Annotated in this window: 57 protein-coding genes and 1 pseudogene (1 of these 58 only partly in view); 39 read left to right on the top strand and 19 right to left on the bottom strand. The window is 56.8% G+C overall.

The features are described from left to right. Together hslR and EGK14_RS14880 are read right to left on the bottom strand one after the other, a co-directional pair. Positions 1–349, bottom strand: partial view of a ribosome-associated heat shock protein Hsp15 gene (hslR, locus tag EGK14_RS14885; RefSeq protein ID WP_125289880.1) — the 5' portion only. The gene continues 53 nt to the left of window position 1, outside the view; only the first 349 of its 402 coding nucleotides appear in the window; it begins with the start codon at positions 347–349; its stop codon lies beyond the left edge, outside the window. A gap of 140 nt (positions 350–489) precedes the next feature. Next, a complete protein-coding gene (locus EGK14_RS14880; RefSeq protein ID WP_125289879.1) occupies positions 490–2,628 on the bottom strand; it encodes an intracellular growth attenuator family protein in 2,139 nt (712 codons plus the stop codon). A gap of 406 nt (positions 2,629–3,034) precedes the next feature. Here EGK14_RS14880 and nudE point away from each other — a divergent pair, with 406 nt between their 5' ends. Then, positions 3,035–3,601, top strand: coding sequence for an ADP compounds hydrolase NudE (nudE, locus tag EGK14_RS14875; protein ID WP_125289878.1), 567 nt, complete (start codon positions 3,035–3,037; stop codon positions 3,599–3,601). 83 nt (positions 3,602–3,684) lie between these two features. On the opposite strand, the gene mrcA is transcribed toward nudE, so the two are convergent. Then, complete coding sequence (gene mrcA, locus EGK14_RS14870) at positions 3,685–6,231, bottom strand: peptidoglycan glycosyltransferase/peptidoglycan DD-transpeptidase MrcA (RefSeq protein WP_125289877.1); 2,547 nt, start codon at positions 6,229–6,231, stop codon at positions 3,685–3,687. Positions 6,232–6,347: 116 nt separating this feature from the next. Here mrcA and pilM point away from each other — a divergent pair, with 116 nt between their 5' ends. From pilM to trpS, 12 genes are all read left to right on the top strand, one after another. Beyond that, complete coding sequence (pilM, locus tag EGK14_RS14865; protein ID WP_125289876.1) at positions 6,348–7,172, top strand: pilus assembly protein PilM; 825 nt, start codon at positions 6,348–6,350, stop codon at positions 7,170–7,172. Beyond that, positions 7,172–7,711: a PilN domain-containing protein gene (locus tag EGK14_RS14860; RefSeq protein WP_125289875.1), complete on the top strand. Its 540-nt coding sequence runs from the start codon at positions 7,172–7,174 to the stop codon at positions 7,709–7,711. The genes pilM and EGK14_RS14860 overlap by 1 nt, the downstream gene beginning before the upstream one ends. Continuing rightward, on the top strand, positions 7,704–8,201 hold the full coding sequence (locus EGK14_RS14855) for a hypothetical protein (RefSeq protein ID WP_125289874.1): 498 nt from the start codon (positions 7,704–7,706) through the stop codon (positions 8,199–8,201). The genes EGK14_RS14860 and EGK14_RS14855 overlap by 8 nt, the downstream gene beginning before the upstream one ends. Next, complete coding sequence (locus EGK14_RS14850) at positions 8,191–8,643, top strand: hypothetical protein (RefSeq protein WP_125289873.1); 453 nt, start codon at positions 8,191–8,193, stop codon at positions 8,641–8,643. Before EGK14_RS14855 ends, EGK14_RS14850 begins: the two co-directional genes overlap by 11 nt. Beyond that, positions 8,543–9,805: a DNA uptake porin HofQ gene (gene hofQ, locus EGK14_RS14845; RefSeq protein WP_125289872.1), complete on the top strand. Its 1,263-nt coding sequence runs from the start codon at positions 8,543–8,545 to the stop codon at positions 9,803–9,805. Before EGK14_RS14850 ends, hofQ begins: the two co-directional genes overlap by 101 nt. Positions 9,806–10,190: 385 nt before the next feature. Beyond that, positions 10,191–10,712 (top strand): shikimate kinase AroK, encoded by a 522-nt coding sequence (gene aroK / locus EGK14_RS14840; RefSeq protein WP_034934892.1) that lies wholly within the window; start codon positions 10,191–10,193, stop codon positions 10,710–10,712. A gap of 38 nt (positions 10,713–10,750) precedes the next feature. Beyond that, the gene (aroB, locus tag EGK14_RS14835) at positions 10,751–11,842 is read left to right on the top strand and encodes a 3-dehydroquinate synthase (RefSeq protein ID WP_125289871.1); all 1,092 of its coding nucleotides are present in this window, start codon (positions 10,751–10,753) and stop codon (positions 11,840–11,842) included. A gap of 62 nt (positions 11,843–11,904) precedes the next feature. Next, positions 11,905–12,912, top strand: a complete 1,008-nt coding sequence (locus EGK14_RS14830) for an SPOR domain-containing protein (RefSeq protein WP_125289870.1) — start codon at positions 11,905–11,907, stop codon at positions 12,910–12,912. Between the two features lie 119 nt (positions 12,913–13,031). Further along, positions 13,032–13,850, top strand: coding sequence for an adenine-specific DNA-methyltransferase (dam, locus tag EGK14_RS14825; protein ID WP_125289869.1), 819 nt, complete (start codon positions 13,032–13,034; stop codon positions 13,848–13,850). A 53-nt stretch (positions 13,851–13,903) separates the two neighbouring features. Then, positions 13,904–14,590, top strand: a complete 687-nt coding sequence (rpe, locus tag EGK14_RS14820) for a ribulose-phosphate 3-epimerase (RefSeq protein ID WP_125289868.1) — start codon at positions 13,904–13,906, stop codon at positions 14,588–14,590. After that, positions 14,574–15,251 carry a phosphoglycolate phosphatase gene (locus EGK14_RS14815; protein ID WP_125289867.1) on the top strand — a complete coding sequence of 226 codons (678 nt, stop codon included), beginning with the start codon at positions 14,574–14,576 and terminating at the stop codon, positions 15,249–15,251. The genes rpe and EGK14_RS14815 overlap by 17 nt, the downstream gene beginning before the upstream one ends. A 17-nt stretch (positions 15,252–15,268) precedes the next feature. Next, positions 15,269–16,270 carry a tryptophan--tRNA ligase gene (trpS, locus tag EGK14_RS14810; protein ID WP_125289866.1) on the top strand — a complete coding sequence of 334 codons (1,002 nt, stop codon included), beginning with the start codon at positions 15,269–15,271 and terminating at the stop codon, positions 16,268–16,270. A 60-nt stretch (positions 16,271–16,330) separates the two neighbouring features. Here the strand turns inward: trpS and cysG are convergent, their stop codons facing one another. Genes cysG through nirB form a run of 3 tightly spaced genes read right to left on the bottom strand, consistent with a single transcriptional unit; the run spans position 16,331 to position 20,606 of the window. Continuing rightward, positions 16,331–17,695, bottom strand: coding sequence for a siroheme synthase CysG (cysG, locus tag EGK14_RS14805; protein ID WP_125289865.1), 1,365 nt, complete (start codon positions 17,693–17,695; stop codon positions 16,331–16,333). 56 nt (positions 17,696–17,751) lie between these two features. After that, positions 17,752–18,078, bottom strand: a complete 327-nt coding sequence (gene nirD / locus EGK14_RS14800; RefSeq protein WP_125289864.1) for a nitrite reductase small subunit NirD — start codon at positions 18,076–18,078, stop codon at positions 17,752–17,754. Beyond that, positions 18,075–20,606: a nitrite reductase large subunit NirB gene (gene nirB / locus EGK14_RS14795; protein ID WP_125289863.1), complete on the bottom strand. Its 2,532-nt coding sequence runs from the start codon at positions 20,604–20,606 to the stop codon at positions 18,075–18,077. Before nirB ends, nirD begins: the two co-directional genes overlap by 4 nt. Before the next feature lie 219 nt (positions 20,607–20,825). Between nirB and EGK14_RS14790 the strand changes: the two genes are divergently transcribed. Then, on the top strand, positions 20,826–22,106 hold the full coding sequence (locus EGK14_RS14790) for a cytosine deaminase (protein WP_125289862.1): 1,281 nt from the start codon (positions 20,826–20,828) through the stop codon (positions 22,104–22,106). Positions 22,107–22,136: 30 nt separating this feature from the next. Here EGK14_RS14790 and tsgA read toward each other — a convergent pair whose 3' ends face one another. Next, entirely contained in the window at positions 22,137–23,318 is a 1,182-nt protein-coding gene (gene tsgA / locus EGK14_RS14785; RefSeq protein ID WP_125289861.1) for an MFS transporter TsgA, read from the bottom strand. Positions 23,319–23,584: 266 nt separating this feature from the next. On the opposite strand from tsgA, the gene ppiA reads away from it, so the two are divergent. From ppiA to EGK14_RS14765, 4 genes are all read left to right on the top strand, one after another. Next, the gene (ppiA, locus tag EGK14_RS14780) at positions 23,585–24,157 is read left to right on the top strand and encodes a peptidylprolyl isomerase A (protein ID WP_125289860.1); all 573 of its coding nucleotides are present in this window, start codon (positions 23,585–23,587) and stop codon (positions 24,155–24,157) included. A gap of 72 nt (positions 24,158–24,229) precedes the next feature. Further along, positions 24,230–24,790, top strand: coding sequence for a putative adenosine monophosphate-protein transferase Fic (locus tag EGK14_RS14775; protein ID WP_125289859.1), 561 nt, complete (start codon positions 24,230–24,232; stop codon positions 24,788–24,790). Positions 24,791–24,822: 32 nt separating this feature from the next. Then, positions 24,823–25,398, top strand: coding sequence for an aminodeoxychorismate synthase component II (locus EGK14_RS14770; protein ID WP_125289858.1), 576 nt, complete (start codon positions 24,823–24,825; stop codon positions 25,396–25,398). A gap of 85 nt (positions 25,399–25,483) precedes the next feature. Continuing rightward, positions 25,484–26,701, top strand: a complete 1,218-nt coding sequence (locus EGK14_RS14765) for an aspartate aminotransferase family protein (protein WP_125289857.1) — start codon at positions 25,484–25,486, stop codon at positions 26,699–26,701. Between the two features lie 270 nt (positions 26,702–26,971). Here EGK14_RS14765 and EGK14_RS14755 read toward each other — a convergent pair whose 3' ends face one another. From EGK14_RS14755 to crp, 4 genes are all read right to left on the bottom strand, one after another. Then, positions 26,972–27,268 carry a type II toxin-antitoxin system YafO family toxin gene (locus tag EGK14_RS14755; protein WP_125289856.1) on the bottom strand — a complete coding sequence of 99 codons (297 nt, stop codon included), beginning with the start codon at positions 27,266–27,268 and terminating at the stop codon, positions 26,972–26,974. Next, positions 27,265–27,468: a hypothetical protein gene (locus EGK14_RS14750; protein WP_125289855.1), complete on the bottom strand. Its 204-nt coding sequence runs from the start codon at positions 27,466–27,468 to the stop codon at positions 27,265–27,267. The genes EGK14_RS14755 and EGK14_RS14750 overlap by 4 nt, the downstream gene beginning before the upstream one ends. A gap of 143 nt (positions 27,469–27,611) precedes the next feature. Further along, complete coding sequence (locus tag EGK14_RS14745; protein ID WP_125289854.1) at positions 27,612–29,690, bottom strand: YccS/YhfK family putative transporter; 2,079 nt, start codon at positions 29,688–29,690, stop codon at positions 27,612–27,614. 58 nt (positions 29,691–29,748) lie between these two features. Next, positions 29,749–30,381 carry a cAMP-activated global transcriptional regulator CRP gene (crp, locus tag EGK14_RS14740; RefSeq protein WP_017803012.1) on the bottom strand — a complete coding sequence of 211 codons (633 nt, stop codon included), beginning with the start codon at positions 30,379–30,381 and terminating at the stop codon, positions 29,749–29,751. A gap of 305 nt (positions 30,382–30,686) precedes the next feature. On the opposite strand from crp, the gene EGK14_RS14735 reads away from it, so the two are divergent. After that, positions 30,687–31,091 (top strand): OsmC family protein, encoded by a 405-nt coding sequence (locus EGK14_RS14735; protein ID WP_125289853.1) that lies wholly within the window; start codon positions 30,687–30,689, stop codon positions 31,089–31,091. Here EGK14_RS14735 and EGK14_RS14730 read toward each other — a convergent pair. The 5 genes from EGK14_RS14730 to EGK14_RS14710 form a co-directional block, all read right to left on the bottom strand. Beyond that, positions 31,084–31,953: a phosphoribulokinase gene (locus EGK14_RS14730; RefSeq protein ID WP_125289852.1), complete on the bottom strand. Its 870-nt coding sequence runs from the start codon at positions 31,951–31,953 to the stop codon at positions 31,084–31,086. The genes EGK14_RS14735 and EGK14_RS14730 overlap by 8 nt on opposite strands. A 90-nt stretch (positions 31,954–32,043) precedes the next feature. Then, positions 32,044–33,483: an SH3 domain-containing C40 family peptidase gene (locus tag EGK14_RS14725; protein ID WP_125289851.1), complete on the bottom strand. Its 1,440-nt coding sequence runs from the start codon at positions 33,481–33,483 to the stop codon at positions 32,044–32,046. A 2-nt stretch (positions 33,484–33,485) separates the two neighbouring features. Beyond that, a complete protein-coding gene (locus EGK14_RS14720) occupies positions 33,486–34,292 on the bottom strand; it encodes a DUF1460 domain-containing protein (RefSeq protein ID WP_125289850.1) in 807 nt (268 codons plus the stop codon). A gap of 197 nt (positions 34,293–34,489) precedes the next feature. Beyond that, positions 34,490–34,705, bottom strand: a complete 216-nt coding sequence (locus tag EGK14_RS14715) for a YheU family protein (RefSeq protein ID WP_125289849.1) — start codon at positions 34,703–34,705, stop codon at positions 34,490–34,492. Next, positions 34,662–35,696 (bottom strand): hydrolase, encoded by a 1,035-nt coding sequence (locus tag EGK14_RS14710; protein ID WP_125289848.1) that lies wholly within the window; start codon positions 35,694–35,696, stop codon positions 34,662–34,664. Before EGK14_RS14710 ends, EGK14_RS14715 begins: the two co-directional genes overlap by 44 nt. Before the next feature lie 84 nt (positions 35,697–35,780). Between EGK14_RS14710 and EGK14_RS14705 the strand changes: the two genes are divergently transcribed. From EGK14_RS14705 to tauD, 5 genes are all read left to right on the top strand, one after another. Continuing rightward, complete coding sequence (locus EGK14_RS14705) at positions 35,781–36,383, top strand: LysE family translocator (protein WP_125289847.1); 603 nt, start codon at positions 35,781–35,783, stop codon at positions 36,381–36,383. A gap of 296 nt (positions 36,384–36,679) precedes the next feature. After that, on the top strand, positions 36,680–37,657 hold the full coding sequence (gene tauA / locus EGK14_RS14700) for a taurine ABC transporter substrate-binding protein (RefSeq protein ID WP_125289846.1): 978 nt from the start codon (positions 36,680–36,682) through the stop codon (positions 37,655–37,657). A gap of 9 nt (positions 37,658–37,666) precedes the next feature. Continuing rightward, positions 37,667–38,434 (top strand): taurine ABC transporter ATP-binding subunit, encoded by a 768-nt coding sequence (tauB, locus tag EGK14_RS14695; RefSeq protein ID WP_125289845.1) that lies wholly within the window; start codon positions 37,667–37,669, stop codon positions 38,432–38,434. Further along, a complete protein-coding gene (tauC, locus tag EGK14_RS14690) occupies positions 38,431–39,258 on the top strand; it encodes a taurine ABC transporter permease TauC (protein WP_125289844.1) in 828 nt (275 codons plus the stop codon). The genes tauB and tauC overlap by 4 nt, the downstream gene beginning before the upstream one ends. After that, positions 39,255–40,112, top strand: coding sequence for a taurine dioxygenase (gene tauD / locus EGK14_RS14685; protein WP_125289843.1), 858 nt, complete (start codon positions 39,255–39,257; stop codon positions 40,110–40,112). Before tauC ends, tauD begins: the two co-directional genes overlap by 4 nt. Before the next feature lie 10 nt (positions 40,113–40,122). On the opposite strand, the gene EGK14_RS14680 is transcribed toward tauD, so the two are convergent. Continuing rightward, positions 40,123–40,848 carry an NUDIX domain-containing protein gene (locus EGK14_RS14680; RefSeq protein ID WP_125289842.1) on the bottom strand — a complete coding sequence of 242 codons (726 nt, stop codon included), beginning with the start codon at positions 40,846–40,848 and terminating at the stop codon, positions 40,123–40,125. Positions 40,849–41,056: 208 nt separating this feature from the next. Between EGK14_RS14680 and prs the strand changes: the two genes are divergently transcribed. Together prs and EGK14_RS14670 are read left to right on the top strand one after the other, a co-directional pair. Next, positions 41,057–41,929, top strand: a complete 873-nt coding sequence (prs, locus tag EGK14_RS14675) for a ribose-phosphate diphosphokinase (RefSeq protein WP_125289841.1) — start codon at positions 41,057–41,059, stop codon at positions 41,927–41,929. Then, a complete protein-coding gene (locus tag EGK14_RS14670) occupies positions 41,919–43,406 on the top strand; it encodes a nicotinate phosphoribosyltransferase (protein WP_125289840.1) in 1,488 nt (495 codons plus the stop codon). The genes prs and EGK14_RS14670 overlap by 11 nt, the downstream gene beginning before the upstream one ends. A gap of 37 nt (positions 43,407–43,443) precedes the next feature. Here the strand turns inward: EGK14_RS14670 and EGK14_RS14665 are convergent, their stop codons facing one another. Then, positions 43,444–45,345, bottom strand: coding sequence for an ABC transporter ATP-binding protein (locus EGK14_RS14665; RefSeq protein WP_125289839.1), 1,902 nt, complete (start codon positions 45,343–45,345; stop codon positions 43,444–43,446). A gap of 125 nt (positions 45,346–45,470) precedes the next feature. On the opposite strand from EGK14_RS14665, the gene kefG reads away from it, so the two are divergent. The 4 genes from kefG (at position 45,471) to slyD (ending at position 48,765) form a co-directional block, all read left to right on the top strand. Then, complete coding sequence (gene kefG / locus EGK14_RS14660) at positions 45,471–46,022, top strand: glutathione-regulated potassium-efflux system ancillary protein KefG (RefSeq protein ID WP_125289994.1); 552 nt, start codon at positions 45,471–45,473, stop codon at positions 46,020–46,022. Beyond that, positions 46,023–47,828: a glutathione-regulated potassium-efflux system protein KefB gene (gene kefB, locus EGK14_RS14655; protein WP_125289838.1), complete on the top strand. Its 1,806-nt coding sequence runs from the start codon at positions 46,023–46,025 to the stop codon at positions 47,826–47,828. A gap of 67 nt (positions 47,829–47,895) precedes the next feature. Further along, positions 47,896–48,090, top strand: a complete 195-nt coding sequence (locus tag EGK14_RS14650) for a YheV family putative zinc ribbon protein (protein ID WP_125289837.1) — start codon at positions 47,896–47,898, stop codon at positions 48,088–48,090. Between the two features lie 126 nt (positions 48,091–48,216). Next, positions 48,217–48,765, top strand: coding sequence for a peptidylprolyl isomerase (gene slyD / locus EGK14_RS14645; RefSeq protein ID WP_125289836.1), 549 nt, complete (start codon positions 48,217–48,219; stop codon positions 48,763–48,765). Between the two features lie 51 nt (positions 48,766–48,816). Here slyD and EGK14_RS14640 read toward each other — a convergent pair whose 3' ends face one another. Next, positions 48,817–49,035 carry a protein SlyX gene (locus EGK14_RS14640; protein ID WP_125289835.1) on the bottom strand — a complete coding sequence of 73 codons (219 nt, stop codon included), beginning with the start codon at positions 49,033–49,035 and terminating at the stop codon, positions 48,817–48,819. Positions 49,036–49,310: 275 nt separating this feature from the next. Between EGK14_RS14640 and fkpA the strand changes: the two genes are divergently transcribed. The 9 genes and pseudogenes from fkpA to EGK14_RS14595 form a co-directional block, all read left to right on the top strand. Continuing rightward, entirely contained in the window at positions 49,311–50,150 is an 840-nt protein-coding gene (fkpA, locus tag EGK14_RS14635; protein ID WP_125289834.1) for an FKBP-type peptidyl-prolyl cis-trans isomerase, read from the top strand. Positions 50,151–50,329: 179 nt separating this feature from the next. Further along, the gene (locus EGK14_RS14630) at positions 50,330–51,052 is read left to right on the top strand and encodes a transcriptional regulator (protein ID WP_125289833.1); all 723 of its coding nucleotides are present in this window, start codon (positions 50,330–50,332) and stop codon (positions 51,050–51,052) included. Further along, positions 51,052–51,438 carry a sulfurtransferase complex subunit TusD gene (gene tusD / locus EGK14_RS14625; protein ID WP_125289832.1) on the top strand — a complete coding sequence of 129 codons (387 nt, stop codon included), beginning with the start codon at positions 51,052–51,054 and terminating at the stop codon, positions 51,436–51,438. The genes EGK14_RS14630 and tusD overlap by 1 nt, the downstream gene beginning before the upstream one ends. Beyond that, positions 51,438–51,797 (top strand): sulfurtransferase complex subunit TusC, encoded by a 360-nt coding sequence (gene tusC / locus EGK14_RS14620; protein WP_125289831.1) that lies wholly within the window; start codon positions 51,438–51,440, stop codon positions 51,795–51,797. The genes tusD and tusC overlap by 1 nt, the downstream gene beginning before the upstream one ends. Positions 51,798–51,805: 8 nt before the next feature. Continuing rightward, positions 51,806–52,093, top strand: a complete 288-nt coding sequence (tusB, locus tag EGK14_RS14615) for a sulfurtransferase complex subunit TusB (protein ID WP_125289830.1) — start codon at positions 51,806–51,808, stop codon at positions 52,091–52,093. A gap of 124 nt (positions 52,094–52,217) precedes the next feature. After that, positions 52,218–52,592 (top strand): 30S ribosomal protein S12, encoded by a 375-nt coding sequence (gene rpsL, locus EGK14_RS14610; protein ID WP_075182598.1) that lies wholly within the window; start codon positions 52,218–52,220, stop codon positions 52,590–52,592. Between the two features lie 96 nt (positions 52,593–52,688). Beyond that, entirely contained in the window at positions 52,689–53,159 is a 471-nt protein-coding gene (gene rpsG, locus EGK14_RS14605) for a 30S ribosomal protein S7 (protein WP_125289829.1), read from the top strand. An 87-nt stretch (positions 53,160–53,246) separates the two neighbouring features. Next, positions 53,247–55,361, top strand: coding sequence for an elongation factor G (gene fusA, locus EGK14_RS14600; protein ID WP_125289828.1), 2,115 nt, complete (start codon positions 53,247–53,249; stop codon positions 55,359–55,361). 70 nt (positions 55,362–55,431) lie between these two features. Next, positions 55,432–55,512 (top strand): annotated as a pseudogene (locus EGK14_RS14595) (elongation factor Tu); the annotation flags it as partial.

The following is a 55,512-nucleotide window of genomic DNA, read 5'->3' as shown; positions in this document are numbered from 1 at the left end:
CAGGGCGACGGTCAGGATGCGGCATGGTCAACGCGTTCATTTTCCGCGCCAGCGCTATCTTTTCCCGCTTCTCGATACTTTCAGCCGTTTCGGCATACATCTGCTGGGCTTCCGCGGCCGGACGACGCTGGTCGCCCGTTGCCAGAACAATGACCGTACGTTCATCATTGCCCTGGCGTAAGGTTAGTTGGGCGTTCAGCTCCACCAGCTTGCTTGGTTTGCTGCGCTGGCCGTTGTAGTGCACTTTGCCGCCTTCGATCATTTCACGTGCGACCGCGCGGGTTTTATAGAAGCGAGCGGCCCACAGCCATTTATCGAGCCGAACCGCTTCTGCGGATTTCTCTTTCATCGCTGCTCCTGTTTGGGAATATCCCTATGTATGGGTTGCCTGTCGGAAATCAAGGTGCCTCTCCGGCCTAAGCCGGAGAGCGTCATGCGGGATGGCGCAGAGAGGACGATAACCTTAAAAATAGCATAAAACCGACGGGCTCAGAACAGCGGTCGGATAGTCTGCGGCGTGCTTAGCGCGGGGTTAAAACACTTATCGTAATAGTCCTGAATCGCCGTGGTGCGCACGCGATTAAGGTGAATGCGTCTGAGGGCCAGCAGACCGTTAAAGATAAAGCTTAAGGTAACGGTAAGCAGCAGCAGGCTGGTGCCGAGATAGTGGCCCAGTCGGGTGGCGTCCGGCTCGCTGTGCAGCGCGATATGCCGCGTGCCGTTGGCGTCGGTGGTAATGCTGGTCACGATGCCGCTGGCGGAAAACGGCGTGTGCAGCAGCATACCCGCCAGGCGCTGCAGTTCCGGCCACTGGTCAGGCGCGTTAAAGTCAAACAGCGAGACGCCGGGCGCCTGCTGATTGACCAGCTGGCGGCCTTCATCGCTAAGGATCAGAAACCCGCCGGGCGGCGGGCTGTTAAGCGCTTCCGCCGCGCGTCTTGTTTCCCGATAGAAAAACGAAGAGGTGGCGGTGTTAACCAGGTTTTCCAGCGCTTCGGCGCTGACCGGTCGCAGCAGCACGTTGGTGCCGGCCAGCGCGCCAGAGTCCGCCCGACGCACCAGCGTTTCCCAGTCTTTAGCGTTGCCAAGATTGACCAGCGCGTTTTTCAGCCTGACGCAGTCCTGCTCCTGGCTGCACAGATCCTGCGTTTTCAGCACAATATCGGAAAAGTCATCCAGCAGGATCATGCCTGATTTTTGGATAGCCGTGGCGAGCTGCGGATTAAGCTTGGGATCGGTGCTGTTCTGCGGATGCAGCTGCAGGCTGGTGGTGTTCAGCAGGGCGGTAGCCTTATCGATAATATCCGACTGCGGCTGGGGCAGGGGAGCGGCGTTATTCCAGTAGACGGCCGAACAGTCGAAAGGCATAAACGCGTAGCTACGGTTGCCCTGATAGGTCGCCGGGACTGAACACATGCCTTCACCGCTGACTTTAAGGGAGTCGCCGATGCGCAAGGCAACGTTTTCCAGATCGCTCACGCTGTGCACCTGGACGCTTTCGGTTCCTTTCAGCCAGGCAATGCTTAGCTTGAGCGGCATACTTAGCGGTACCAGAAAGACCAGCAGCACCAGCACCAGCAGCGAACCGGTAGCGAGCACCAGATTTTTGCGCCAGCGATGTATAGGAAAGTTACGTACCTCATCCTGCAACGACAGAAAACGACCCTGTCGCACTACCTGACGGTTAAGATAGATATCCACTTCGGTAGGCTGGCCTAAATCGTGCGCCACGTAAGGCTGCCAGTGGGGAGGATAGATCAGATCGATAATGCCGAGTGAAATATTGCTGACCTGACCCTGGTTGGATTCGCCGAACAGACCCCAGCGTTTGGGCGCGCCGCGCAGGCAGTGAATTTCCCGCAGGTCTTTCTCGCCCGGCCGCCGCCAGAGCGACCAGCCGCTGATAAGGATAATGACCAGCGCGGTGACCACCAGCCACGGCATCATTACCGCCGGGCTAATCAGGCTAAAAAAGAGCAGCAGCAGCCCCAGGCTGATAGCTACCGCCTCGCGCGTGCCGTCGGGGCGGCTGAGCATATACTCTTCAGGCGTCTCTTTACGTACGCTAAGCAGCTCAATGTTTTCGCTTTCTTCTTTTCTGATCGAGGCATTTTGCGCCGCAGGCCGCGTTACCGACCCCAGCGTAGGCGGCTCGTAAACGTAGTTGACCAGCGAATGCCCGTTGAGCGAAACCACCAGTGGGATAGTTTGCGTTTTGATCAGCTCGACGTAATTTTCTTCGGCGATGTACTGTTCCCACAGCGGCGGCAGATGTACTTCAACCGCATCCAGGTAGTAACGCCACTTGTGCGGATCGTCGGTGGAAAGGCCGTAGCGGGTAATAGAACGGGTAACCGGATAGACGTTGCTGCTTTGCGAGGTTAGCGCCAGATTATCGTTTGCGTGTGTATTGCCGCCGGGAAGCGGAATGCTGCGGTGCTTCGCTAAAGAGCCAATGTAGCGCTCAACGGCTTTACGCTCGTCGTCGCTCAGCTTGCGAAAAGGCGGACTAATGAATGGCAGCGGTTTCGCCAACGGCGGGCGATGCCGCATAGCGTACCAGAAAAAACAACCCGCTCCGAGTGAACAGGCCAGCATTACAGCCAATATAATGACTATTGTGCTCATGCTTTTCTCCCTGCCATCCTGCTCCTGCCATTGTGCTGGAAATTACCGGCCTGAATCATAGTTATATCGACATTGTGACGGCTTCAGGCAGCGCTGGCAATCCGCGAAGTTTAATAAAATAACGCGCAAAATCATAAAATTATAATAATAGTAGATTAGCCCCGACCGAGATGGTAACAAGTCGCCGGCCGCAGCAATATCGGTATATTCTTATTTTGTAAAACACGCATTGACTTTTTTAAAACTTTTTAATTACTTACGGGTTGATTTGTTATAACGGTGTAAAATAATTCATGCGATGATTGGCAACCTTGTTTTGCTGCCGCACAATAGCGTAACTGACGGTAAATTTACCGCGGCTGGCGAGCTATTACGCTCATTTTTTTGGCTTTTCCCTGGGGCCACTATGACCGGACAACTGCAAAAACCTAAGATCCTGAATGTTGAAACCGTCGCGCGGTCGCGTCTGTTTACCGTGGAGGCCGTGGATTTAGTGTTCAGCAACGGTGCTGAGCGCGTTTACGAGCGCATGAAACCTACTGAACGTGAAGCCGTGATGATCGTACCTATTGTGGACAATCATCTCATTCTTATCCGGGAATATGCCGTCGGCCTGGAAAATTATGAGCTGGGGTTTCCTAAAGGCCTGATCGACCCGGGCGAAACGTCTGCGGAAGCCGCCAACCGTGAGCTGAAGGAAGAGGTAGGTTTTGGCGCGCGTCAGCAGGAATGGCTGGGCAAGCTCACCATGGCGCCGTCCTATTTTTCCAGCAAGATGAATATCATCGTGGCGGAAGATCTTTACGAAGAGCGGCTGGAAGGCGACGAGCCGGAGCCGCTGCCGCAGGTTCGCTGGCCGTTGGATAACCTGATGGCACTGCTGCAGGAGCCTGATTTTTGCGAGGCGCGCAACGTCAGCGCGCTGTTTATGGTGCGCGAGTGGTTGATTCGCCAGGGGCGGCTGAGCTACTAAAAACACGACGGCATACCAAAGAAAAGCCCGGTAAAAACCGGGCTTTTTTTATGGGCGTCAGGCACGGACGGCAGAGCCCGGCATCAGAACAGCTCGTGGCTTTCGCCGTTGTCCATCAGCGTGGTGCCGACATCATGGACGGAATACTCGGTCGGCTGCGTACCGTTAATAAAGTACTCCTGACGGGTATTGCCGCCGCCGTTGGCCAGCTTGCCGGTACGGCGATCGATGGTGACGGTGACCACGCCTTCAGGCGGCGTCAGCGGCTGCACCGGTACGCCATCCAGCGCGACCTTCATGTAGTCGTCCCACGCTGGCTGAGCGCTCTTCGCGCCGCCTTCATAGCCTGAAATCTGATCTTTAATCGCGCCGGAAGCGGTCGTTCGGCCTAAATCGCGACGGTGATCGTCAAAACCGATCCACACAGAGGTCACCACGCCCGGACCATAGCCTGAGAACCAGGCGTCTTTCGAGCTGTTGGTGGTGCCCGTTTTACCGCCGATATCGTTGCGCTTCAGATCGCGTCCCGCGCGCCAGCCGGTGCCCATCCAGCCCGGTTCGCCAAAGATATTGGAGTTCATCGCGCTTTTGATCAGGAATGAGAGCGGCGTGTTAATCACGTGTGGCGCGTACTGTTCATCCTGCTGTGGCGGCTGGGAAACCTGCTCCAGCTGCGGCTGCGGAACGACTGCGTTGGCGCCCTGCTGCGATACCGTCGGATTTTCCACGCTGTCTTCATTCAGCGCTACCGCTTTCTGCGTCTCGCCGTAAATTACCGGCAGATTGCATTCCGGGCAGGCTACTTTCGGCGTGGCTTCAAACAGCGTATTGCCCTGTTCATCCTCAATCTTGCTGATAAAGAAAGGATCGACGAGGAAACCCCCATTGGCCATCACCGAATAGCCGCGCACCATCTGCAATGGCGTAAACGAAGCGGAGCCAAGCGCCAGCGATTCGGTGTGCACGATATTCTGCGCCGGGAAGCCAAAGCGTTGCAGATACTGCGCGGCGTAATCAACGCCCATCGCACGCATGGCGCGCACCATGACCACGTTCTTTGACTGACCCAGCCCCTGACGCAGGCGGATCGGGCCGTCGTAGGTCGCCGGTGAGTTTTTTGGCCGCCAGTCAGCGCCCGAACCGGCATCCCAGCGGGAGATCGGCACGTCGTTCAGAATAGAGGCCAGCGTCAGCCCGCGATCCATCGCTGCGGTATACAGGAACGGCTTGATGTTCGAGCCTACCTGACGCAGCGCCTGAGTCGCGCGGTTAAATTTGCTCAGATTAAAGTCGAAACCGCCTACCAGTGCGCGAACGGCGCCGTTGTGCGGATCCAGCGAAACCAGCGACGAGTTAACGTCCGGCACCTGCGCCAGCCACCAGCCGGTATCCATCTGGCGTACCCAAATCTGCTGGCCGGGCTGCACCACTTCGGTCACGGAAGTCGGCGTGCGGCCCTGGACGGTGTCGGATTTATAAGGCCGCGCCCAGCGTACGCCAGCCAGGTTCAGCGTCACGCTGGTGCCGTCGCGCATCAGTACCGTGGCTTCTTCACGGTTGGCTTCGGTTACCACTGCCGGGAAGAGCGGGCCGTAAACCGGCAGCGCCTTCAGCGTTTTCAGGATCTCCGTACGGCCCCAGGCAGTCTGGCCGACTTTCCACAGCACGCTGGCCGGGCCGCGGTAGCCATGACGCATATCGTAATTCAGCACGTTGTCCTGCAACGCTTTCTGCGCGCCCAGCTGTAATTTACGGGTAATGGTCGTGGTGACTTTAAAGCCGTCGTTATACGCGTTGTCGCCGTAGCGTTTCACCATCTCCTGACGCACCATCTCGGTCAGATAGGGCGCGGAGAAGGCGATTTCCGGCGCGTGATAGTGCGCTTCCAGCGGCGAAAGGCGCGCTTCGTCATACTGCGCCTGCGTAATGTAATTCTGATCCAGCATGCGGCTAAGCACGACGTTGCGACGAGACAGCGCGCGCGTAGGGGAATAGAGCGGGTTAAAGGTCGACGGCGCTTTAGGCAGACCGGCGATCATCGCCATCTCGCCCAGCGATAACCGATCGACATTTTTGCCGAAATAGACCTGTGCGGCCGCGCCCACGCCATAGGCGCGGTAGCCCAGATAGATTTTGTTCAGGTAAAGCTCAAGGATTTCGTCTTTGCTCATCATCTGCTCAATGCGAATGGCGAGGAAAGCCTCCTTGATTTTACGCATCAGCGTACGCTCGGGGCTGAGGAAAAAGTTACGGGCCAGCTGCTGCGTGATGGTACTGGCACCCTGGGAAGCGTGGCCGGAAACCAGCGCAATGCTGGCCGCGCGGAAAATGCCGATAGGATCGATACCGTGATGCTCATAAAAGCGGCTGTCTTCGGTAGCGATAAAGGCCTTGACCATTTCGGGCGGGATCTGCCCAAGCTTTAACGGGATGCGGCGCTTTTCGCCGTATTGAGCAATCAGCTCGTTATCCGCGCTGTAGACCTGCATGGGTGTTTGCAGCCGGACATCTTTCAGCGTGGCGACGTCGGGCAGCTGCGGCTGTATGTACTGATACAGACCATAAATCGAGCCGGCTCCCAACAAAATGCAACACACTGCAAGGATCAAAAAATACTTTACGAACTTCACCTGATATTTTCCATCTTAAGTCGCCTGGACAGTTTATAAACAATCGCGCGGTAGTATAAAGGCAAGCCAGAGGCCTGGATACATCATTTTTCTACTGAGCAGGGAGACCGCGCGAAATGGCATTTCAGACATGGCAAGTCGGCCTGGATATTCAGAACGGACAGCTTTGCGCCCTGGGTATTCAATACCGTCGTAACGGCTGGCAACTGCGCCACTGGTGGCAACATGCGCTGCCGCACGATACGTTAACCAACGGGCTGGTGCAACGGCCCGACCCGCTTATTCCCCTGCTGCGACAGTGGCGAAAACGACTGCCGCGGCAGATCTCGCTGCGCATCGGCTTCCCCGCCCGGCTGGCGTTGCAGCACGCGCTGGCGCTGCCGCAGACCCCACTGCGTGAAGCAGAGCGTAGCAGCTATATCGCAGCTGCGGCGAAGCGATTTTTTCCGATAGAGCCTGAAAAACTTGCGCTTGACTACCGCCAGGCGGCTGCCGACAGCGGGCGGCTGTGGCTGACCGCCGCCCGTCGGGACGCGGTTCATGGCTGGCTGTCGGTGCTGAAGACGGCGGGACTCAATCCGCAGGTGCTGGAGCTGGCTCCGGCCGCGCTGTTCGCGCTGGCGCAAAGCCTGCGGCTCAGCCCGGACGCCGTGCTGGTGCACCGTTTACCCGACCACTGGCTCTGGTTTGACGCGCGGCTACAGCCGCCATGGGGCTGGTGTCCCGCTGATGACGCGGCCAACCTGGCGGCGCTGCGCAAAAAATACCTCGCCGATGCGGCCACGCTTTACTATAGCTCGGCCCTGCCGGAAGCGCTGCCTGCCGATGCGCTGTGGCTGGAGCCACTGGCGGCTTTCGCGTTTAAGTCACTGCCGTTGCCCGCGTGCAGCGGCGCTTTTGCGCTGGCCGCCGGGCTGGCGCTACGGCCGGAGGACGCCTGATGGTCTGGGTAAATTTTCTTCCCTGGCGTCGTCAGCGGCAGCGCCAACAGCTGCGCCGCGACGGCCTGCTGCTTGTGGCGCTACTGGCTCTGTTGCTCGCGTTGACAATGCCCTTGCTGGAGCAGCAGGCGCTCGGCAAGCGGCAGCAGACCGGCCTGCACTGGCTGAAAGAAACCAACGGCCAGCTCGACAGGCTCAGCGCTCGCCTGGCTCGTCTGGAAGCCCGGCGCGATACGCTTCGGCATACGCTGGCCATCAGAGAGGGAAGACAGGCGCGCCTGCGCGAGTGGCGGGCATTTACGCGCGACCTGGCTGCAACTCTGCCAGCGGCGCTTTGGCTGAGCGAAATCAGTAAAACCGCGCAGGGTCTGACCGTCACCGGATTTTGCCTGCGGCTGGCGGAAGTTGAGGCGTTTCGCCAGCAGTTAGAGCGGTTTCACCTGTTTCAACAGGTCAACACCGGCAGGCTCAGCCGCGACGGAAAGGGCATTATCCGCTTCAGCCTGGAGGCCACGCTGCCGGAACAGGAACATGAATAGCGTTCTGCTGCATCGCTGGCTCGTCTTGCCGTTCTGGCTAAGGCTGCTGCTGCTGGCGTTCTGCTTTATCACCGGCGCGCTGCTGGTACGCCAGGCCTGGCTGCGGCCTCTTCAGCAGCAGGCTTTACAGGTGGCGCAGCAGCGGCAACAGGAGCACAAGCGCTATCGGCTGCTGCTGCGCAATTTGCAACAGCGAAGCTCGCTGCGCGAAGCTGAAGCAGATATCGCCAGCCTGCAGCTGGCGTTACGGCCTGAGACGGCGCGGCCTTTTTCGTGGCTACAGCTGAGCGAGGCGGCGGGCAACCGTTTACAGGGCTGGCAGCCAACGCCCCAGGGCGGCGAATTGACCCTGCTGCTTAGCTGGCCGCAGCTGCAGTCCGCGTTTCGCTACCTGAGCGAGCGGCAACCTGCCGTCAGGCTGGCGCAGTTCAGCCTGAAGCGGATGGATCAACAGCTGCTGTTAAACCTGGTGGTGCAATATGAACGCTAGCGCCTTTTTAAAGGGGGGGTTAAAACGCCCGGCAATGCTGGTAGCTGCACTGCTGCTGGGGAGGAGCGCGCTGGCGGCCCGCGATCCCTTTTCGCCACCGGAAAGCGTGCTTTGCGACGCTCTGTTACCCATGCCGCCGCCGCAGCTGCGCGGCATCATCGGTCGGCCTACAAACTACCGCGCCTGGCTGGTGACCCGTAGCGGCAGCGGTAAATTATGGGCTGCGCAGAGCTGGCCGGACGCTTACTGGCAGCTGCGGGACGTTACCGCGCTGGGTATTACGCTGGTGGCCGCCACGCCGTGCAGCGCGCCCTTAAGCATTAACTTGCAAGGAAGCCTTTATGAAACGCATTCGCCTGTGGAAAGTCCTCCTGCTGCTGACGCTGTGGCTGGCAACGCCATTGCGGGGCAGCCCGGCGCCGCTTTCTCTGGCATTCGATGACGCACCCGTCGGGCAAATTCTTCAGGCGCTGGCTGACTATCAGCAGTTGAATTTGCTGGTCGCGCCCGGCGTCGAGGGACGGCTTTCCATCCGTTTAAAAGAGGTCAGCTGGCAGCAGGCGCTGACGCTGGTTTGCCGCCTGGCGAAGCTGAACGTGAATAAAGAAGGCAACGTGCTGCTGGTTTTCCCGCAGAGCTGGCAGGAAGAGCAGCAGCGACGGCAAACGCTTGAGCGGGAAGAGGCGGAAAAGGCGCTGCCGCTTGATACGCTGGCGTTGCCGCTACGCTATGCAGAAGCGGAAAAAGTCTATGGCAGCCTGCAAAGCGCGCAGGCGAAGCTGCTGAGTTCGCGCGGCAGCGTGACGGTAGATAAACGCACCAACAGCCTGATCCTGCGCGACACCCGTTCCGCGCTGAACGAGATCCAGCGCTGGGTCACGGCGCTGGATACGCCGCTGGAGCAGGTCGAACTCGCCGCGCATATCGTTACCCTCAGCGAAGAGAGCCTGCGCGAGCTGGGCGTGCGCTGGGGTCTGGGCGGCGAAGAGCAGATTGCCCGCGCGCTGCGGGTCAGCCAGCTGCGCGTGGCTCTGCCGGTGGCTAATCCCACGCTCGCCCTGGGTTTTACCCTGGCGCGCCTGAATGGCAGGATGCTGGATCTGGAGCTGAACGCGCTGGAGCAGGAAAACAAGCTGGAGATTATCGCCAGCCCCCGACTGTTCACCTCGCATCAGCAGCCCGCCAGCATTAAGCAGGGCACTGAAATTCCCTACGAGGTTTCCAGCGGCAGCAACGGTAAAACCAGCGTGGAGTTCAGGGAGGCGGTATTAGGCATGGACGTAACGCCTTACGTGCAGCCGAACGGCCGCATCCTGCTTAAGCTGCATATCAGCCAGAACCTGCCCGGTAGTACGGTACGCAGCGGCGAGGGCGAATACATCGCCATCGATAAACAGGAGATCCAGACTCAGGTCACGCTGAAAGATGGTGAAACGCTGGCGCTGGGCGGCATTTTCCAGCAGCAGCGGGCAAAAGGGCAGAGCCGGGTGCCGTTTCTCGGCTCTGTACCACTGTTGGGCGCGCTTTTTCGCCATGCGACTACCGGTCAAAAAAAACGTGAGCTGGTGATCTTCATTACCCCAAGACTGATCCGTGATGAGTAAAGCTTTTTTGTAACAAACTGAGCGAGCGAGGCCTTTTTTAGCGGATTGCGGCCATATGCGTTTGACGCAAGAGCGGAATTAGCTTACAAGGTTTAGCGATTTTTGAATTACAGGCCTCGGTTTGGCTTTAAGAAAAAGCATTTACCCGTTTTTTATCGTGCGCAACCGGCGTAGCCGTGTGACATCGGCGTGATAAATGAAGCGGACTGAACGCGCCAGCTGTGGGCGCAATGGGCAAGGTCAATTTAATCGGTTGCCAAAACACCTTCAGTGTTGAGATAATTTTCCTCTGACTCTCGCACTATCGCTCATGAGGTTTCAGTTCATGTCCTGTCCGCTATAGGACGGGGTATCATTAACGAATTGTCTTAGTAATACCGAAAAAATGGCAGAGAAACGCAATATCTTTCTGGTTGGGCCTATGGGTGCCGGCAAAAGCACTATTGGGCGTCAGTTAGCTCAGCAACTCAATATGGAATTTTTCGATTCCGATCAAGAAATTGAGCGACGTACCGGAGCGGATGTGGGCTGGGTGTTCGACGTCGAAGGCGAAGAAGGCTTCCGCGATCGCGAAGAAAAGATCATTAACGAACTCACCGAGAAGCAGGGCATTGTCCTGGCGACCGGCGGCGGTTCCGTTAAGTCTCGCGAAACACGCAACCGTCTTTCCGCTCGCGGCGTGGTGGTCTATCTGGAGACCACGATCGAAAAACAGCTGGCTCGTACGCAGCGCGATAAAAAGCGTCCTTTGCTGCAGGTGGATTCTCCACCGCGCGAAGTGCTGGAAGCGTTGGCAGACGAACGTAATCCGCTGTATGAAGAGATTGCTGACGTCACCATTCGTACCGATGACCAAAGCGCTAAAGTGGTCGCGAATCAAATCATTAACATGCTGGAAAAGAGCTAGCGGCTCTGCTCCGCCTGCGGGCCGAAAAGGAGTGCTTCATGGAGAAGATTACCGTCACTCTGGGGGAACGCAGTTACCCCATTACCATCGCTGCCGGACTGTTTAACGATCCGGCTTCTTTTTGGCCGCTTAAGGCGGGCGAGCGGGCAATGCTGGTTACTAACGACACGCTGGCACCGCTCTATCTTCAACCTGTTCGTCAGCGGCTGGAAAGCGCTGGCGTAGAAGTGGACCAGGTGATCCTGCCCGACGGCGAGCAGCACAAAACGCTGGCGGTAATGGATCGGGTCTTTACCGCGCTGCTGGAAAAACCGCACGGTCGCGATACCACGCTGATTGCCCTGGGCGGCGGCGTGATTGGCGATCTGACCGGTTTCGCGGCGGCCAGCTACCAGCGCGGCGTGCGGTTTATTCAGGTTCCTACCACGCTGCTGTCGCAGGTGGACTCCTCAGTTGGCGGCAAAACGGCCGTTAATCATCCTCTTGGCAAGAACATGATCGGCGCGTTCTATCAGCCGGCTTCGGTAGTCATTGATATCAACTGCCTGAGCAGCCTGCCCGCTCGCGAGCTGGCGTCAGGTCTTGCGGAAGTGATCAAATACGGCATCATCCTCGACGGTGAGTTCTTCTGCTGGCTGGAAGCTAATCTGGATGCGCTGCTGGCGCTGGACGGCAAGGCGATGGCCTACTGTATTCGCCGCTGCTGCGAGCTGAAAGCCGAGGTCGTCGCCGCCGACGAGCGCGAAATGGGACAGCGCGCGTTGCTGAATCTGGGCCACACTTACGGACACGCCATCGAAGCGCATATGGGCTACGGCAACTGGCTGCATGGTGAGGCCGTGGCGGCCGGCATGGTAATGGCTGCGCGTACCGCAGAGCGGCTGGGCGAGTTTTCCGCTGGCGATACCGACAGGATCATCAGCCTGCTGCAGCGTGCCGGACTGCCGGTGCACGGCCCGGAGAGCATGGCGGCGGAGGATTATCTGCCGCATATGCTGCGTGATAAAAAAGTGCTGGCGGGCGAGCTGCGTCTGGTGCTGCCGCTGGCTTTAGGACAGGCCTGCGTGCGCGGCGGCGTTGCGCATGATACGGTGCTGGCAGCGATTAACGACTGTCAGAAACCGGCCTGAGCCGTTAGTTAACTACTGGCGTACACGTAAAGCGGCGCGGCTGCTTTACCGGAGGAGGTGAAATGGACGATTTTAAACCGGAAGATGAGTTAAAGCCTGATACCAGCGATCGCCGTCCACAGCGAGCGCGAAAAACGTCCTCTGCCCCTAAGGTGCCGGTATCACGCCAGCATCTGATGATGGGGGTAGGCGTACTGGTGCTGCTGCTGATCGTGCTTGGCATCGGTTCAACGCTGAACTCGTCGGACAGCGGCGATAAAAAAGCCGCCCAGACGCCGGCCACCTCCGGCGGCAGCGATAAAAATATCGATCTGACCGGCTCTTCTTCCATGAGCGGACAGAGCGGCGCGCAGCAGCCTGGCGCTGATGCAGGCGCCTCTGGCACGGGCGGGCAGCCTGCTGAGGGCTCAGCCGCATCCGGTAATGCACCTCAGGAACTGAGTGCCCCGCCGGTCGCCTCCACGCCGACCGAAGCGCAGCCCGTGCAGACCCCTGCGGGCCAACAGCGCGTCGAGCTGCCGGGCGATCTCAATAGCGCGCTCTCTAACCAGCAGAATCAGGTGGATGCGGCCAGCACGGATATGCAGGGCAGCTCGCTGCCGCTGGCGCCGGCGACCGTTGCGGACGGCGGCACGGCTGGCAAACCGGTCACCACGCCGCAGACGTCTCAGCCTGCGCCTGCACGTTCGGCTACGCGTCAGCCTGCCGCGCCTCAGCAGCACACCAGACCCGCCACGCACAAACCCGCGGCGGCGAAACCGGTCGCAAAAGAGAGCCACAGCGCGCCGGTAGCCGCGCCTGCTGCGGTAACCGGCGGCAACTATACGTTGCAGTTGAGCAGCGCTTCGCGTCCCGATACGCTTAACGCTTGGGCGAAAAAGCAGAACCTGAGCGGCTATCACGTGTATAAAACCGCGCGCAACGGCCAGCCCTGGTACGTGCTGGTAAGCGGCGCTTACGCCACGCCGGCAGAGGCAAAACGCGCGGTAGCTTCGCTGCCCTCAGAGGTGCGGGCGAAAAACCCCTGGGTGAAACCTGTCAGCCAGGTGAAAAAAGAGTCAGTAAATTAACGGCTATTGAACCTGACGATGTTCTCTGCCGGCCCGCGTTATGCGGGCTGGCAATTTAAAGCGCAGATATGCTGTCGGTGTAACCGCAGCCAGAAGAGTAAGTGTAATAAAACGACGGCATGAAAAAAAATCGCGCTTTTTTAAAATGGGCGGGCGGCAAGTTCCCGCTGCTTAACGATATCCAGCGTCACCTGCCGGAAGGGGATTGCCTGATTGAACCCTTCGTTGGCGCAGGGTCCGTATTCCTCAATACGCATTTCTCGCGCTACGTGCTGGCGGATATCAACAAAGATTTGATCAACCTGTACAACGTGGTAAGAGATCGCGCGGACGATTTTGTGGCGGATGCCAGCCAGCTGTTCACGACCGAAAGCAACGACGCTGAGTTCTACTACGCTCGCCGGCTGGAGTTTAATCGATCTACTGATGCCTGGCGCCGCAGCGTGCTGTTTTTGTACCTTAACCGCCACTGCTACAATGGACTGTGCCGCTACAATTTAAGCGGCGAGTTTAACGTACCTTTTGGCCGCTACCGCAAACCCTATTTTCCTCAGGATGAGCTGTACTGGTTCTCCGAGCGGTCGCAAAACGCCACCTTTATCTGCGAATCATACGCTGATACGCTGGGCCGGGCAGAGCCGGGATCGGTGGTCTATTGCGATCCGCCCTATGCACCGCTGTCGGCCACGGCAAATTTCACCGCTTACCACACCAACAGCTTTAGCCTGGCGCAGCAGCAGCACCTGGCGGAGCTGGCGGAGAAGCTGGCGCGTGAAAGCCGTATTCCGGTACTGATCTCCAATCACGATACGCCGCTGACCCGCGAGTGGTATCAGGCCGCGCAGCTGCATCAGATTAAAGCTCGTCGCTCGATCAGCCGCAGCGGCAGCGGGCGTTTGCAGGTCAACGAGCTGCTGGCGCTGTTTAGCAGCGACTGATCCTCAACAGCACTACGTGCCTGTCGCCAGGCGCGCTAAATTGGGAGAAATGGATGAAAAAGTTTTTGCTCGCTCCGTCAATTCTGTCTGCAGACTTTGCCCGCCTGGGTGAAGACACGGCCAAAGCGCTGGCTGCCGGTGGCGATGTCGTGCATTTCGACGTCATGGATAATCACTACGTGCCTAATCTGACGATGGGGCCGATGGTGCTGAAAGCGCTCCGTGATTACGGTATTACCGCCCCGATCGATGTGCACCTGATGGTGAAACCGGTCGATCGCCTGATCCCCGATTTTGCCAAAGCTGGCGCCAGCTATATCACCTTCCACCCGGAAGCGTCCGAGCATGTCGACCGCACGCTACAGCTGATCAGAGAGCATGGCTGTAAAGCAGGGCTGGTGTTTAACCCGGCCACGTCGCTCAGCTATCTGGACTACGTTATGGACAAAATCGACGTGGTGCTGATCATGTCCGTTAACCCGGGCTTCGGCGGCCAGTCGTTTATTCCCGGCACGCTGGACAAGCTGCGCCAGGCCCGTAAGCTGATCGACCAAAGCGGCTACGATATTCGTCTGGAGGTGGACGGCGGCGTGAAGACAGAAAACATCGGCGAAATCGCCGCGGCCGGCGCCGATATGTTCGTGGCCGGATCCGCTATCTTCAATCAGCCTGACTATAAAAAAGTCATTGATGATATGCGCACGGAACTGGAGAAATCTCGGCATGGCTCATTTCACTGATATTCGCGCGCTGGCATTCGATCTTGACGGCACGCTGACCGACAGCGCGCCGGGCCTGACCAGCGCGGTAGACGCCGCTTTGCAGTCGCTCAACCTTCCGGCGGCGGGGCTGGAGCGCGTCTCCACCTGGATTGGCAACGGCGCGGACGTGCTGATTGAACGCGCGCTGACCTGGGCGCTGGGACACGCGCCGGAAAGCGATCTGCTGCGCGACGCGCGGGTGCTGCTTGATAAGCATTATGCTGTCGTTGTCGAAAGCGGCAGTAAACTCTTCCCCGGCGTAAAAGAAGGCCTGCAAAAACTGGCGGCCACCGGGATGCCGATGGCGATTGTGACCAACAAGCCGACGCCGTTTGTCGCGCCTTTGCTGGCCTCGCTCGGTATCGACGACTGCTTTTCGCTGATTATCGGCGGCGACGACGTGACGGCGAAAAAACCGCATCCGGCCCCGCTGTTTCTGGTGCTGGGCAAGTTCGGCCTGCTGCCTGGCGAACTGCTGTTCGTGGGCGATTCCCGCAACGATATTCAGGCGGCGAAAGCGGCGGGCACGCCCTGCGTAGGGCTGACCTATGGCTATAACTACGGCGAGCCGATTGCGAGCAGCCAGCCGACGCTGGTACTTGACCATTTTAACGATTTGTTGCCCGCATTAGGGCTGTAACGACCAGGACGAAAAAGATGAAACCCATCGTATTTAGCGGCGCGCAGCCTTCCGGCGAACTGACCATCGGTAACTATATGGGGGCGTTGCGTCAGTGGGTCAGCATGCAGGATGACTACAACTGCATTTACTGCATAGTCGATCTTCATGCCATTACGGTACGTCAGGATCCGGCTGCGCTGCGCAAAGCGACCCTGGATACGCTGGCGCTCTATCTGGCCTGCGGCATCGATCCCCAGAAAAGCACTATCTTCGTGCAGTCGCACGTGCCGGAGCACACGCAGCTGAGCTGGATCCTGAACTGCTATACCTACTTCGGCGAGCTGAGCCGCATGACGCAGTTTAAGGACAAATCCGCACGCTATGAAGAGAACATCAACGCGGGCCTGTTCGATTACCCGGTGCTGATGGCGGCGGATATTCTGCTTTATCAGACCACGCAGGTGCCGGTTGGCGAAGATCAGAAGCAGCATCTGGAGTTGAGCCGCGACGTGGCCGCGCGTTTCAATGCGCTCTATGGCGATGTGTTTAAGGTGCCGGAGCCGTTTATTCCGAAATCCGGCGCGCGCGTCATGTCGCTGCTGGAGCCGACCAAAAAGATGTCCAAGTCGGACGATAACCGCAACAACGTGATCGGCCTGCTGGAAGATCCGAAGTCGGTGGTCAAGAAGATCAAGCGCGCCATGACCGATGGCGACGAGCCGCCGGTCGTGCGCTACGACGTAAAAAACAAAGCGGGCGTTTCTAACCTGTTGGATATCCTGTCCGGCGTGACCGGCACCAGCATTCCCGATCTGGAAAAGCAGTTTGAAGGCCAGATGTATGGGCACCTGAAAGGCGCGGTAGCCGATGCGGTTTCCGGAATGCTGAGCGAGCTGCAGGAGCGCTATCATCGTTATCGCAATGATGAGGCTTTCCTGGAGCAGGTCATGCGTGACGGCGCGGTGAAAGCTCGCGCACAGGCGCAGGAAACGCTGAAAAAGGTCTATGAAGCCGTAGGCTTTGTCGCTCAGCCATAACGGCTAACCTGAACGGCGCCCTTGAAAATCGGTCAGGGGCGCCGTTTTTTTATGGGCTGGCTAAAACCAGCGCAGCGGCTCGCGTAAGGCCACCACCCGACCAATGATTATCAACGATGGGCTTTGCGCCTGCGTAGCCAGCTCGGCCAGCTCGCTCAGCTGCCCTGTCACAACGCGCTGTCGGGTCGAGGTACCGTTTTCCACCAGCGCCGCCGGCATCCCGCCGCTCATGCCGTGCGCCAGCAGCTGCCGCTGGATCTCCGCCGCCTGCGTCAGCCCCATATAGAACACCAGCGTTTGCCGTTCCGCCGCCAGGTTTTGCCAGTCCAGCTCACCGTTTTTCTGCACGTGGCCGGTCACCAGCCGCACGCTCTGCGCATAATCGCGGTGGGTAAGCGGGATGCCGCTGTAGGCCGAGCAGCCCGAGGCGGCGGTAATGCCCGGCACCACGGAAAAAGGAATGCCCGATCCGGACAGCGCTTCCAGCTCCTCCGCGCCGCGTCCAAAAATAAAGGGATCGCCGCCTTTCAGCCGCACCACGCGTTTTCCCTGGCCCGCCTGCTCCAGCAGGATTTGATTGATGGCCTCCTGCGGCACGCAGTGATAGCCCGCGCGTTTACCGACGAAAATCCTTTCCGCATCGCGTCTGACCAGCTCCAGCACCTCTTCAGACACCAGCCTGTCGTAGATCACCACGTCCGCCTGCTGGATCTGCTGTAGCCCTTTCAGCGTCAGCAGGCCCGCGTCGCCCGGCCCGGCGCCGACCAGCACCACTTCGCCCTGTTGCGCCAGCGGCTCGTTAAACAAGGCCTCCGTCAGCTTTTCCGCCTGCTTATCGTCCCCGTTGGCGAGAGTTTGCGCCAGCCGGTCGTGGTGGAAAAGTTTTTCCCAAAAGCGCCTGCGTTGCCCGATCTGGCTAAAGGTTGATTTTACCCGTGGCCGTAACGCGCCCGCCCACGCGGCAACTTTGCCCAAATGCTGCGGCAGCAGCGCTTCGATTTTTTCCCGCAGCAGGCGAGCCATCACCGGCGCGTCGCCAGCGCTGGAAATAGCTATCATCAGCGGCGAGCGGTCAACCACGGAGGGCATGATGGCGCTGGCCCGGGCGGGCGCGTCCACCACGTTGCAGAACATCTGCCGGGCGCTGGCACAGGCGCTGACCCGCTGATTGATCTCATGGCTGTCCGTCGCCGCTATCGCCAGCCAGCAGCCATCAAGGTGTTCAGGGCTGAAGCGCGTTTCCCGCAGCGTCAGCTTACCGGCCTGCTGCCATTCGTAGAAGGGGGAGGAAAAATGCGTGGCGCAGACGCGGACAGCCGCGCCAGCCTTCAGCAGCAGCCGCGCTTTGCGCTCGGCCACGGCGCCGCCGCCGACCAGCAGGACGGTTTTATGGCGCAGGTCGCAAAAAAGAGGAAACCAGTTCACAGAAAGCTCGCAATAAAAAAGGGCCGCAGTGCGCGGCCGTGAAAAGAGAGAAGGGCTTATATCGCCACTTCCACCATGCCGTCGCGGACTCTGGCAGGCCAGGCGGGAACAGAGCGGCTCTCATCCTCCATACAGACGCCGTCGCTCAGGCGAAAACGCTGCTTCTTCAACGGGCTGGCAACCCACAGGCTTTGCTGGTGCTCGGCAATCAGGCCACGTGAGAGCACGCTGGCCTGGGCAAAGGGATCGATATTGCTCAGGGCGAACACCGTTTCGTCGGCACGAGGGCGAAACAGGGCAACCTGTTCCCCCGCGACCAGCGCACAAACGCCGGTGGCGGGCTGAATACTCTTTAACGGGCAAACGCTATGCCACTGGCTCATGGCTGCTCCTCCATAACGACGGGAATACGCTCTTCGGGCCGGGCGGGCCGGTGTTGCTGACGCTCCGGCACGCTCTGCACCAGCGGATCGTGGCTGTCGCTGTTGATAAAGTGGCGGAAGCGGGCAAGCCGCTCCGGTTGCGCAAGGGTTGCCTGCCATTCACAGACGAAGCGCTCGCGCAGGCGGGCCAGGTCGGCCTCCAGCTGCGCGTTGAGGCCCAGCTTGTCGTGGATAATGACCTGGCGCAGATAGTCAATGCCGCCGTCCAGGCTCTCCAGCCACAGCGAGGTACGCTGTAATTTATCGGCGGTGCGGATGTAAAACAGCATAAAGCGATCCAGATAGCGGATAAGCGTGTCACGATCCAGATCGGCCGCCAGCAGATCGCCGTGGCGCGGCTTCATGCCGCCATTGCCGCAGACGTAAAGGTTCCAGCCTTTTTCCGTAGCGATGATGCCAACATCTTTGCTTTGCGCTTCCGAGCATTCACGGGTGCAGCCCGACACGCCAAACTTCATCTTGTGCGGCGTGCGGATGCCCTTATAGCGATTTTCCAGCTCCACGCCCAGCCCGACAGCGTCGCCGACGCCGAAGCGGCACCAGCTGCTGCCTACGCAGGTTTTCGCCATGCGCAGCGCTTTGGCGTAGGCGTGGCCGGTTTCAAAACCGGCCTCGATCAGCGTCTGCCAGATGGCGGGCAAATCGTCTTTGTGCGCGCCGAACAGGCCGATACGCTGCGAGCCGGTGATCTTGGTATAAAGGCCGTAGCGACCGGCGACCTCGCCAATGGCTATCAGCCCGGCTGGGGTGATCTCGCCGCCTGCGGAGCGCGGGATCACGGAGTAGGTGCCGTCCTTCTGAATATTGCCAAGAAAGCTGTCGTTGCTGTCCTGCAAAGGCACCAGCGAAGGCTGGAGAGCATAATCGTTCCAGCACGAGGCAAGTAATGACGCTACCGTGGGTTTACAGACCTCGCAGCCGTAACCCCGGCCATATTTGCTAAGCAGATCATCGAAGGTTTGGATCGCTTCCACGCGGATCAGGTGATACAGCTCCTGGCGGGAATAGTGAAAGTGTTCGCAAAGGTGGCTGTTAACTTCGATGCCCTGGCGGCTCAGCTCGGCGTTCAGCACCTGGGTCATCAGCGGCACGCAGCCGCCGCAGCCGGTGCCGGCTTTGGTTTCCGCCTTCAGCGCCGCCACGGTATGGCAGCCGTTCTGGATCGCCAGTACCAGGTCGCCTTTGGTGACGTCAAAGCAGGAACAGATTTGCGCCGTTTCCGGCAGCGAATCCACGCCCAGCGCCGGTTTGCTTCCCGCATGGGCGGGCAGGATCAGCATGTCGGGGTTGTCCGGCAGATCGATGCCGTTAAGCATCAGCTGCAGCAGATTGCCATAGTCGCTGGTATCGCCCACCAGTACCGCGCCCAGCAGTTTTTTATTGTCCGCGCTGACGACCAGACGCTTATAGACCTCTTTGTTTTCATCCAGGTAGAGATAGCTGCGCGCGCCTTCCGTCCGGCCGTGCGCATCGCCGATACCGCCGACGTCCACGCCCAGCAGTTTGAGCTTCGCGCTCATATCCGCGCCGGTAAAGGCGTTTTTCTGACCCAGCAGGCTGTCTGCCGTGACCTGCGCCATTTTGTAGCCCGGCGCCACCAGGCCATACACGCGTTCCTGCCAGGCGGCGCATTCCCCGATGGCGTAAATATCTGCATCCGTAGTGCGGCAGCTGTCGTCAATCACTACGCCGCCGCGCGGGCCAATGGCAAGGCCGGCTTCTCTGGCGAGACGATCCTGCGGGCGAATGCCGGTGGAAAACACGATAAAATCGACCGCCAGCTGGCTTTCATCCGCAAACTGCAGGATTTTTCCGCCTGACGGGCCGTCAGTAATCTGCCGGGTATTTTTGCTGGTATGAACGGCAACGCCCATGCCTTCGATTTTTTTCCGCAGCAGCTTTCCGCCCAGCGGATCGAGCTGTTCCGCCATCAGCACGGGTGCGAACTCCACCACGTGCGTTTCCATGCCCAGATTTTTCAGCGCACCGGCGGCCTCCAGCCCCAGCAGGCCGCCGCCGATCACCGCGCCGCTGCGGCTGTGACGAGCGCAGGCTTCGATTGCGTCCAGGTCGTCCAGGGTACGATAAACAAAGCAGTTGTTACCGTCGGCGCCTGCAATCGGCGGCACCCAGGGATAAGAGCCGGTCGCCAGCACCAGCTTATCATAACTCACCGCGCGGCCCTGGTCGGAATACACCACCTTTTCACGGCGGTCGATTGTTAAGGCCTTTTCACCAGTTAGCACACTTACTTTATGCTTTTCGCAGAAGCCTTCCGCCACCAGCGAAAGAGCCTCGGCGCTGTGATGGGTGAAATAAGCGGAGAGATGCACGCGATCGTAAGCCAGGCGAGGCTCTTCGCAAAAAACCGTGATGTCGAACTGCTCCGGTGCGGCCTTTTCGGCCAGCTCTTCCAGCAGGCGATGCCCTACCATGCCGTTGCCAATAATAACGAGTCGGGTGCGCATTTGTGCCTCACATTACAAAATAATGCCGCTACAATAGCGCGCAAAACTCCAGGGTTATTGATGTATATCAAGCCAGTTTTTAAATACCCCTTTATGGGTAGATCGATGATTTTTAAGCTTTTTTAAGTAAGTTATGGATTTTACTGGTATTGCCCCCGTCTCGCTCCGCCACAAAGGATGGTATGGTTAAAAAAACCACTGACGTTCAGGAGCGTGTCTATGCAGGCTATTCCATTAAAAAGCATTCACCATGTGCGATTGCCGTGGCGTGAGGGACTCTGGCAGATTGCTATCCGCGACGGTAAAATCGCCACGATCTCGCCGCAGGCGCACGGCACCGCGCCGGAAGGATCGCTGGATGCGGAGGGCGGGCTGGCTTTTCCGCCTTTTATCGAGCCGCATATCCATCTTGATACCACCCAGACCGCAGGCGAACCGGCCTGGAATGAGTCCGGTACGCTGTTTGAAGGTATTGAACGCTGGGCAGAGCGCAAAGCCGTATTGGATCATGAAGATGTCAAAACCCGCGCGCGGCAGACGCTGAAATGGCAGATCGCCAACGGTATCCAGCATGTGCGCACGCACGTAGACGTGTCCGATCCCTCGCTTACCGCGCTGCGGGCCATGCTGGAAGTGAAAAGCGAGATGGCGCCCTGGGTCGATATCCAGATCGTCGCGTTTCCGCAGGAGGGCATCCTCTCTTACCCCGATGGCGAGGGCCTGTTGGAAGAGGCGCTGCGGCTGGGCGCGGACGTGGCTGGCGCTATCCCGCATTTTGAATTTACCCGCGAGTATGGCGTAGAGTCGTTGCATAAGACTTTTGCGCTGGCGCAGAAGTATCAGCGCATGATTGACGTGCACTGCGACGAAATCGACGACGAACAGTCGCGTTTTGTGGAAACCGTCGCGGCGCTGGCGCTGCGCGAGAAGATGGGCGCCCGCGTCACCGCCAGCCATACCACGGCGATGCACTCTTATAACGGCGCTTATACTTCGCGCCTGTTCCGGCTGCTGAAGCTTTCCGGCATCAATTTTGTCGCCAATCCGCTGGTGAATATCCATCTCCAGGGACGTTTCGACAGCTATCCCAAACGGCGCGGCGTAACGCGGGTAAAAGAGATGCTGGAGGCGGAGATCAACGTCTGCTTTGGCCACGATGACGTTTTCGATCCCTGGTATCCGCTCGGCACCGCCAATATGCTTCAGGTGCTGCATATGGGAATGCATGTTTGTCAGCTGATGGGGTACGGCCAGTTGGATGAAGGCATTAAGCTGATTACGCATAACAGCGCCAGAACGCTACAGCTGCAGGATTACGGCATTCAGAGCGGCAACAGCGCCAACCTGATTATCCTGCCTGCGGAGAACGGTTTTGATGCGCTGCGGCGTCAGGTGCCGACGCGCTATTCTATCCGTCAGGGGAGAGTAATTGCACAAACGCAGCCTGCGGCAAGCACAATTTATTTGGCGGAAAGCGAAAAGGTGGATTTTCGGCGCTAATAAAAAAGGCCGGTTTCCCGGCCTTTCCTGTTAGTGCGAGGACATATGCCCGTGCAGTTTGTGTTTGCTGACAAAGCCCAGCAGCAGGCACATTACGAACACCACCGCGTACAGCATGTTGGCGGTAGAGAGCGCGGCGTGGGCGCCATGTTTATCCACAATCGGGCCGGTGACCACGAAAGTCAGCATGGTGCCGACGGTGCCGCAGGTCAGAATAAAGTTCACCAGCTTTGGCGAAGAGACCTTAGTCTGGAGCGATCCCAGCGTAATAATCGTGGTGTAGATTGCGCTGGAGAAGAAGCCCAGGCTCATCATGATCCACTTCAGCATAGCGGCGTCGCTGCTGCTGATAAACCAGTACATCAGCGCCGTTGCCAGCAGCGCCAGTACGGTGACGATGCGCTGCGGATCGAAAAAGCGCAGAATGGCGCTGAACGCCCACATGCCGATCATATAGGCGGTCCAGAAGTTGCCGACCAGCGCGCCAGCCTGCGTCAGATCCATGCCCATGGTTTTTGTGGCGTACAGCGGCACCCAGCCGATAAAGCCAAGCTGGCCGAGGATATAGCAGAGCGCGGCGATCGACAGGAACAGCACGCCGATGCCCCATTTTTCTTTTTCCACGTTCTGGACCGCGGCTTTTTTGCCCAGCACGGGAAACTCAAAGCAGAGCGCCAGCACAAAGATAGCCAGATAGATCACGCCGATACAGACATAAACCCAGTACCACGGCAGCGAGCGCGCCAGCAGCGCGGCGGCGATAATGGGGAAAATAGTGCCCGCCATGCTGAAGAAGGAGTCGGTAAACAGCAGGCGCGAACCGCGCTGACGGCCTTCGTACAGATGGGTGATCAGGAAAGTACCAATTGACATGGTGATGCCGCTGACCACGCCCAGCACGAACATACAGAGCGAGAAGACGCTCAGCGAGTGGCTGGTCATCAGCCCCAGAATGGCGAGCACCATCAGCACGAAGCCAAAAATCAGCTGTCGGCGCAGAGGAATGATTTCCATCAGCCAGGCGTTAAGAAACACGGCGACTAAAATGCCGGCGTTCAGGAAGGTGAAGGTGTTGCTCATCTGCGCGACTGGCAGATGAAAATAGTCAGCAATATTTTCCAATACCATACCGGTGACGATTACTACCGCGCCGGTTAGCGCATAAGAGAAAAAGCTGATCCAGGTAAGCCCGATTCGATCGCGATTAGTCATAGTTGTGGCCCATGGAGTCAAAAATTGTGAGGCTGGACGCTCACGCTAAGCGCGGGCAGTTTAGCTGGATTCGTGATCTGCTTAAATAAATAATGCAAGTTTACCCAGCGATTTCAGGATATTCGTGATGAATATCACCGTTTTTTGCCCAGCGAAAGCGTTTGCGTCGACCCTTCGCGCGTAAAAATAGGTAAAACGCTGGCGCAGGGATAAGCGCCTCTTTACAATCAGTTTTCGGCCTGTAGCCCTTAAGTAAGGAATCTTTTATGTTAAAACGTACTTTGACAGCGGTCGCCACCGTGTTCGCGTTATCCACGCTCTCTGCTTCCGCCCTGGCGGCAAAAGGAGATACGCACGTGCTGCTGACCACCTCTGCTGGCAATATTGAGCTGGAACTCAATAATCAAAAGGCCCCGATTTCCACGAAGAACTTTGTTGATTACGTCAACAACGGCTTCTACAACAACACCGTTTTCCATCGCGTGATCCCGGGCTTTATGGTGCAGGGCGGTGGCTTTACCGCCGATATGCAGCAGAAACCTACCGCCGCGCCGATTAAAAACGAAGCGGATAACGGCCTGCTGAACAAGCGCGGCACCATCTCTATGGCCCGCACCGCCGATAAAGACAGCGCTACCAGCCAGTTCTTTCTCAACGTAGCGGACAACGCTTTCCTGGATCATGGCCAGCGCGACTTTGGCTATGCCGTCTTTGGCAAAGTGGTGAAAGGCCAGGAAGTGGTGGATAAAATCGCTCAGGTGCCGACCCAGAATATGGGGCCATACCAGAACGTGCCGGTTAAACCTGTCGTGATCCTTTCCGCAAAAATCCTGCCTTAACGCTCCGGTCGGGGGATTGCTGCTGATAATCAGCTAAGCTTTTAGCAGCGATTACCCCTTCAAGGAGAACTCATGTCCAGAAAGCTCACCGACAAGCAAAAAAATACGCTCTGGCAGCAGCGTCTGCCGACCAACTTTTTGGCGAGCTTTTTATTAACGGGTTCCCTGCCCGAACTGGGCGCGCGCAATCCGGGCCTGCCTCATCTGCGCGCCATGCACCGTGCGCTTTTTCAGGATGTGCTGGAGGAGGCGGGCGAGCTGCGCGAAGTCGATATCACCATCGGCGACACGCCCTGTTGCCACTTTGAATACATTGAGAAAGAAGGCAACGCGCTGATGCAGGCGCTGGAAGAAGAGAACGGTCTGGCCGATCTGCCGCTGGATCGCATGGCGGAAAGGCTCGCCTGGTACTACTGCGAGCTGACCGTGCTGCATCCTTTTCTGCGCGGCAACGGACGCGCCCAGCGGCTTTTCTTCGAACAGTTGATTATTCACGCCGGCTGCGACATCCAATGGAGCCTGATCGACAGCGAAAGCTGGCAGGCGGCCGTTAAGGCAAGCCTGGCAGGCGACTTATCGCTGCTGGAAGCCGCTTTCGGCAAAGTCATCAGCGAGCGGGAAGAAAACGCGTAGAATGGCAGCGTTTCTTTTTTTCCGGAGCCCGTATGCTGCTGCTGATCGATAACTATGACTCTTTTACCTGGAACCTCTATCAATATTTTTGTGAAGCGGGCGCAGATGTTCACGTCAGACGTAACGACGAGCTGACGCTGGCACAAATAAGCGAGCTAAAGCCTGAACATCTGGTGATTTCGCCGGGGCCGTGCACGCCCAACGAGGCGGGCATTTCTCTGGAGGCTATCCGGGCCTTCGCCGGAAAAATCCCGGTGCTTGGCGTTTGTCTGGGGCATCAGGCGATAGCGCAGGCTTTTGGCGCGCGTATTGTACGGGCGCGTGAGGTAATGCACGGTAAAACCTCGCTGATTGAGCATAATAACAGCGGCGTTTTTAACGGCCTGAATCATCCATTACGGGTAACGCGCTATCATTCGCTAATCGTCGAGGCCGCCTCGCTACCCGCCGACTTTGAGGTGACGGCCTGGTCGCTGCGGGACGGCGAAAGGGATGAGATTATGGGCGTGCGGCATCGTGACTTGCCGCTGGAGGGCGTGCAGTTTCATCCGGAAAGTATCCTCAGCGAGCAGGGGCATCAGCTGCTGAAGAATTTCCTCGGGCAATAAATTTGGTTGCCTTAAGGTGATTTTTTATGCATATTTTATGATTATAATTTCAGTGGCTCTGTAACGTAAAAAGATGAGGTCGGCAATGGCAGCGGATAAATTAGCGGTAACACGCTCGACGTTTGATGAAGTGATTTTGCCTGTTTATGCACCAGCACAGTTTGTGCCGGTTAAGGGAAAAGGCAGCCGCGTCTGGGATCAGCAGGGTAAAGAGTACGTCGACTTTTCCGGTGGTATCGCCGTTACCGCGCTGGGCCACTGTCATCCGGCGCTGGTGGAAGCGCTGAAAACGCAGGGTGAAACCCTGTGGCACACCAGCAACGTCTTCACCAACGAACCTGCGCTGCGCCTGGCCAGCAAGCTGATTGCCGCCACCTTCGCCGAACGCGTGTTCTTCGCTAATTCCGGCGCGGAAGCCAACGAAGCGGCCTTTAAGCTGGCTCGTTATTACGCGACTAAACGCCATTCGCCTTTTAAAAGCAAAATTATCGCGTTTCATAACGCCTTCCACGGCCGCACGCTGTTTACCGTTTCCGTCGGCGGTCAGCCGAAATATTCCGACGGCTTTGGCCCTAAGCCAGCGGACATCGTCCACGTGCCGTTTAACGACCTTAACGCGGTAAAAGCGGTTATCGACGACCATACCTGCGCCATCGTGGTGGAACCTGTCCAGGGTGAGGGCGGCGTGATGCCGGCTACTCAGGAGTTTATGCAGGGGCTGCGCGAACTGTGCGATCGTCATCAGGCGCTGCTGGTGCTGGATGAGGTACAGAGCGGTATGGGCCGCAGCGGCAAGCTGTTTGCGTATGAGCACTACGGCGTCCAGCCCGATATTCTGACCACCGCCAAAGCGCTGGGCGGTGGCTTTCCGGTCAGCGCCATGCTGACCACCAACGAGGTCGCCTCGGTGATGGCACCCGGCGTGCACGGCACCACCTATGGCGGCAATCCGCTGGCCTGCGCGGTAGCAGAAGCGGCGCTGGATATCATCAATACGCAAGAAGTGCTGAACGGCGTAGAGGCGCGCCGCGAGCAGTTTGTCATCGCGCTGAAAGCGCTGGACGCGCAGCTGGATCTGTTCAGCGAAATTCGTGGCAAAGGCCTGCTGATTGGCGCGGCGCTGAAGCCACAGCATGCCGGTAAAGCGCGCGATATTCTGAACGCCGCCGCCGCAGAAGGCGTAATGATCCTCAATGCCGGGACGGACGTCATCCGTTTTGCGCCGTCGCTGGTCATTGAACCGACCGATATTGAAGAAGGTATGAACCGCTTCGCCACCGCCGTGAAAAAACTGCTGGCTTAACTCGTCAGGCCGGAAGCCTCGCGCTTCCGGCTAAACAGGCGCGTCGTCTGCACCAGGCTGCTTACACGCGCCAGATTGCTTGATCCCAGATATTACAGTGGTCGGCAAGAGGCATGGGCCTGGAGTTCGTTTTTTCATAAAAAAAGTCTGCTCTTACCATTAATGTTTCCATAAAGGCCTCTGACCTTACGGCTTTATGCGCGTTGTGGAGAACGGCAATCAGGCAGGCATCACGCTCTGTATTAACAGCATAAACCAGATAGATATCACTTATTGCCTTTTGTGTTCGTCTGGTTCGGGTAGTCCATACGATCTTTGTACCAGCCGGGCCATAAGCGCTGGTGAAGATTTTGGCATCAGGTGAGAATGGCGAATTGAGGTGGTCAAAATAGTAGAAGGAGAGCGGAACGGCGTGTCTTTACCAAAAGAAGGATGGAAGCCTGTTTTCCAGTAGATTTTAAATGCTTCTTTAAAATCAAAAAGCTCTGTTGAACCTTTAGCCTGTTCGGCTTCCATTTTTTCTTTATAAAGCCTGTCCAGATAGACGCTCCCTTTCAGTGCCGTCATGCCAGATAGGTCTCATCATCCGAACTTTTTTCTTGCTGGCTTTGCTGTAAGGCCTCAATAAAATGAGCGGAAAGCTCCCGGCCCTTTGCATCAGAGACAGATGGCGTTTTTACGTAACTACGCGGCTCTGGCCTTTTTCTTTTTGTCTCCGCAGCCCATAACTTCTGTGCGGTGAGCGACATTTTATATGCAACAGGCATAAGTCCTCCTGAATTTTTTTACGCACTCACAGTATACATTATCACCAAAGGTAAACCCATCCTTATTGCTTTCTGCCATGGGAGAACGTTGCCAGCTTCCTGTTCATCTGCCACACGCGCCGAAAAACTTCTGCTCAGCATCATCAGGCTGATTTCCGTAAATGGCGCGACAGCCAGCGGCCATGATGAGGTCGGCTGCTCCAGGCCAACGAAGAAATAGTGTGCATCACGCCAAGATGTTCCAGGATGCGCTTTATGTGCCTTTCCATCACCGTCGTCGCGCCCTGCTGAAAGGGCGTATCCGTCTCCAGCACGTTGTTTGTAGAACTCGGCCCGTCGTACTCCAGCCGCTGCTGGCAGCGCTGTAGCGCAATCTCGCACGCCTGCAGATAGCGCTCGGCCAGCTGCGGTGTCAGCATGGTATGTTCACGCGCTAAAATGGTCATGGCGTTGATATGCTCAACGATAAACTGACTGTGCGTGACCCACAGTTTCATATCGGCCAGGTAGCGGTCGTCGAAACCCGGCTCCTGCATGGCCTGGTTCAGCGAGTTAAACAGCGCGTTGTGCGCCTGGTTAACGCGCATACGCTGCCAGGCAAGCTTCTGCGGGCTCTCTTCGTCCCCCAGCAGTTTCTGTAGCGCTTCCTGGTAGGTTTCCAGCGCGTCGTGCGCATTCTGCCGCAGCAGACCGCTTTGCCACTGCGGCCACAGCCAGATCATCCCGGCAAAGGCGATCAGGCAGCCCATCAGCGTATCCAGCAGGCGCGGCAGCAGAAAGTCGGCGCCGTTCAGCGACAGCAGCTGAAGCGAATATACCGCTGTAACGGTAAAGCCGATCGTCGCCAGACCATAATATTTGCGGATCACCAGATAGCCTGCCAGCGTCAGCGTCAGCATCACCAGCAGCACAGCCGATTCCGGCACCTGAAAGCGTAGCGTCAGCGCGGCCACCACCAGCCCGCCCAGCGTGCCCAGCGCACGATGCTGAATGCGTACCCTGGTCGCGCTGTAGCCGTTCTGGCTGACAAACATCACCGTCATCAGCAGCCAGTAAGGCTTGGGCAGATTAAAGGAGAGCGCCAGGGTGCTGGCGAAAGCGAGCATAACCGCAAACCTGGCAGCGGTGCGCAGCGCGGCGGATTTCAGCGACAGATAGCTTCTGATGGCAGATAGCAGCGGCAGTCGTTTCTGACGATCCGCCATCAGATCGCGCTGGTAAAGCGGACGCTGGGTACGCAGCACGCGGGCGATACGGCTGAAATGCCAGGCGCAAAAGTTGCCGACCGGGTTGGCGGGATGCTGGCGGGCAATTTTTTCCAGCGCCTGCAGCTGTTTATCCATGCTGAAACGTGTCGGCAGACGGTGATAGAGAATATCGTCCGCCAGCTCGCGCAGCCTGGCCGCGATGGTCTGCGCGTTCCAGCGGATCACCGCCTCGGCATGGCTCTGCTCCACCAGCTTCTGCACCTCTTCCGGCTGGTGCAGGCTGACGGCGATATGCTCCTGCAAATCCAGCGCGACCTGAAAAGCGCGGGTCAACCGCTTGTGGTGATTGTCATTGCTGGCGGCCAGCATATGCATTTGCTGGTAGCAGGTATTGATAAGGTCGACCGCTTTTTGCTGGCGTGCCAGCAGCGGCGGCAGCGTTTTTTCCGGGTCGGCAAGCTGCGTCAGCAGGCTGTATTTGGCCTCGCAGTAGCCGGCCAGTTCGCGATAAAGCAGGCTGAGCGTTTCCCGCATCGGCTGCTCTTTCCACAGCCAGAACCAGAACCAGTTAAAAAGGCCGTACCAGACCGTGCCCAGGATATAAAGCGATGGCGGCTGCCAGATGGGCATCCGACCGGCCAGGCTCAGGGTAAAGATGCCGGCAATCAGCGCGCCGGGCAGCAGTCTGCCATGCAGCGGGCTGATTTCGCCGGTCACGCCCAGCAGCATGGCCATGGAAAACAGGATGACGGGCAGGGGAACGGCATAGTGGCCAAGATACTGCACCAGAAAGCTGCTGAAGGCGAAAAGACCGCCGCCGATCAGCAGACGTTTAAAGAAGCGTCTATGCGGCGTATCCAGACCGGCAATATTGCAGCAGGCCGGCACCAGCGAGAACAGCAGGCCGTTTTGCAAATTGCCCAGCAGCCAGCCGACGGCGACGGGCAGGCAAAGCACCAGCGTCTGCCGCAGGGCGTAGTTAACTTCGGGATGGTAGATGAGTCGGCGCCACATTGCTTTGTACCCGCTGAAAAGGCGCAATGAAAGCATTGCGCCATGCAATCAGAGCGGTTTAGCGTGTACCGTAGACCACGATGGTTTTACCGTGCGCGGAGATCAGGTTTTGATCTTCCAGCATCTTCAGAATACGGCCGACGGTTTCGCGCGAGCAGCCGACGATCTGGCCAATCTCCTGGCGGGTAATTTTGATCTGCATCCCATCCGGGTGGGTCATAGCGTCCGGCTGTTTAGCCAGATTCAATAGCGTTTGCGCGATGCGACCCGTCACATCGAGGAAAGCTAAATTGCCCACTTTCTCGGAGGTAACCTGCAGACGGCGCGCCATCTGTGAAGAGAGACGCATCAGGATATCCGGGTTGACCTGGATCAGCTGGCGAAACTTCTTATAGGAGATTTCCGCCACTTCACAGGCCGTTTTTGCCCGCACCCATGCGCTGCGCTCCTGGCCCTCTTCAAACAGGCCAAGCTCGCCGATAAAATCGCCCTGGTTAAGGTAAGACAGGATCATCTCTTTACCTTCTTCATCCTTGATCAGCACCGCTACCGCGCCTTTGACGATGTAGTAAAGGGTTTCTGCTTTCTCACCCTGGTGGATCAGCGTGCTTTTGGATGGATACTTATGAATATGGCAATGTGACAGGAACCATTCAAGTGTCGGGTCTGTTTGCGGTTTGCCGAGAACCATTCGCTGTTATCCTCTGTTGTTATCGTGCCTAAATACAGGGGCAGAGTTCCCTGACAGGCGTTGAAATAGTCAAGCGCTTCCCATGCAGGAAAGTTATTCGGCTCTCTGTTGAGTGCCGGGCTCGTTATGTCGTCCCGTTTCGTCTGGTCTGTAGAGTACTGACGAAATACAGCCTTGTTTGTAGCACAGCTTTGCATGGGTGTCTTCTGTTGTCTCGCTTCAGCATAGCGGGAAATCTGCCGCGCTGCTGTTTTAGTTACCTTAAGCCCACGGCAGCTTAACTAAATGAATTAGAGGAATTTGTTATGCAAGCGAGCGTCAAATGGGTGGAAGGGCTGACCTTTTTGGGAGGATCCTCATCGGGCCATCAGATCGTGATGGACGGCAACGCGGGCGATAAAGCGCCCAGCCCGATGGAAATGCTGCTGATGGCGGCAGGCGGCTGTAGCGCGGCGGAAGTGGTTGCCATTCTGCAAAAAGGGCGTTTCACGGTAGAGAACTGCGAGGTGAAGCTGACGTCAACCCGGCGCGAGAAACCGCCGCGTCTGTTTACCCGCATCAACCTGCATTTTATTGTCAGCGGCAGCGGGCTGACGAATAAGGCGCTGGCGCGCGCGGTCAGCCTTGCGGTGGGGAAATATTGCCCGGTCGCGCTGATGCTGGGTAAGGGCGTGACCCTTACCCATAGCCATGAGATGGCCGTTACTTGATAGCTTTGCCTTCCATCAGGCGCTTGACCAGCGGCCCCATAATCAGCTCCATCGCCAGGCCCATTTTGCCGCCCGGCACCACCAGCGTGTTGATATGGGAGATAAAAGAGCCCTGCAGCATCGCCAGCAGATAGGGGAAGTCAATCTGTTCCAGCGCCTGGAAATGGATAACCACAAAGCTCTCGTCGAGCGAAGGAATGCCGCGCGCGGCAAAAGGGTTGGACGTATCCACGGTAGGGACACGCTGAAAGTTAATATGGGTGCGGGAAAATTGTGGCGTAATGAAGTTAATATAATCGTCCATTGAGCGCACCACGGAGTCCATTACCGCCTCGCGAGAATGGCCGCGTTCGCTGGTATCGCGGATCATTTTTTGGATCCACTCCAGGTTGACGATAGGCACCACGCCCACCAGCAGATCGACATGCTGCGAGACATTGTTCTGTGGCGTCACCACGCCGCCGTGCAATCCTTCGTAAAACAGCACGTCGGTGGGTTCCGGCAGCGGCTGCCACGGCGTAAAAGTGCCGGGCACCTGGTTCCAGGGCACCGCTTCGTCATAGGTGTGCAGATATTTTCTGGACTGGCCGCTGCCGCTGCGGCCATATTCCGCGAAGGTTTGCTCCAGCAGCGAAAAATCGTTGGCCTCCGGGCCGAAATAGCTGATATGACGGCCCATATCGCGCGCTTTGCGGATCGCCATATCCATTTCGGGACGGGTATAGCGATGGAAACTGTCGCCTTCCACTTCCGCCGCGTGCAGGTTCAGCTGCTGAAAAATTTTGCGGAAGGCCAGGCTGGTGGTGGTGGTGCCCGCGCCGCTGGAACCGGTCACGGCAATCACTGGATGTATGGCGGACATAAACGAGTTTCCTGTGAACGTTATTCCGCCATTGTTATCACGTTTTGCTATACCGTGTCATCTTCTCCCGGAGTGTGCGTCTGGCAGAGGTTATTCAATAAAGCTAAGCGCGAACAGCGGTTTAGCTGCCAGGGAGAGGAGATCCCGGTCTTCCGGGTAGCTAAGCAGCAAAGGGAAGAACACGGCGCCGCCGATAATACTTCTGCCTTCATGGCTGCGGGTATGCAGCCCCCATATGTTCTGATAGGTCATCGGCACCGTTTTACCGTCCAGTTCGGTATTGCCGATGTAAAGCATGATATGGCCATCAATATGGATTAGCGTGGTAAACGGCCTGCCGTTTTTGACCAGATAAGCAAGGCGATCCGCCGGGCTTAATGCGCTGAGGTTTTTAACCCGACCGCTGGCCGCTTCTGCGGCGGAGTTGCGCGGCAAAAAGATGCCGAAAGGCATCAACAGGCTGCGCAGTTCCTGCGAGCAGTCATTGTAAAAGTTAAAGTCTCCCCAGCCATACTGTTTGCCCTGCATGGATTTCATCAGGACGGCGAGGTTAGCCGGTGTCATTTTCAGCGGCATGGGCGCAAGCGTATCCTTCTGCGCGCTTAGCCATTTAACCTGTGCGCTACCGTCGGGCTGCTTTACGGGTACAGCAACGCTTAAGCCGGTTGGCCCCTGACGTACGGGCAGGATAGTGCCCGGACGGGCGATGAAATGAAAGGTGTCGCCGTCATGGATGGAAACAGGTTCTTTGATATACGCGCCCAGCTGCCGATCCGCCAGTGTCCGCCAGTCTGCGACGAACGCATCGCTTACGTCAGCCACATCATCGCTTTTTACCCAGGCGACCACGGTCGGCGTCACGATAAATTTCCAGGCTTTGTCGCGGCTGGTAGACAGTATATAGACAGGCGTGCCTGCGCGTATTGCAGAAACCTGGATATTGTCAAACGGGTATCCCTCACCTGCCACAAGAGGATCGCTAAACACAGGATCAATGGCAGGCAAAGCTCTTGCCAGCGTTTCCCGAACGGTAATGGCGCGACCTGCGGAAGCATCAGGCAGCGTGACGGTGGCATTAGCTTTGACCTGATTTTTCCAGGCCGGGCTGAGCAATCTGAAATTGATCCCGTAATAGTTTGCCTTGTCGGATAAATAGTTTTTTATCTCATCATTAATAATATCAGTCGCTTCGTGGCTGCTGATAATTTTATCAATGCGGGCCTGATTCCAGGGCGATCCATCATTTTTACCTGTACCGAAGTAATGCGATTTAAGCTGCTGAAAATGACGCTGCTGGGCCGATTCATCAAGCAGATGGTTCTGGCTAACCACCGATGAGGGTGGGATCCATTTATCTATCTCCTGTGAATAACGCGTCAGGGGAAAAATGGATTTTTTCGCATCCACCGGTGTACTCTCAACTACAGAAGAAACTAAACTGCACTTCTGTTTATTCTCCACATTCCTTGAAGAGGCATCGCAGCCTGCGATTAGCAAAGGAAAGATAAAAATAGTATATTTTATTTTCATTTTTACTCCCTGGTTTTAGCGCGAAGAACAATAATTCCCGGCTTGTTTTTTACGTATTCAAGAAAAGGCGAATCTACGACTTTCCTGTTTTTCGATAACGATGAAGCGTTTCTGAACAGCGGCCCAAGGTCGCTGGCAATAAAAATGCCAACGTGGGTGACATCCAGCCCGGCGATATCCGTATAAATCCCGATAAAATCGCCGGTTTTTAGATTGGCGATTGTCTGGCGATCAACGGATTTGCCGGGGATCCAGATAATATTTCTTTTATGAATCTCTACTCCCGGAAGGTACTTACTGCCATCAGCCTTCTGGTTCAGGTATTTTATCTCTTGCTGATAGTGTGGGCTGACTGTAGCTGTGACATCTTTTGCATTGCGGAAAGGCAAAGCCGCCCAGTCGGTGAAAAAATGCTTTCTGGATTGAAATGTGATTTTCCCTTCCACATAGCGCGTCTTAATTAGCGCTGCATAAAATTCCGCTTTCGTCGTTGCGCGAGCCAGTGCATTGACATAATCAATAAAAGTGAAGCAGTCGACGCCGGTCAGATCGACAACCAGCTTTTCAGGCTGACTTTCGGAACCTATAAGCGTGTCGGCCCGGTATGGCGTTCCAATAAATTGTTCAGAAACAAGGTTAATCTTTTCATTGATGGGAAGATGAGGGTAGGGTTTAATTTGATCTTGTAGAATTTTTTCTATTTTTTGTTGTGAGTTATCGTCAGTAATTATTAATGTGTTATAAGAATGGGAACGACAGGATGCTAATAAAAAACAGGCAATAACGGCTGGCGCGGAAAAACACCTCATTATGAACTCCTTCTCTATGGGTCAGGAGGTTTTATTACGCGCGTGAAGAATTGGCAATATTTTATTTTATAATTAATATGGAAGTAATTATTAATTTGATATTAATAAGGCAGGTAATATTTTAAAGCGACAGGTATTACCTTCTCGCTTTATTTAAAAATTTGCTGCCGGCTCTGCGTGACCGGCAGCGGGATGCGTTAACGGATCTGACCTTTAGGCATGATATTGACCGTCTCGTGCAGCTCTGACCAAACCAGCACGGCCTCGCCGCTTGCCAGCTGGCGGCGAACGTCATTGACTTTCTGCTCCAGCGAGCGCTCCTGCTCGCCATAGTCGGTGCCTTCCCGCAGCACAAAGGCTTCAATCAGGTTAGCGAGCGTGTCCGGGTCCAGTTCTTTCCAGGGAATAATCATCGTTGTCCAGCCAGGTTGAAAGCCATTGCGGTATACGCTGCTCCAGCCACATTTGCGGCCTGCGCAGCGTTCCCCCCACGAATCCCACATGTCCGCCGTGCTGCGTCAGCTGATACGTTACGCAATCGGGCAGCCTGTCGGTCGCAGGAATGACCTCGTCGGTCATAAAGGGGTCGTCTTTAGCATGAATAATCAGCAGAGGCTTACGCACGCCGGAAAGCAGCGGCAGCGCGCTACAGCGGCGATAGTAATCCGTTGCGTCCACAAAACCGTGCGCTCTGGCGGTAATGGCGTCGTCAAACTCCCTGAGTCCCTTAAGCGCCTTAAGCTGCGTAAGATCGACAGGCAGCGTGCCGGGCCAGGCGTGCAGCTTGCGGGTGGCGTTCTGCTTCAGCAAGTTTAGCAGGTAGCGCTGATAGACTCGCGAGAATCCCTGCTCCAGCCGCTGGCTGCAGGGTTCAAGCATCAGCGGCGCGGAAACGATAACGCCGGCATCCAGCACACAGCTGTCGCCCTGTTGCCCCATCAGGCAGCCCAGCATATTGCCGCCGAGTGAAAAGCCTACGGCAGCTGTCGCCACCGTTCCCCAGGTTTCCCGTAGCCAGCGTAAAAAATAGCTGGCGTCTTCGGTTTCGCCTGAATGATAAATGCGCTCCAGACGGTTCGGTTCCCCGCCGCAGCCGCGAAAATGCATCACCACGCCCAGCCAGCCGCGCTGTCGGCAGGCCTGCAAAAGTCCGTGCGCGTAAGGGCTGTGAAAGCTGCCCTCAAGGCCGTGAAACAGCACCACGCGCGGCTTGTGGCTCGCTTGCGCCGGATCTTCGCTCCAGGCCAGATCGACAAAATCGCTGTCCGGAAGCGTCAGGCGCTGCCAGTGCGGCTGCAAAGCGATACGGCGACGAACCAGACGCGGCAGGATGGTTTGCAAATGCGCGTTGCTCATGCCCGCTATCGGGCGAAAAGTATTTTCCAGCGACCGGTCAAAATTCATCTTCTACAGGCTTCCCGGATCCTTGTCATACTGTTAGCTTCGATAAGTTTGTTGTTAAGTGGGGGTGAGGAGCGCCCGTTTCATATGGAACTGAAACTGTTTTTATCGATGCTGGGTTTTTTGTGGGTCGCTGCAATCACGCCAGGCCCTAATAATATGTTACTCACCGCCTCGGGCGCCAACTTTGGTTTCCTGCGTTCGCTGTGGCTGCTGATCGGCATCATGATTGGCATGCAGGTCATGCTGCTGCTGGTCGCGTTCGGCATTGGCGGCCTGATCCTGCTTTATCCTGCTTTGCATCTGGTATTGAAAATTGCCGGAAGCGCCTATTTGCTGTGGCTGGCGTGGAAAATCGCCACGGCGAAATATGAGCGGCTGGATACCGGCGCTGTCCCCACTGCACCAATGCCGTTCTGGCAGGGCGGGCTGCTACAGCTGATCAATCCCAAAGCCTGGCTGATGGCGCTGGGCGCGGTCGCCAGCTTCAGCCTGAGCGGTGAGGCCTGGCGGGGATCGGTAATGGCTATCAGCTGTGCGATGGCGCTGGTTAACCTGGTTTCCGGCCTGATCTGGCTTGGCTTTGGCACGCTGATTGGCCGCCTGTTGCGCAGCCGTCGCACCTGGACGCTATTCAATATGGCAATGGGCGTGCTGACGGCGGCCTGCGTGCTGCTTATCTGGCGCTGAGCAGAGTGCCAGCCGGGCATTGCTTCGGGCAAAGTGTTTTCCCATTCTCACTTCTAAGCAGCGACCTGGTTTACTCGCCACCGCCTATGCCGTTACGGCGGGTTTTTGAACCCGCTGCTTACGCTGCTGCCAGCCGCTGACGCCTTAAAGGCAATCCCATTCGGCGGCAATAAAATCCTGCTTTTCTTCTAAGGACTTATCGTTATAACCGATAATTTTTAATTACTTTATCGCGGCAATCGCTCTCGGTTACAAAGGCGTTGTTCACTTTATAACAATAACGACCGGAGCAAAGCATGGCGCATAAATTTACCCTTTCACTGCTGGCCTTCAGCCTTTCTTTTTCGGCGCTGAGCGCACAGGCGGTGGACGTTACCGTGGCGTATCAGACCTCGGCAGAACCGGCTAAAGTGGCGCAGGCCAATGACGCTTTTGCCAAAGCCAGCGGAGCAAAAGTGGACTGGCGCAAGTTCGACAGCGGATCCAGCGTGGTCAGAGCGCTGGCTTCGGGCGATGTGCAAATCGGCAATATCGGCTCCAGCCCGCTTGCCGTAGCGGCCAGCCAGCAGGTGCCGATTGAGGTGTTTCTGCTGGCGTCGCAGCTCGGCAATTCCGAAGCGCTGGTGGTGAAGAAAAGCATCAGGGATCCCAAAGATTTGATCGGCAAACGTATCGCCGTGCCTTTTATCTCCACCACTCACTACAGCCTGCTGGCCGCGCTTAAGCACTGGGGCATCAAGCCGGGCCAGGTGCAAATTGTTAATCTTCAGCCGCCCGCGATTATCGCTGCCTGGCAACGTGGCGACATTGACGGCGCCTACGTCTGGGCGCCGGCGGTGAATGAGCTGGAGAAGGAAGGAAAGGTACTGACCGACTCCGCGCAGGTCGGCAAGTGGGGTGCGCCAACGCTGGACGTCTGGGTAGTGCGTAAAGATTTCGCGCAGCAGCATCCTGAGATAGTCACCGCTTTCGCCCGTAGCGCGCTGGATGCGCAAAAGGCCTATCTGGATAGTCCTGAACAGTGGCTTAAGGATGACAATAACCTCGCCAGGCTTTCGCGTCTGAGCGGCGTGCCGAAGCAGCAGGTCCCGGGGTTGGTAAAAGGCAACACTTACCTGACGGCGCAGGAGCAGGTTGAACAGCTGGGCCAGCCGGTCGATAAGGCTATCGGCGATACCGCACAGTTTTTAAAAGAGCAGGGCAAAGTGCCGCAGGTTGCCAGCGATTACAGCGGCTTTGTCACCAACCGCTTTGTTAAAAATCTTACCCAGTAAGGAGCCGCCATGCTTTCAGTCTCGCATCTGACGGCCCGCTACGCCGGCCACCTCGCGCTTGAAGATATCAACCTGACGATTGCCGGGGAAGAGCTGGTAGTGGTGCTGGGGCCTTCAGGCTGTGGCAAAACTACGCTGCTGAATCTGATTGCCGGTTTTATGACGCCGGAGTCGGGCAGCATTACGCTGGACGGCCAGCGCGTAACCGGGCCGGGAGCCGAGCGCGGCGTGGTATTTCAGCATGAAGGACTGCTGCCGTGGCGCAACGTGCTGGATAACGTCGCCTTTGGCCTTCAGCTGGCCGGGATGGATAAAGCGGCGCGTCATCAAAAGGCCCGTCAGATGCTGAAAAGTGTCGGACTGGGCGGCGCGGAAAAGAAATTTATCTGGCAGCTTTCCGGCGGGATGCGCCAGCGCGTAGGTATCGCCAGAGCCTTAGCCGCCGATCCACAGCTGCTGTTGCTGGACGAACCTTTCGGCGCGCTGGATGCCTTTACCCGCGAGCAGATGCAGGAGCTGTTGCTGAACCTGTGGCGGGACAGCGGCAAGCAGGTGCTGCTGATTACGCACGATATTGAGGAGGCGGTTTTTCTGGCCAGCGAGCTGATCCTGCTGTCGCCCGGCCCCGGCAAAATTATCGAGCGCCTGCCGCTGGCGTTTGGCCGCCGTTATGCCGCCGGAGAAGCCTGTCGAAGCATCAAATCCGATCCCGCTTTTATCGCCACGCGGGAATATGTATTAAGCCGGGTGTTCCAGCAGCGCGAGGTGTTTTCATGAGCCTGTTATCCACGGAAAAAGTCGCTGTGCGCCGATTGCGGCTGCGCTGGCCGTTTGGTCGTCAGCTTACCCTGAGCGTGGCGACCCTGCTGGCGCTGTTGGGCATCTGGTGGGCAGTAACCGCTTTTGGCCTGGTCGCGCCGCTCTTTCTGCCCGCGCCACAGCAGGTTTTTCATCAGCTGCTGATGGTTGCCGGCCCGCAGGGTTTTATGGATGCGACGCTCTGGCAGCATCTTGCCGCCAGCCTGACAAGGATAGCGATAGCGCTGCTGGCGGCCGCGCTGATCGGCGTGCCCATTGGTATCCTGATGGGGCTGAACGCCACCGCGCGCGGTATCCTTGACCCGCTGATTGAGCTGTATCGACCGGTGCCGCCGCTGGCCTATCTGCCGCTGATGGTGATCTGGTTCGGGATCGGCGAAACGTCCAAAATCCTGCTGATCTATCTGGCCATCTTCGCGCCCGTGGTGATGTCCACGCTGGCGGGCGTCAAAAGCGCGCAGCAGGTTCGTCTGCGCGCCGCGCAGTCGCTGGGCGCCAGCCGCTGGCAAACGCTGTGGTTCGTGGTGCTGCCCGGTGCGCTGCCGGAAATTTTAACCGGTCTGCGTATCGGTCTTGGCGTCGGCTGGTCAACGCTGGTGGCCGCCGAACTTATCGCCGCCACGCGCGGACTGGGCTTTATGGTGCAGTCCGCCGGTGAATTTCTGGCAACCGATGTGGTACTGGCAGGCATTACCGTTATCGCGCTGATTGCTTTTTCGCTTGAGCTGGGGCTGCGAGCCTTACAGCGCCGTTTAACCCCCTGGCATGGAGTCACATCATGAATGAACGTCTGTCTGTTACCGCGCTTGGCCCCTATATCGGCGCGCTGGTCGCTGACGTGGATCTCAGCCGCCCGCTGAGCGACGCGCAGTTTGAGCAGCTTTACCATGCGCTGATCCGTCATCAGGTGCTGTTCTTCCGCAATCAGCCCGTTACGCCTGCCCAACAGCGAGCGCTGGCGGCCCGTTTTGGCGATCTGCACATCCATCCCGTCTATCCGCACGCGCCGGATGTGGAAGAGATTATCGTGCTGGATACGCATGATGATAACCCGCCGGACAACGATAACTGGCACACCGACGTGACCTTTATCGAGACGCCGCCGGCCGGGGCGATCCTGGCGGCAAAGCAGCTGCCGGAAACCGGTGGCGATACGCTCTGGGCCAGCGGCATTGCTGCTTACAATGCGCTTTCAGAGCCTTTTAAGGCTCTGCTTGCCGGCCTGCGGGCGGAGCACGACTTCACCAAATCGTTTCAGGAATTTAAGTATCGCGGCAGCGAGGAGGAGCATGCGCGCTGGCGGCAGGCCGTGGCGAAGAATCCGCCGCTGCTGCATCCGGTCGTGCGCACGCATCCGGTTAGCGGCAAGTCGGCGCTGTTTGTTAATGAGGGATTCACCACGCGCATTGTCGATCTCAGCCCGAAAGAGAGCGACGCGCTGCTGAATTTTCTGTTTGCGCATATCACCAAACCGGAGTTCCAGGTGCGCTGGCGATGGCAGCAGGACGATGTGGCGATTTGGGATAACCGCGTGACCCAGCACTACGCCAATGCAGACTACCTGCCTGCACGGCGGATTATGCATCGCGCTACTATTCTGGGCGACAAGCCTTTCTATCAGCCTGGCCGGGCATAAATGCCACGGCCTAATCGGCAGGCATAAGATTACGCGTAAAGTTGTGCACGTCGGCCTCTTTCCTGCGGCGGTACAGTTTGGCTTTGCGCGCGCCGGTAGCTACGCTCTCGCCCGTTTCCTCAAACATCTCTGAGGAATCAAAGCGGCGGATCAGGCTTTTCCGCTGCACCGGGCGGCCAAGGATGGCTTCGGTGGCTTCCTGTAGCTGAGTCAGCGTAAAGCGTTCCGGCAGGCAAAACACCGGTAGCAGCGTATACAGCGTTTTTTGCCGCAGCCGCTTTAAGGCGCTGGTAATAATAGACTGGTGATCGAAGGCGATATCCTTGCGCTGCATCACGGTGTTGACCGGCAGCCACGCGGCGTCGCTGACGTCACTGCTGTACGATCGACAGCTCTCCTGCGCAATCAGCGCATACCAGGCGGTAGTCAGGCTCCAGCCGCGCGGGTCGCGATCGGGGCCGGAAAAAGTTTCGAGCTGTTCCAGCCACGGGGGAACCACGCCGGTTTTCTCCTGCAGCTTCCTTAAAGCGGTGGCGCGCGTTGAGACATCATGCTGCATATCGATAAACCCTCCGGGCAATCCCCACCGGCCTTTTTGCGGATGATTGGCCCGCTGTACCAGCAGTACGCAGAGCTGTTGCTCGTGCAGCGTAAAAAGTACGCTGTCGACGGTCACAATGGGAGAGGGGTAGCGCGAGGCGTCGTAGCTGGCCAGATACTCTGATTCTGAAAGCATAAGCTTTTCCGTAAATAATTGTCGCTCAGACACATTAGCATTGCAGAGGGACAGCCTGCAATGCACGCCCAGCTTTCGGTTTTTTAACCATTATAAATCATTAACTTAAATGATTTATAATGCGCGGTGGTAAATTTCGCTTGCTAAATAATGTCACAGGGACAATTATATAAATGTCACAAGGACATTATTAGCCTGGGAGGAAACGATGCTGCTGGAACTCTTTCTTGATGGAAACAAAGTCGCGCTGGAAACAGGCCGCTTTCCCGATGGCGCAGTCCGCGTAAGGCTGCTGCCGCCGCGCCTTGCCCGGGCGGAAAAATTGAAGGTACGCGCCACGGCCATGCGCAATATGGACGATTTGATGCTGCTGGCGCAGGTTATGGACGCCGCCCGCAGCCAATACGATTTGCGATGGACAACGCTGGAGCTGCCCTGGCTTCCCTATGCCCGCCAGGACCGCAATATGCAGGAAGGCGACAGTTTCGCCCTGAAAGTCTTTGCCGGTTTTTTGAATCAGTTGGGCTTTGACCGGATAAGGGTGCTGGATCCCCATAGCGACGTGGCGGGGGCCGTGGTCAATAACATGGTGGCTATTCCGCAGCATCTTTGCCTCCGACACAGCGCCAACCTGATGGAAAAACTGCACGGCGGCATGATGCTGATGGCACCGGACGCGGGAGCGCTAAAAAAAATCCATGCTGTTGCGCAGCAGGTGGCGGCCCGCGAGTATGGCATCCTGGGGAAACACCGCGACCTGAGCAGCGGTGCGCTAAGTGGTTTTTCACTGCTACAGGGCGACGTGGCCGGCAAAGATGTGCTGATAGCCGATGATTTGTGCGATGCGGGCGGCACCTTTATCGGCTCGGCCGCGGTGCTGCGTGCGGCGGGCGCGCGTTCGGTCAGCCTGTACGTTACCCACGGCTTGTTTAGCCGGGATGTCGCCGCGCTGTTGCAGCAGGGCATCGATCATATCTGGACGACGACTTCAGTAGCCGATCCGGCGATAGCCGGCGAGCGGGTTGAACTGATTGATATTGAAACTATTTATAACAACAAAGGAGCGGCCCATGCGCATTAATCCCATTCTGGCTATCGACGGTTATAAAACCTCCCATCGCGAACAGTACCCGCAGGGAACCAGCCGCATTTACTCAAATTTTACGCCGCGCGGTAACCGCTTTTTTTCGTCGCCGCTGTCGGATAACCGGCTGGTGTTCTTTGGGCTACAGGGCTTTCTACAGTGGTTTATGGTCGATCTGTTTAACGAGGCGTTTTTTGCCCGACCCGAAGAAGAAGTCGTTACGGAATACCAACAGCTGATGGACAGCTATCTGGGCAAAGCGCGTATTGATGTGGAACACATCCGGGCGCTGCATCGCCTGGGCTATCTGCCGCTGGAAATCAAAAGCCTGGACGAAGGCAGCAAGGTGCCGATGCAGGTGCCGGTCCTGACCATTACCAATACCGTTGATGATTTTTTCTGGCTGGTTAATTACCTGGAAAGCGTGATGTCAGCAGAATTATGGAAAGCCTCCACTAACGCCACTATCGCTTACCATTACCGGCTGGTCTGCGAGCGTTGGGCGGCCCTGACCTGCGATGACCAGAGCCATCTGGATTTTCAGTGCCATGACTTTTCGCTGCGGGGCATGTCCGGGCTGCACGATGCCGCCCAGGCAGGCGCCGGCCATCTGCTGAGCTTTACCGGCACCGACAGTCTTCCTTCGATTCTTTATCTACGTCAGTACTACACGCCGCCCAAAGACTATTTTATTGCGGGCAGCATTCCGGCGACCGAGCACAGCGTTATGTGCATGGGCGAAGAGCAGGGAGAAATAGCCACCTTTCGTCGTCTGATTACCGAACTCTACCCTCACGGCTTCGTTTCCATCGTCTCGGATACCTGGGATTACTGGAAGGTGCTTACGGAATACAGTCGCGAGCTGAAAGCAGACATCATGGCGCGGCAGGGGCGTCTGGTTTTCCGCCCGGACAGCGGCGACCCGGTGGAGATCCTTTGCGGAACCGGCGACGATAGCGACAGCGATCCGGCGCGGACGCCACAGCAAAAAGGATCGGTAGAGGTGCTGTGGGACATTTTTGGCGGCACCGTTAATGCAAAAGGCTACCGGGTGTTGGATGAGCACGTTGGGCTGATCTATGGCGACTCGATTACGCTGGCGCGGGCTAACCAGATCCTTGCCCGTCTGGAGGCTAAAGGTTTCGCCAGCAGCAACGTGGTCTTCGGCGTCGGATCTTACACTTATCAATACAGTACGCGCGATACGTTCGGCTTTGCGATGAAGGCGACATGGGGCGAGGTGCAGGGCGTTGAGCGTGAGATTTTCAAGCAGCCAAAAACCGACGGCGGCCTGAAAAAATCCGCCAGAGGACTGCTACGGGTAGAGCGGGATAGCGCAGGCGACTACTATCTGTTGGATCGGCAGAGCCGGGAGCAGGAGCAGGGCGGCGAACTGAAAACCCGTTTTTTAAACGGCAAACTGCTTAACGTTGAGGATCTGTCCACGCTGCGTCGACGCCTGGCGGAGCGGTAATCAGGTCGGGAGAAAGAAACCTTTCTCCCGGCTCTGTTTATGAAGCCAGCATCGTTTCGAGCTGCTCCTGCGCATCCAGCCAGTCCATCTCGCACGCTTCCAGCGCGGATTTCGCTTCAGCCTGCTGCTGCAGCGCCGCCGTAAGATCGGCCTTGCGGCTCTGATCGTACAGCGCGGTATCCGCCAGCTTTGTTTCCGCATCGGCCAGCGTGGCGTTGAGTTTTTCCATCTGCTTTTCCAGCTTTTCGATCTGCTTGCGCAGCGGCTGCGTTTGCGTGCGCAGTTCCGCCTCGCGGCGCTTCTGATCCTTTCTGGCCTGCGCGCTGTTGCCGCTTTCCTGTTTCGGTTCGGCGGCGGCGCTGGTCTGCTTTTGCAGATCGCTCAGCCACTGCTGGTAGTCTTCCAGATCGCCGTCAAAGGCTTCTACTTTACCGTCGTGGACCAGGTAGAGATCGTCAGTGGTGGAGCGCAGCAGATGGCGATCGTGCGAAACCACCACCAGCGCCCCTTCAAAATCGATCAGCGCTTCAGTCAGCGCCTGGCGCATATCCAAATCGAGGTGGTTGGTCGGTTCATCCAGCAGCAGCAGGTTAGGGCGCTGCCAGACAATCAGCGCCAGCACCAGCCGCGCTTTTTCGCCGCCGGAGAAGCGTTCGGTCTGCTCGGTGACCTTATCGCCCTGAAAACCAAAGCCGCCCAGGTAGTCGCGCAGCTGCTGTTCCAGCACTTTTGGCGCCAGCCGCACCAGATGCTGCAACGGTGATTCATCCGCCCGTAAGAATTCCAGCTGATGCTGGGCGAAGTAGCCGAGCTTGATGCCTTTCGCCAGGCCGATATCGCCTTTCAGCGGGGCCAGCTCGCCGGCCAGCAGCTTAATCAGCGTGGATTTGCCCGCGCCGTTGCGGCCCAGCAGACCGATGCGCGAGCCGGGAACCAGGTTCAGCTTGATAGAATCCAGAATGACGCGATCGGCATAGCCCGCGCTGACTTTTTCCATCTTCAACAGCGGATTAGGCAGGCTTTCCGGCGCGCGGAAGCTGAAAGTAAAGGGATTATCGACGTGGGCGGGTGCGATAAGCTCCATGCGCTCCAGCATTTTGATGCGGCTTTGCGCCTGCTTCGCCTTGCTGGCCTTGGCCTTAAAGCGGTCGATAAAGCTTTGCAGATGCGCCACCTTCTGCTGCTGGTTTTCAAACATCGACTGCTGCTGCGCCAGTTTGGTGGCGCGCTGGATCTCAAACGAGCTGTAGTTGCCGGTGTATTCAAAGATCGACTGCTGTTCGATATGCAGGATTTTATCCACTACGGGATCGAGAAAGTCGCGGTCGTGGGAAATCAGGATCAGCGTACCCTGATAGCTTTTCAGCCAGCGCTCCAGCCAGATCACCGCGTCCAGATCGAGGTGGTTGGTTGGTTCGTCAAGCAGCAGCAGGTCGGAGCGGCAAATCAGCGCCTGTGCCAGATTCAGGCGCATCCGCCAGCCGCCGGAGAAGTCGCTGACGGGGCGCTGAAGCTGTTCCTGAGAAAAGCCCAAACCGTTAAGCAGGCTGGCGGCGCGCGACTGTATTGTCCATGCCTGAACGGCGTCCAGCTTGCCGTGCAGCGTGGCGATAGCGTGCCCGTCGTCGTTTTCGTTGGCCTTCGCCAGATCCGCCTGCAGCTGGCGATACTCGCGATCGCCATCAATGACATATTCGATAGCGGGCGTATTCAGCGCGGGCGTCTCCTGGTTAACCCAGGCCAGCGACCAGTTGCCCGGATAGGTAAAGCTGCCCGCATCGGCGCTTATCTCGTTCTTAAGCAGCGACAGCAGCGTGGATTTACCGCAGCCGTTTTTGCCTACCAGCCCCACTTTCTGACCGGGATTGATGGTGGCGGAGGCGTTATCCAGCAGGACGCGCACGCCGCGTCGGATTTGTAACGATGAGAAGAGAATCATAAGCGCCGTAATAACCAGAATATGTTAAATTGAACCATCATAAATGCTTTGCGGAATGCACGATTCCGCGGTGTCGAGCATGGTAGCGGAATTTCCCCGCCGTGACGACGATTTGGAGGGGATTGATGTCGCAGCCGCCCAAAGTTTTGCTGCTTTACGCGCATCCGGAATCCCAGGACTCGATTGCTAATCGGGTTTTGCTGGAGCCGGCTAAAGCGTTACCGAACGTGACCGTTCACGACCTGTACGCGCACTATCCAGACTTTTTTATTGATATCCACTACGAACAGCAGCTGCTGCGCGAGCATGACATCATTGTTTTTCAACATCCGCTTTATACCTACAGCTGCCCCGCGCTGCTGAAGGAGTGGCTGGATCGCGTGCTGTCGCGCGGCTTCGCCAGCGGCCCTGGCGGCAACGTGCTGGAAGGAAAATACTGGCGCAGCGTGGTGACCACCGGCGAACCGGAAACGGCCTACCACCAGGAAGGGCTTAACCGTTATCCGCTGTCGGCCATCATGCGGCCGTTCGAGCTGACAGCGCAAATGTGCCGTATGCACTGGCTGACGCCGATGATTATCTACTGGGCGCGACGGCAGACCCCGGAAGTCATGAAAAATTATGCGCGCGCCTACGGCGACTGGCTGTCGTCACCTTTGCCCTATGGAGGCACCTGAATGGAAGGACAAACCCTGCTCACGGCTGGCGTGGTCTATCTTTTTGCGGCGGTTATCGCCGTTCCGATCGCGGCCCGGCTCGGCATTGGCGCGGTGCTGGGCTATCTGCTGGCCGGTATCGCTATCGGGCCATGGGGGCTGGGCTTTATCAGCGACGTAGAGGAAATTCTGCATTTTTCCGAGCTTGGCGTCGTTTTTCTGATGTTTATCATCGGGCTGGAGCTGAATCCCTCCAAACTCTGGGAGCTGCGGCGCTCGATTTTCGGCGTTGGCGCGGCGCAGGTTATGTTCAGCGCGGCGATACTGGGCAGCCTGCTCTGGCTGACCGACTTCTCCTGGCAGGCGGCGGCGATAGGCGGTCTTGGCCTGGCGATGTCCTCTACGGCGATGGCGCTGCAGCTGATGAGCGACAAGGGCATGAAGCGCAATGAATCCGGCCAGCTGGGCTTTTCGGTGCTGCTGTTCCAGGATCTGGCGGTGATCCCGGCGCTGGCGCTGGTGCCGCTGCTGGCGGGCGGCGACAGCGGCCACACCGACTGGATGAAAGTAGGCATGAAGGTGCTGGCGTTTGCCGGGATGCTGGTCGGCGGCCGTTTTCTGCTGCGGCCTATTTTCCGTTTTATCGCCGCTTCCGGCGTGCGGGAAGTTTTTACCGCCGCTGCCCTGTTGCTGGTGCTGGGATCGGCGCTGTTTATGGACGCGCTGGGGCTGTCGATGGCGCTGGGGACCTTTATCGCCGGCATTCTGCTTGCTGAAAGCGAATACCGACACGAGCTGGAAGTCGCTATCGATCCTTTTAAAGGATTGCTGCTGGGGCTGTTCTTTATCTCGGTAGGCATGGCGCTGAATCTGGGCGTGCTTTATACCCATATCATCGAGATTTTAGTGGGCGTGGTACTACTGGTCGCGATCAAAGCGGGCGTGCTTTATTTGCTGTCGCGCATCTTTGGCCTGCGCAGTTCTGAGCGGCTACAGTTTTCGGCGGTGTTAAGCCAGGGCGGCGAGTTCGCGTTCGTGCTTTTTTCCGCCGCCTCGTCGGCAAAACTGTTCAGCGGCGACCAGATGCCGCTGCTGCTGGTGACGGTAACGCTATCGATGATGACCACGCCGCTGCTGATGCAGAGCGTGGATAAAATCCTGGCGAAGCGGTTTAACGACGGCGACGACAGCGAAGAGAAGCACTTTGTCGAAGATGACAAGCCGCAGGTTATCGTGGTCGGCTTCGGACGTTTCGGTCAGGTGGTGGCGCGTTTGCTGATGGCCAACGAAAAGCGGATCACGGTGCTGGAGCGCGATATCAGCGCGGTCAGCCTGATGCGAACCTATGGCTATAAAGTATACTATGGCGATGCCACCGAGCTGGAGCTGCTACGCGCCGCAGGCGCAGAAACGGCGCAGTCTATCGTTATTACCTGCAACGGCCCGGAAGACGCGATGGAAATCGTGCGGCTCTGCCAGCATCATTTCCCGCATTTGCAAATTCTGGCGCGGGCGCGTGGCCGCGTGGAGGCGCATGAACTGTTGCAGGCGGGCGTCACCCAGTTCTCACGTGAAACCTTCTCCAGTGCGCTGGAGCTGGGCCGTAAAACGCTGATGTCACTGGGGATGCATCCGCATCAGGCCTTCCGCGCGCAGCAGCACTTCCGTCGCCTGGATATGCGCATGCTGCGCGAGCTGATGCCGAACCACGGCGACAGCCAGCAGATTTCCCGCGTGAAAGAAGCCCGGCGCGAGCTGGAAGATATCTTCCAGGCCGAAATGCGGCACGAAAAGCGCCAGTTTGACGGCTGGGACGAATCGGAATAGGGCGGGGCGAAAGCTTCTTACTGAGCCGGCATCGCTTTGCGTTGCCTTTTATTTAATCGGAAAACCTATGCGTAAAAGATTTATTGCCGGGGCGACTTGTCCAAAGTGCCAGGCTAAAGATACCCTTGCTCTGTGGGTTGAAAATAATGTTGATGTGGTTGAATGCGTTAAGTGCGGTCATCAGATGCGCGAAGCAGACAAGCATGTTCGTGACGAAGTTCGCACTAATGAGCAAGTGATCGGAATTTTTCATCCTGAGTAGCGTTATGGCTCAGCTTTTTTTAAGCTGTATCTTACAGCGGCGTTGAAATTCATTACAATCAGCGCAAACTCAGAGCTTGCCGGCAAATCCGCCGATGTTTCAAGCTCTCAACGGTTAGGAGTAATCATGAAAGTAGCAAAAGACCTGGTAGTCAGCCTGGCATATCAGGTACGTACGGAAGACGGTGTGTTGGTTGATGAGTCTCCGGTGACCGCACCGCTGGACTATCTGCACGGTCATGGTTCCCTGATTTCTGGTCTGGAAAAGGCGCTGGAAAATCACGAAGCCGGCGACAAGTTTGAAGTGCACATCGCAGCTGACGAAGCCTACGGCCAGTACGACGACAACCTGGTGCAGCGCGTGCCGAAAGACGTCTTTATGGGCGTTGATGAACTGCAGGTTGGCATGCGTTTCCTGGCGGAAACCGATCAGGGTCCGGTACCGGTTGAAATCACCGAAGTGGAAGATGACCACGTGGTGGTTGACGGCAACCATATGCTGGCTGGCCAGAACCTGAACTTCAACGTGGAAGTTGTGGCGATCCGTGAAGCGACCGAGGAAGAGCTGGCTCATGGCCACGTTCACGGCGAGCACGACCACCATCACGATCACGACCACGATCATGACCACGGTAAAGGCGGTTGTGGCACCGGCGGCTGCGGCTGCAGCCACTAAGCTTAAATGAAAAAAGGCCACCGATAAGGTGGCCTTTTTTTTGGCGCAAAATCAATAGTGCGGCGGCGGCGTCTCTTCCGACTGCGAAGCGACCATTGACGGTGCTGCCGCCTTCAGTTTGTCGGTCAGCAGGCGCATCTGCTCGCGCAGGCGGGCCATTTCCAGCTCGTGATGAACCACCGTCTGGTTCAGCTCTTCGATAGTGTGCTCCTGAAAGGCCAAACGGCTTTCCAACAGCTCCAGGCGCTGCTCAAACACGGATTGTTGCATATTCTTTCCTCTTGCTGCCGTCAGGGCTGGATTGTTCCGATTCTAACGGCAAAAACCGGGCCAGCACAGGCATAGTCGGTTTAATTTCGCCCGTACCGTTGAAAAAAGCCCTGGTTACCTGCATCTTCATGGTGAAACTTTCGGACAGACAAGCGGTCGGAAGTAGTTAGTTTTCATTGCGAGGGTATGCAGTTTGCTCGCGCACGGTTGTTAGAGTACAGGCTCTGTCTGTAAAACGATTTCCGAGGTGAGAGGCTTCGGTTTTGGAGAAATGGATGAAATCACTATTTAAAGTCACACTGTTAGCCACCACCCTGGGCGTTGCGCTGAACGCACCGCTGGCCTCAGCAGCCGAAACCGCCGCGGCGCCATCAGCTCCAGCCGCACAGGCGCCACAGCAGGCACCGAAGAATGCCGCGTTTACAAACGAAGACCAGCAGTCTGCCTATGCACTGGGCGCATCGCTTGGCCGCTACATGGAAAACTCGCTGAAAGAGCAGGAGAAACTGGGCATCACGCTGGATAAGCAGCAGCTGATCTCCGGCGTCCAGGACGCTTTCGCCGGCAAGAGCAAGCTGTCCGATCAGGAGATCGAGCAGACCCTGCAGGCGTTTGAAGGCCGCGTGAAAACCGCCGCTCAGGCGAAGATGGAAAAAGACGCGAAAGAAAACACTGAGAAAGGCAACGCCTTCGCGACTAAATTCGCCAAAGAAAAAGGCGTGAAGAAAACCGAATCCGGCCTGCTGTATCAGGTAGAGAAAGAAGGCACCGGCGACGCGCCGAAAGACAGCGATACCGTAGTGGTTAACTACAAAGGGACGCTGATCGACGGCTCTGAGTTCGACAACTCCTACACGCGCGGCGAGCCGCTCTCTTTCCGTCTGGACGGCGTGATCCCTGGCTGGACCGAAGGCCTGAAGCACGTGAAGAAAGGCGGCAAAATTAAGCTGGTGATCCCACCGCAGCTTGCCTATGGTAAAAACGGCGTTCCGGGTATCCCGGCTAACTCTACGCTGGTGTTCGATGTAGAGCTGCTGGATATCAAACCGGCCGCGAAAGCGGACGCCAACGCGCAGGCACCGACCGAAGCGCCAGCCGCTACCCAGACCAAATAATGCCCGTGCCGCCACGCTCGTGGCGGCATTTCCCCTGCCTTTTCCTCCACCGCGCTATGTCCACAAGAAATACATGACAAAGGTCAGGACAGGCATTTCCGATATTTGCTAGACTGACGCTCTTCGAAACTAACCTGCGCGAGCCGCATACCGCGGGCTCTTTTAAGGGTGGTGTCTTAATGTCTGGTTCAATTTTTACCGGTGATGTGAACGATCTGGAATTACTGGAGCAGCATCCCTTCGAGCAAACCGATTTTGCTATTCTTAAATCTTACGAAGCCGTGGTTGATGGGCTGGCGATGCTAATCGGCTCGCACTGCGAAATCGTCCTGCATTCGCTGGAAGATTTGAAATGCTCGGCGGTCAGGATCGCTAATGGCGAACATACCGGCCGCAAAATCGGTTCACCGATAACCGATCTGGCGTTGCGAATGCTGCATGATATGACCGATGCGGAAAGTAATGTTTCCAGAGCCTATTTCACCCGCGCCAAAAGCGGCGTGCTGATGAAATCCGTTACCATCGCTATCCGTAACGGCAAACAGCGCGTTATCGGTCTGCTGTGCATCAATATGAACCTGGATGTGCCTTTCTCGCAGATTATGGCAACTTTTATCCCGCCGGAAACGCCGGAGATGGACTCTTCCGTCAACTTCGCCTCCTCGGTGGAGGATCTGGTGATGCAGACGCTGGAGTTTACGATTGAAGAGGTCAGCAACGACCGCAATATCTCCAACAATGCCAAGAACCGCCAGATTGTGCTGAACCTCTATGAGAAAGGCATTTTCGACATCAAAGACGCGATAAATCAGGTGGCGGATCGACTGAATATTTCTAAGCACACCGTTTATCTCTATATCCGCCAGTTTAAAAACGGCGACTTTCAGGGAAGCGAGCGCTGATGCGTTACACGCTGTTAGTTACCGGCCCGGCCTACGGTACCCAGCAGGCCAGCTCGGCCTGGCTGTTCGCGCAGGCGCTGCTGGCGGAAGGTCACGAGCTGGAAAGCGTCTTTTTTTATCGTGAGGGCGTACTTAACGCCAGCGCGCTAACCTCGCCGGCCAGTGACGAGTTCAATCTGACTCAGGCATGGCAGCAGCTGCATCGTGACCATCACGTTGCGCTTAATATCTGTGTGGCCGCCGCGCTGCGCCGCGGTATCACGGACGAGCAGGAAGCGAAAAATCAGGGCCTGCCCGCCGCCAATCTGGCTGAAGGCTTTCAGCTTTCCGGTCTGGGCGCGCTGGCGGAAGCCGCATTAAGCAGTGAACGAATGGTGCAGTTTTAATGAAGCGAATCGCCTTTGTATTCAGCCAGGCACCGCACGGCTCCAGCGCCGGAAGAGAAGGACTGGATGCGGTACTGGCCGTTTCCGCGCTTAGCGAGGACGTGGCGCTGTTCTTTATCAGCGACGGCGTGATGCAGCTGTTGGGCGGCCAGCAGCCGGAAAAAGTGCTGGCGCGCAACTACGTCGCCACCTTTGGCGTGCTGCCGCTCTACGATCTGGAAAATTTCTATGCCTGTTCAGCTTCGCTGGCCGAGCGTGGTGTTGACGCCGCCGCGTTAAAGGCGCTGCCGGTAGCGGTGCTGTCGCCCTCGGCGCTGCGTGCGGAGCTGGAAAAATACGATCAAATAATTTCTTTCTGAGGGAAGGTATGCTGCATACGCTGATCAATTCGCCTTTTAAGTGCGATTTCAACGCCATGCTGCGGCTGCTGGCGGAAGGGGACGAGGTATTGCTGCTACAGGACGGCGTGCTGGCGGCGCTGGAAGGCAGCCAGGCCCTTGAATCGCTGCGTGCCGCCCCCATTTCTTTTTACGTGCTGCAGGACGATGTTATCGCTCGCGGGCTTTCTGCTCAAATTTCATCCAGCGCGGTTGCAGTAGGCTATACTGAGTTCGTCGCGCTGACGGTAAAACAGACTCAACAAATGACCTGGTGAGTACGATATCCTGGTTATTTCTTGACACCTTTTCTGCTCAGCCCTAAAATTCCGCGTCCTCGTTATCTGACGAGGCGATTTATTACGTGTTTACGAAGCAAAAGCAAATTCCAGGAGCTATTTAATGGCAACAGTTAACCAGCTGGTTCGCAAACCACGCGCACGCAAAGTTGCAAAGAGCAACGTGCCTGCGCTGGAAGCTTGCCCGCAGAAACGTGGCGTATGTACTCGTGTGTACACCACTACCCCTAAAAAACCAAACTCCGCACTGCGTAAAGTTTGCCGTGTGCGTTTGACTAACGGTTTTGAAGTTACCTCCTATATCGGCGGTGAAGGTCATAACCTGCAGGAGCACTCCGTGATCCTGATCCGTGGCGGTCGTGTTAAAGACTTGCCAGGTGTGCGTTACCACACCGTTCGTGGCGCGCTGGACTGCTCAGGTGTTAAAGACCGTAAGCAGGCTCGCTCCAAGTACGGCGTGAAGAAGCCAAAGGCTTAATGGTTCTCCGTTAAGTAAGGCCAAACGTTTTATCTTAAATGTCATAATAAACTCGTAGAGTTTTGGACAATCCTGAATTAACAACGGAGTATTTCCATGCCACGTCGTCGCGTCATTGGTCAGCGTAAAATTCTGCCAGATCCTAAGTTCGGATCAGAGCTGCTGGCCAAATTTGTAAATATCCTGATGGTAGATGGTAAAAAATCTACTGCTGAATCAATCGTTTATACTGCACTTGAGACCCTGGCTCAGCGTGCTGGTAAAGGCGAACTGGAAGCATTCGAAGTAGCCCTGGACAACGTCCGCCCAACCGTGGAAGTTAAATCCCGTCGCGTTGGTGGTTCTACTTATCAGGTACCAGTTGAAGTCCGTCCGGTTCGTCGTAATGCTCTGGCAATGCGTTGGATCGTTGAAGCTGCTCGTAAACGCGGTGATAAATCAATGGCTCTGCGCCTGGCGAACGAACTTTCTGATGCTGCGGAAAACAAAGGTACCGCAGTGAAGAAACGTGAAGACGTTCACCGTATGGCCGAAGCCAACAAGGCGTTCGCACACTACCGCTGGTAACAGCTCAGTAGTTGTTATTAACCCAGCGGGCGTTCAGTTGACCCCGCTGGGATTTAACTTTGAACGTCCTAGAATCAGAGGAATCAAATGGCTCGTACAACACCCATTACACGCTACCGTAACATCGGTATCAGTGCACACATCGACGCCGGTAAGACAACCACTACCGAACGTATTCTGTTCTACACCGGTGTAAACCATAAAATCGGTGAAGTTCATGATGGCGCAGCCACAATGGACTGGATGGCGCAGGAGCAGGAGCGTGGTATTACCATTACCTCCGCAGCGACTACCGCTTTCTGGTCAGGTATGGCTAAGCAGTTCGAGCCGCACCGCGTTAACATCATCGACACCCCAGGACACGTTGACTTCACCATCGAAGTAGAACGTTCCATGCGTGTTCTTGACGGCGCAGTAATGGTTTACTGTGCAGTTGGTGGTGTTCAGCCACAGTCTGAAACCGTATGGCGTCAGGCTAACAAATACAAAGTTCCACGCATCGCGTTCGTTAACAAAATGGACCGCATGGGTGCTAACTTCCTGAAAGTAGTTGGCCAGATTGAAGCACGTCTGGGCGCAACTCCGGTTCCTCTGCAGCTGGCTATCGGCGCAGAAGAGAACTTCACCGGCGTTGTTGACCTGATCAAGATGAAAGCGATCAACTGGAACGACGCAGACGCAGGCGTGACCTTCGATTACGAAGAGATCCCAGCTGATATGCAGGAACTGGCTGAAGAATGGCGCCAGAAACTGATTGAAGCCGCAGCTGAAGGCTCTGATGAGCTGATGGAAAAATTCTTTGGCGGCGAAGAGCTGACCGAAGAAGAGATCAAAGCTTCTCTGCGTAAGCGCGTACTGAACAACGAAATCATCCTGGTTACCTGTGGTTCTGCATTTAAGAACAAAGGTGTTCAGGCGATGCTGGATGCCGTGATCGAATATCTGCCGTCACCAACTGACGTTACAGCGATCAACGGTATTCTGGACGACGGTAAAGATACGCCGGCAGTTCGTCACTCTGACGACAACGAGCCGTTTGCTGCGCTGGCGTTTAAAATCGCTACCGACCCGTTTGTTGGTAACCTGACATTCTTCCGCGTTTACTCTGGTATCGTTAACTCTGGCGACACCGTGTACAACCCGGTTAAATCTCAGCGCGAGCGTCTGGGCCGTATCGTACAGATGCACGCTAACAAGCGTGAAGAGATCAAAGAAGTTCGCGCAGGCGATATCGCTGCGGCTATCGGTCTGAAAGACGTGACTACCGGTGACACCCTGTGTGATCCGGATAACGTTATCATTCTGGAGCGCATGGAATTCCCTGAGCCGGTAATCTCTATCGCTGTAGAACCGAAAACCAAAGCTGACCAGGAAAAAATGGGTCTGGCTCTGGGCCGTCTGGCTAAAGAAGACCCATCATTCCGCGTATGGACTGATGAAGAGTCTAACCAGACTATCATCGCCGGTATGGGTGAGCTGCACCTCGACATCATCGTTGACCGCATGAAGCGCGAATTCAACGTTGAAGCGAACGTCGGTAAACCTCAGGTTGCTTACCGCGAAGCGATTCGCTCTAAAGTAACCGACGTCGAAGGTAAACACGCCAAGCAGTCTGGTGGTCGCGGTCAGTACGGTCATGTTGTTATCGACATGTACCCACTGGAGCCGGGTTCAAACCCGAAAGGCTACGAATTTATCAACGACATCAAAGGTGGTGTAATTCCTGGCGAATACATCCCTGCGGTTGATAAAGGCATTCAGGAACAGCTGAAAGCTGGCCCACTGGCGGGTTACCCGGTAGTAGATCTGGGCGTGCGTCTGCACTTCGGTTCTTACCATGACGTTGACTCCTCTGAGCTGGCGTTTAAACTGGCGGCATCTATCGCCTTTAAAGATGGCTTTAAGAAAGCACAGCCTGTGCTGCTTGAGCCTATCATGAAGGTTGAAGTTGAAACGCCTGAAGAGAACACTGGTGACGTTATCGGTGACCTGAGCCGTCGTCGTGGTACGCTGCGCGGTCAGGAATCCAACGTGACTGGCGTTGTGATCCACGCTGAAGTGCCGCTGTCTGAAATGTTCGGATATGCTACACAGCTGCGTTCTATCACCAAAGGCCGTGCATCTTACTCCATGGAATTCCTGAAGTATGATGACGCGCCAAACAACGTCGCTCAGGCTGTTATTGAAGCCCGTGGTAAATAATCGGGTTTAACCAATTGATCCCGTGCTCTCCTTTCCACAGGGGAGAGCACAGAAAGTAAGGAATATCGCCGTGGCTAAAGAAAAATTTGAACGTTCCAAACCGCACGTCAACGTTGGTACTATCGGCCACGTTGACCACGGTAAAACTACC

The organism is Erwinia sp. 198, assembly GCF_003937915.1.
Taxonomy (GTDB): domain Bacteria; phylum Pseudomonadota; class Gammaproteobacteria; order Enterobacterales; family Enterobacteriaceae; genus Erwinia; species Erwinia aeris.
Note: the sequence above shows the minus strand (reverse complement) of the source record. Positions and strands in the feature narration are given on the sequence as shown.

Bases quoted from the DNA above. Each gene is read 5' to 3' on its own strand.
- EGK14_RS14880 (WP_125289879.1), bottom strand. From the start codon at position 2,628: ATGAGCACAATAGTCATTATATTGGCTGTAATGCTGGCCTGTTCACTC.
- nudE (WP_125289878.1), top strand. From the start codon at position 3,035: ATGACCGGACAACTGCAAAAACCTAAGATCCTGAATGTTGAAACCGTC.
- pilM (WP_125289876.1), top strand. From the start codon at position 6,348: ATGGCATTTCAGACATGGCAAGTCGGCCTGGATATTCAGAACGGACAG.
- EGK14_RS14860 (WP_125289875.1), top strand. From the start codon at position 7,172: ATGGTCTGGGTAAATTTTCTTCCCTGGCGTCGTCAGCGGCAGCGCCAA.
- EGK14_RS14855 (WP_125289874.1), top strand. From the start codon at position 7,704: ATGAATAGCGTTCTGCTGCATCGCTGGCTCGTCTTGCCGTTCTGGCTA.
- EGK14_RS14850 (WP_125289873.1), top strand. From the start codon at position 8,191: ATGAACGCTAGCGCCTTTTTAAAGGGGGGGTTAAAACGCCCGGCAATG.
- hofQ (WP_125289872.1), top strand. From the start codon at position 8,543: ATGAAACGCATTCGCCTGTGGAAAGTCCTCCTGCTGCTGACGCTGTGG.
- aroK (WP_034934892.1), top strand. From the start codon at position 10,191: ATGGCAGAGAAACGCAATATCTTTCTGGTTGGGCCTATGGGTGCCGGC.
- aroB (WP_125289871.1), top strand. From the start codon at position 10,751: ATGGAGAAGATTACCGTCACTCTGGGGGAACGCAGTTACCCCATTACC.
- EGK14_RS14830 (WP_125289870.1), top strand. From the start codon at position 11,905: ATGGACGATTTTAAACCGGAAGATGAGTTAAAGCCTGATACCAGCGAT.
- dam (WP_125289869.1), top strand. From the start codon at position 13,032: ATGAAAAAAAATCGCGCTTTTTTAAAATGGGCGGGCGGCAAGTTCCCG.
- rpe (WP_125289868.1), top strand. From the start codon at position 13,904: ATGAAAAAGTTTTTGCTCGCTCCGTCAATTCTGTCTGCAGACTTTGCC.
- EGK14_RS14815 (WP_125289867.1), top strand. From the start codon at position 14,574: ATGGCTCATTTCACTGATATTCGCGCGCTGGCATTCGATCTTGACGGC.
- trpS (WP_125289866.1), top strand. From the start codon at position 15,269: ATGAAACCCATCGTATTTAGCGGCGCGCAGCCTTCCGGCGAACTGACC.
- nirD (WP_125289864.1), bottom strand. From the start codon at position 18,078: ATGAGCCAGTGGCATAGCGTTTGCCCGTTAAAGAGTATTCAGCCCGCC.
- nirB (WP_125289863.1), bottom strand. From the start codon at position 20,606: ATGCGCACCCGACTCGTTATTATTGGCAACGGCATGGTAGGGCATCGC.
- EGK14_RS14790 (WP_125289862.1), top strand. From the start codon at position 20,826: ATGCAGGCTATTCCATTAAAAAGCATTCACCATGTGCGATTGCCGTGG.
- tsgA (WP_125289861.1), bottom strand. From the start codon at position 23,318: ATGACTAATCGCGATCGAATCGGGCTTACCTGGATCAGCTTTTTCTCT.
- ppiA (WP_125289860.1), top strand. From the start codon at position 23,585: ATGTTAAAACGTACTTTGACAGCGGTCGCCACCGTGTTCGCGTTATCC.
- EGK14_RS14775 (WP_125289859.1), top strand. From the start codon at position 24,230: ATGTCCAGAAAGCTCACCGACAAGCAAAAAAATACGCTCTGGCAGCAG.
- EGK14_RS14770 (WP_125289858.1), top strand. From the start codon at position 24,823: ATGCTGCTGCTGATCGATAACTATGACTCTTTTACCTGGAACCTCTAT.
- EGK14_RS14765 (WP_125289857.1), top strand. From the start codon at position 25,484: ATGGCAGCGGATAAATTAGCGGTAACACGCTCGACGTTTGATGAAGTG.
- EGK14_RS14755 (WP_125289856.1), bottom strand. From the start codon at position 27,268: ATGACGGCACTGAAAGGGAGCGTCTATCTGGACAGGCTTTATAAAGAA.
- EGK14_RS14750 (WP_125289855.1), bottom strand. From the start codon at position 27,468: ATGCCTGTTGCATATAAAATGTCGCTCACCGCACAGAAGTTATGGGCT.
- EGK14_RS14745 (WP_125289854.1), bottom strand. From the start codon at position 29,690: ATGTGGCGCCGACTCATCTACCATCCCGAAGTTAACTACGCCCTGCGG.
- crp (WP_017803012.1), bottom strand. From the start codon at position 30,381: ATGGTTCTCGGCAAACCGCAAACAGACCCGACACTTGAATGGTTCCTG.
- EGK14_RS14735 (WP_125289853.1), top strand. From the start codon at position 30,687: ATGCAAGCGAGCGTCAAATGGGTGGAAGGGCTGACCTTTTTGGGAGGA.
- EGK14_RS14730 (WP_125289852.1), bottom strand. From the start codon at position 31,953: ATGTCCGCCATACATCCAGTGATTGCCGTGACCGGTTCCAGCGGCGCG.
- EGK14_RS14725 (WP_125289851.1), bottom strand. From the start codon at position 33,483: ATGAAAATAAAATATACTATTTTTATCTTTCCTTTGCTAATCGCAGGC.
- EGK14_RS14720 (WP_125289850.1), bottom strand. From the start codon at position 34,292: ATGAGGTGTTTTTCCGCGCCAGCCGTTATTGCCTGTTTTTTATTAGCA.
- EGK14_RS14715 (WP_125289849.1), bottom strand. From the start codon at position 34,705: ATGATTATTCCCTGGAAAGAACTGGACCCGGACACGCTCGCTAACCTG.
- EGK14_RS14710 (WP_125289848.1), bottom strand. From the start codon at position 35,696: ATGAATTTTGACCGGTCGCTGGAAAATACTTTTCGCCCGATAGCGGGC.
- EGK14_RS14705 (WP_125289847.1), top strand. From the start codon at position 35,781: ATGGAACTGAAACTGTTTTTATCGATGCTGGGTTTTTTGTGGGTCGCT.
- tauA (WP_125289846.1), top strand. From the start codon at position 36,680: ATGGCGCATAAATTTACCCTTTCACTGCTGGCCTTCAGCCTTTCTTTT.
- tauB (WP_125289845.1), top strand. From the start codon at position 37,667: ATGCTTTCAGTCTCGCATCTGACGGCCCGCTACGCCGGCCACCTCGCG.
- tauC (WP_125289844.1), top strand. From the start codon at position 38,431: ATGAGCCTGTTATCCACGGAAAAAGTCGCTGTGCGCCGATTGCGGCTG.
- tauD (WP_125289843.1), top strand. From the start codon at position 39,255: ATGAATGAACGTCTGTCTGTTACCGCGCTTGGCCCCTATATCGGCGCG.
- EGK14_RS14680 (WP_125289842.1), bottom strand. From the start codon at position 40,848: ATGCTTTCAGAATCAGAGTATCTGGCCAGCTACGACGCCTCGCGCTAC.
- prs (WP_125289841.1), top strand. From the start codon at position 41,057: ATGCTGCTGGAACTCTTTCTTGATGGAAACAAAGTCGCGCTGGAAACA.
- EGK14_RS14670 (WP_125289840.1), top strand. From the start codon at position 41,919: ATGCGCATTAATCCCATTCTGGCTATCGACGGTTATAAAACCTCCCAT.
- EGK14_RS14665 (WP_125289839.1), bottom strand. From the start codon at position 45,345: ATGATTCTCTTCTCATCGTTACAAATCCGACGCGGCGTGCGCGTCCTG.
- kefG (WP_125289994.1), top strand. From the start codon at position 45,471: ATGTCGCAGCCGCCCAAAGTTTTGCTGCTTTACGCGCATCCGGAATCC.
- kefB (WP_125289838.1), top strand. From the start codon at position 46,023: ATGGAAGGACAAACCCTGCTCACGGCTGGCGTGGTCTATCTTTTTGCG.
- EGK14_RS14650 (WP_125289837.1), top strand. From the start codon at position 47,896: ATGCGTAAAAGATTTATTGCCGGGGCGACTTGTCCAAAGTGCCAGGCT.
- slyD (WP_125289836.1), top strand. From the start codon at position 48,217: ATGAAAGTAGCAAAAGACCTGGTAGTCAGCCTGGCATATCAGGTACGT.
- EGK14_RS14640 (WP_125289835.1), bottom strand. From the start codon at position 49,035: ATGCAACAATCCGTGTTTGAGCAGCGCCTGGAGCTGTTGGAAAGCCGT.
- fkpA (WP_125289834.1), top strand. From the start codon at position 49,311: ATGAAATCACTATTTAAAGTCACACTGTTAGCCACCACCCTGGGCGTT.
- EGK14_RS14630 (WP_125289833.1), top strand. From the start codon at position 50,330: ATGTCTGGTTCAATTTTTACCGGTGATGTGAACGATCTGGAATTACTG.
- tusD (WP_125289832.1), top strand. From the start codon at position 51,052: ATGCGTTACACGCTGTTAGTTACCGGCCCGGCCTACGGTACCCAGCAG.
- tusC (WP_125289831.1), top strand. From the start codon at position 51,438: ATGAAGCGAATCGCCTTTGTATTCAGCCAGGCACCGCACGGCTCCAGC.
- tusB (WP_125289830.1), top strand. From the start codon at position 51,806: ATGCTGCATACGCTGATCAATTCGCCTTTTAAGTGCGATTTCAACGCC.
- rpsL (WP_075182598.1), top strand. From the start codon at position 52,218: ATGGCAACAGTTAACCAGCTGGTTCGCAAACCACGCGCACGCAAAGTT.
- rpsG (WP_125289829.1), top strand. From the start codon at position 52,689: ATGCCACGTCGTCGCGTCATTGGTCAGCGTAAAATTCTGCCAGATCCT.
- fusA (WP_125289828.1), top strand. From the start codon at position 53,247: ATGGCTCGTACAACACCCATTACACGCTACCGTAACATCGGTATCAGT.